General features: G+C 43.2%; 47 protein-coding genes (1 of these 47 only partly in view). 23 read left to right on the top strand and 24 right to left on the bottom strand.

What is annotated here, in order from left to right:
- The first annotated feature begins 261 nt into the window (after window positions 1–261).
- Window positions 262–612, top strand: coding sequence for a hypothetical protein (locus B3V51_RS06945; protein ID WP_212563879.1), 351 nt, complete (start codon window positions 262–264; stop codon window positions 610–612).
- Between the two features lie 115 nt (window positions 613–727).
- Here the strand turns inward: B3V51_RS06945 and hemH are convergent, their stop codons facing one another.
- Window positions 728–1,747 (bottom strand): ferrochelatase, encoded by a 1,020-nt coding sequence (gene hemH / locus B3V51_RS06950; RefSeq protein ID WP_212563880.1) that lies wholly within the window; start codon window positions 1,745–1,747, stop codon window positions 728–730.
- A 443-nt stretch (window positions 1,748–2,190) separates the two neighbouring features.
- On the opposite strand from hemH, the gene metX reads away from it, so the two are divergent.
- The 4 genes from metX to B3V51_RS06970 all read left to right on the top strand — a co-directional run bounded on the left by metX (window position 2,191) and on the right by B3V51_RS06970 (window position 6,476).
- The gene (metX, locus tag B3V51_RS06955) at window positions 2,191–3,543 is read left to right on the top strand and encodes a homoserine O-acetyltransferase MetX (RefSeq protein ID WP_286708166.1); all 1,353 of its coding nucleotides are present in this window, start codon (window positions 2,191–2,193) and stop codon (window positions 3,541–3,543) included.
- Entirely contained in the window at window positions 3,540–4,157 is a 618-nt protein-coding gene (gene metW / locus B3V51_RS06960; RefSeq protein ID WP_286708158.1) for a methionine biosynthesis protein MetW, read from the top strand. The genes metX and metW overlap by 4 nt, the downstream gene beginning before the upstream one ends.
- 400 nt (window positions 4,158–4,557) lie before the next feature.
- Complete coding sequence (locus B3V51_RS06965) at window positions 4,558–5,139, top strand: tetratricopeptide repeat protein (RefSeq protein ID WP_058025769.1); 582 nt, start codon at window positions 4,558–4,560, stop codon at window positions 5,137–5,139.
- Between the two features lie 263 nt (window positions 5,140–5,402).
- Complete coding sequence (locus B3V51_RS06970; RefSeq protein ID WP_093067872.1) at window positions 5,403–6,476, top strand: rhodanese-related sulfurtransferase; 1,074 nt, start codon at window positions 5,403–5,405, stop codon at window positions 6,474–6,476.
- Between the two features lie 89 nt (window positions 6,477–6,565).
- Here B3V51_RS06970 and serA read toward each other — a convergent pair whose 3' ends face one another.
- Window positions 6,566–7,792: a phosphoglycerate dehydrogenase gene (gene serA, locus B3V51_RS06975; protein ID WP_093067868.1), complete on the bottom strand. Its 1,227-nt coding sequence runs from the start codon at window positions 7,790–7,792 to the stop codon at window positions 6,566–6,568.
- Window positions 7,793–8,127: 335 nt separating this feature from the next.
- On the opposite strand from serA, the gene B3V51_RS06980 reads away from it, so the two are divergent.
- Window positions 8,128–9,570: an FAD-binding oxidoreductase gene (locus B3V51_RS06980; protein ID WP_277077168.1), complete on the top strand. Its 1,443-nt coding sequence runs from the start codon at window positions 8,128–8,130 to the stop codon at window positions 9,568–9,570.
- A gap of 97 nt (window positions 9,571–9,667) precedes the next feature.
- On the opposite strand, the gene B3V51_RS06985 is transcribed toward B3V51_RS06980, so the two are convergent.
- Window positions 9,668–10,297, bottom strand: coding sequence for a BLUF domain-containing protein (locus B3V51_RS06985; protein ID WP_277077312.1), 630 nt, complete (start codon window positions 10,295–10,297; stop codon window positions 9,668–9,670).
- A gap of 534 nt (window positions 10,298–10,831) precedes the next feature.
- Between B3V51_RS06985 and B3V51_RS06990 the strand changes: the two genes are divergently transcribed.
- The 4 genes from B3V51_RS06990 (at window position 10,832) to lspA (ending at window position 17,088) form a co-directional block, all read left to right on the top strand.
- The gene (locus B3V51_RS06990; protein ID WP_286708159.1) at window positions 10,832–12,469 is read left to right on the top strand and encodes a carbon-nitrogen hydrolase family protein; all 1,638 of its coding nucleotides are present in this window, start codon (window positions 10,832–10,834) and stop codon (window positions 12,467–12,469) included.
- Window positions 12,470–12,576: 107 nt separating this feature from the next.
- Complete coding sequence (locus B3V51_RS06995) at window positions 12,577–13,134, top strand: protein disulfide oxidoreductase (protein WP_223334890.1); 558 nt, start codon at window positions 12,577–12,579, stop codon at window positions 13,132–13,134.
- Window positions 13,135–13,586: 452 nt separating this feature from the next.
- Window positions 13,587–16,445: an isoleucine--tRNA ligase gene (gene ileS / locus B3V51_RS07000; protein WP_286708160.1), complete on the top strand. Its 2,859-nt coding sequence runs from the start codon at window positions 13,587–13,589 to the stop codon at window positions 16,443–16,445.
- A complete protein-coding gene (lspA, locus tag B3V51_RS07005; RefSeq protein WP_286708161.1) occupies window positions 16,438–17,088 on the top strand; it encodes a signal peptidase II in 651 nt (216 codons plus the stop codon). The genes ileS and lspA overlap by 8 nt, the downstream gene beginning before the upstream one ends.
- Before the next feature lie 129 nt (window positions 17,089–17,217).
- Here lspA and B3V51_RS07010 read toward each other — a convergent pair whose 3' ends face one another.
- From B3V51_RS07010 to B3V51_RS07025, 4 genes are read right to left on the bottom strand one after another with little or no spacing between them, the layout of a single operon-like run.
- Complete coding sequence (locus B3V51_RS07010) at window positions 17,218–18,021, bottom strand: hypothetical protein (RefSeq protein WP_286708162.1); 804 nt, start codon at window positions 18,019–18,021, stop codon at window positions 17,218–17,220.
- 18 nt (window positions 18,022–18,039) lie between these two features.
- On the bottom strand, window positions 18,040–18,855 hold the full coding sequence (locus B3V51_RS07015) for a Hint domain-containing protein (protein ID WP_093067831.1): 816 nt from the start codon (window positions 18,853–18,855) through the stop codon (window positions 18,040–18,042).
- An 18-nt stretch (window positions 18,856–18,873) separates the two neighbouring features.
- Window positions 18,874–19,665, bottom strand: coding sequence for a hypothetical protein (locus B3V51_RS07020; RefSeq protein WP_093067827.1), 792 nt, complete (start codon window positions 19,663–19,665; stop codon window positions 18,874–18,876).
- A gap of 20 nt (window positions 19,666–19,685) precedes the next feature.
- Window positions 19,686–20,354 carry a DUF1294 domain-containing protein gene (locus B3V51_RS07025; RefSeq protein ID WP_286708163.1) on the bottom strand — a complete coding sequence of 223 codons (669 nt, stop codon included), beginning with the start codon at window positions 20,352–20,354 and terminating at the stop codon, window positions 19,686–19,688.
- 161 nt (window positions 20,355–20,515) lie between these two features.
- On the opposite strand from B3V51_RS07025, the gene B3V51_RS07030 reads away from it, so the two are divergent.
- A complete protein-coding gene (locus tag B3V51_RS07030; protein WP_186475099.1) occupies window positions 20,516–21,013 on the top strand; it encodes an FKBP-type peptidyl-prolyl cis-trans isomerase in 498 nt (165 codons plus the stop codon).
- Window positions 21,014–21,061: 48 nt separating this feature from the next.
- The gene (locus B3V51_RS07035) at window positions 21,062–22,102 is read left to right on the top strand and encodes an aldo/keto reductase (protein WP_093067818.1); all 1,041 of its coding nucleotides are present in this window, start codon (window positions 21,062–21,064) and stop codon (window positions 22,100–22,102) included.
- 131 nt (window positions 22,103–22,233) lie between these two features.
- On the opposite strand, the gene B3V51_RS07040 is transcribed toward B3V51_RS07035, so the two are convergent.
- Entirely contained in the window at window positions 22,234–23,034 is an 801-nt protein-coding gene (locus B3V51_RS07040) for a lysophospholipid acyltransferase family protein (protein ID WP_093067814.1), read from the bottom strand.
- A 307-nt stretch (window positions 23,035–23,341) separates the two neighbouring features.
- Between B3V51_RS07040 and hflX the strand changes: the two genes are divergently transcribed.
- The 4 genes from hflX (at window position 23,342) to B3V51_RS07060 (ending at window position 27,580) form a co-directional block, all read left to right on the top strand.
- Window positions 23,342–24,775 (top strand): ribosome rescue GTPase HflX, encoded by a 1,434-nt coding sequence (hflX, locus tag B3V51_RS07045; protein WP_212563891.1) that lies wholly within the window; start codon window positions 23,342–23,344, stop codon window positions 24,773–24,775.
- A gap of 349 nt (window positions 24,776–25,124) precedes the next feature.
- Window positions 25,125–25,559 carry a CidA/LrgA family protein gene (locus tag B3V51_RS07050; RefSeq protein WP_212563892.1) on the top strand — a complete coding sequence of 145 codons (435 nt, stop codon included), beginning with the start codon at window positions 25,125–25,127 and terminating at the stop codon, window positions 25,557–25,559.
- A 16-nt stretch (window positions 25,560–25,575) separates the two neighbouring features.
- On the top strand, window positions 25,576–26,265 hold the full coding sequence (locus B3V51_RS07055; protein ID WP_212563893.1) for an LrgB family protein: 690 nt from the start codon (window positions 25,576–25,578) through the stop codon (window positions 26,263–26,265).
- A 505-nt stretch (window positions 26,266–26,770) separates the two neighbouring features.
- Window positions 26,771–27,580 carry a lytic transglycosylase domain-containing protein gene (locus tag B3V51_RS07060; protein ID WP_212563894.1) on the top strand — a complete coding sequence of 270 codons (810 nt, stop codon included), beginning with the start codon at window positions 26,771–26,773 and terminating at the stop codon, window positions 27,578–27,580.
- 195 nt (window positions 27,581–27,775) lie between these two features.
- Here the strand turns inward: B3V51_RS07060 and tsf are convergent, their stop codons facing one another.
- The 10 genes from tsf to B3V51_RS07110 form a co-directional block, all read right to left on the bottom strand.
- Window positions 27,776–28,657, bottom strand: coding sequence for a translation elongation factor Ts (gene tsf / locus B3V51_RS07065; protein ID WP_071002284.1), 882 nt, complete (start codon window positions 28,655–28,657; stop codon window positions 27,776–27,778).
- A 362-nt stretch (window positions 28,658–29,019) separates the two neighbouring features.
- Window positions 29,020–29,805 carry a 30S ribosomal protein S2 gene (gene rpsB / locus B3V51_RS07070; RefSeq protein ID WP_186475105.1) on the bottom strand — a complete coding sequence of 262 codons (786 nt, stop codon included), beginning with the start codon at window positions 29,803–29,805 and terminating at the stop codon, window positions 29,020–29,022.
- A 395-nt stretch (window positions 29,806–30,200) separates the two neighbouring features.
- On the bottom strand, window positions 30,201–30,650 hold the full coding sequence (locus B3V51_RS07075) for a chemotaxis protein CheX (RefSeq protein ID WP_093067793.1): 450 nt from the start codon (window positions 30,648–30,650) through the stop codon (window positions 30,201–30,203).
- Window positions 30,651–30,688: 38 nt separating this feature from the next.
- Window positions 30,689–31,138, bottom strand: coding sequence for a chemotaxis protein CheX (locus B3V51_RS07080; RefSeq protein ID WP_212563895.1), 450 nt, complete (start codon window positions 31,136–31,138; stop codon window positions 30,689–30,691).
- Window positions 31,139–31,168: 30 nt separating this feature from the next.
- Window positions 31,169–31,531 (bottom strand): response regulator, encoded by a 363-nt coding sequence (locus B3V51_RS07085; protein WP_058025789.1) that lies wholly within the window; start codon window positions 31,529–31,531, stop codon window positions 31,169–31,171.
- Between the two features lie 62 nt (window positions 31,532–31,593).
- Window positions 31,594–33,804, bottom strand: a complete 2,211-nt coding sequence (locus B3V51_RS07090) for an ATP-binding protein (protein ID WP_212563896.1) — start codon at window positions 33,802–33,804, stop codon at window positions 31,594–31,596.
- 12 nt (window positions 33,805–33,816) lie between these two features.
- The gene (locus B3V51_RS07095; RefSeq protein WP_093067785.1) at window positions 33,817–34,689 is read right to left on the bottom strand and encodes a substrate-binding periplasmic protein; all 873 of its coding nucleotides are present in this window, start codon (window positions 34,687–34,689) and stop codon (window positions 33,817–33,819) included.
- A 353-nt stretch (window positions 34,690–35,042) separates the two neighbouring features.
- Complete coding sequence (locus B3V51_RS07100; protein WP_212563897.1) at window positions 35,043–36,302, bottom strand: multidrug effflux MFS transporter; 1,260 nt, start codon at window positions 36,300–36,302, stop codon at window positions 35,043–35,045.
- Window positions 36,303–36,595: 293 nt separating this feature from the next.
- Entirely contained in the window at window positions 36,596–37,408 is an 813-nt protein-coding gene (locus B3V51_RS07105) for a crotonase/enoyl-CoA hydratase family protein (protein ID WP_212563898.1), read from the bottom strand.
- Window positions 37,409–37,616: 208 nt separating this feature from the next.
- A complete protein-coding gene (locus tag B3V51_RS07110; RefSeq protein WP_212563899.1) occupies window positions 37,617–41,084 on the bottom strand; it encodes an ATP-binding protein in 3,468 nt (1,155 codons plus the stop codon).
- Window positions 41,085–41,657: 573 nt separating this feature from the next.
- Between B3V51_RS07110 and cysM the strand changes: the two genes are divergently transcribed.
- From cysM to B3V51_RS07140, 6 genes are all read left to right on the top strand, one after another.
- A complete protein-coding gene (cysM, locus tag B3V51_RS07115) occupies window positions 41,658–42,614 on the top strand; it encodes a cysteine synthase CysM (RefSeq protein WP_212564551.1) in 957 nt (318 codons plus the stop codon).
- A 27-nt stretch (window positions 42,615–42,641) separates the two neighbouring features.
- On the top strand, window positions 42,642–43,466 hold the full coding sequence (locus tag B3V51_RS07120) for a 3'-5' exonuclease (protein ID WP_212563900.1): 825 nt from the start codon (window positions 42,642–42,644) through the stop codon (window positions 43,464–43,466).
- A 62-nt stretch (window positions 43,467–43,528) separates the two neighbouring features.
- Window positions 43,529–45,082 (top strand): 23S rRNA (uracil(1939)-C(5))-methyltransferase RlmD, encoded by a 1,554-nt coding sequence (gene rlmD, locus B3V51_RS07125; RefSeq protein WP_212563901.1) that lies wholly within the window; start codon window positions 43,529–43,531, stop codon window positions 45,080–45,082.
- A gap of 380 nt (window positions 45,083–45,462) precedes the next feature.
- Entirely contained in the window at window positions 45,463–48,000 is a 2,538-nt protein-coding gene (locus B3V51_RS07130) for a RelA/SpoT family protein (RefSeq protein ID WP_212563902.1), read from the top strand.
- Between the two features lie 55 nt (window positions 48,001–48,055).
- Complete coding sequence (gene mutM, locus B3V51_RS07135) at window positions 48,056–48,985, top strand: bifunctional DNA-formamidopyrimidine glycosylase/DNA-(apurinic or apyrimidinic site) lyase (RefSeq protein WP_093067761.1); 930 nt, start codon at window positions 48,056–48,058, stop codon at window positions 48,983–48,985.
- 290 nt (window positions 48,986–49,275) lie between these two features.
- Window positions 49,276–49,716, top strand: coding sequence for a hypothetical protein (locus B3V51_RS07140; RefSeq protein WP_093067758.1), 441 nt, complete (start codon window positions 49,276–49,278; stop codon window positions 49,714–49,716).
- Between the two features lie 113 nt (window positions 49,717–49,829).
- Here B3V51_RS07140 and mscL read toward each other — a convergent pair whose 3' ends face one another.
- The 3 genes from mscL to B3V51_RS07155 all read right to left on the bottom strand — a co-directional run bounded on the left by mscL (window position 49,830) and on the right by B3V51_RS07155 (window position 53,928).
- Window positions 49,830–50,273: a large conductance mechanosensitive channel protein MscL gene (gene mscL / locus B3V51_RS07145; RefSeq protein ID WP_093067752.1), complete on the bottom strand. Its 444-nt coding sequence runs from the start codon at window positions 50,271–50,273 to the stop codon at window positions 49,830–49,832.
- A 271-nt stretch (window positions 50,274–50,544) separates the two neighbouring features.
- Window positions 50,545–52,395 (bottom strand): translational GTPase TypA, encoded by a 1,851-nt coding sequence (gene typA / locus B3V51_RS07150; protein WP_212563903.1) that lies wholly within the window; start codon window positions 52,393–52,395, stop codon window positions 50,545–50,547.
- Window positions 52,396–52,743: 348 nt separating this feature from the next.
- Window positions 52,744–53,928, bottom strand: coding sequence for an OmpA family protein (locus B3V51_RS07155; RefSeq protein WP_186475117.1), 1,185 nt, complete (start codon window positions 53,926–53,928; stop codon window positions 52,744–52,746).
- Window positions 53,929–54,523: 595 nt separating this feature from the next.
- Here B3V51_RS07155 and B3V51_RS07160 point away from each other — a divergent pair.
- Complete coding sequence (locus tag B3V51_RS07160; protein WP_286708164.1) at window positions 54,524–55,252, top strand: GspH/FimT family pseudopilin; 729 nt, start codon at window positions 54,524–54,526, stop codon at window positions 55,250–55,252.
- 205 nt (window positions 55,253–55,457) lie between these two features.
- Here the strand turns inward: B3V51_RS07160 and recO are convergent, their stop codons facing one another.
- The 3 genes from recO to rnc form a co-directional block, all read right to left on the bottom strand.
- On the bottom strand, window positions 55,458–56,234 hold the full coding sequence (gene recO, locus B3V51_RS07165; RefSeq protein ID WP_212563904.1) for a DNA repair protein RecO: 777 nt from the start codon (window positions 56,232–56,234) through the stop codon (window positions 55,458–55,460).
- A 63-nt stretch (window positions 56,235–56,297) separates the two neighbouring features.
- On the bottom strand, window positions 56,298–57,329 hold the full coding sequence (gene era / locus B3V51_RS07170; protein ID WP_212564552.1) for a GTPase Era: 1,032 nt from the start codon (window positions 57,327–57,329) through the stop codon (window positions 56,298–56,300).
- Between the two features lie 248 nt (window positions 57,330–57,577).
- Window positions 57,578–57,671 carry the 3' portion of a ribonuclease III gene (gene rnc, locus B3V51_RS07175; protein WP_212563905.1) on the bottom strand. Its footprint extends 704 nt past the window's final position, so only the last 94 of its 798 coding nucleotides appear in the window; its start codon lies beyond the right edge, outside the window; the stop codon is at window positions 57,578–57,580.

Below are 57,671 nucleotides of genomic sequence, written 5' to 3' on the forward strand. Positions count from 1 at the left end.
AATGTTCAACACGCCCTAATGACATAGCAACAAAGATCTTTTAAGCAATTTTATAAAAACTCACGGCTGCTCAATATGAGTAGCCGTTTTGCATTTTGGCAATCGCCTTACATTTTTTGAACATCCTGTCACACCTTACTACTAGTGAAAATCCCAATAACCGTACAAACTTATGGACAGATTATCAATGTCGCTATAAGCAGCGCTTTTATAAGCCCTTACAATGACTTTACTGCTAATAATTACAACAAGGAATGACTGATGGAAAACACAAAGAATCCACTACCAGAAGAGATGGATCATATCGATGGCAATCGCCGCGACAATAATGACAGCACCAATAACCAAAACAATCAGTTGGTCGATTTAGACAATCCGATGCTGCACACTATCGACAATGATGATGTGATTGATAATAGTGCAGGGTTTGATAATTCAGAAGTCGGTAGTGCTGCTACGCAAGGATTAACACCTATGCATCGTCAAAACCTTGATGAATCACGTGTCGATGAGATTTTGGTTCAAGACAATCTTGATGATAATGATTATCCAGATACAATGGATATTGCTGATAGAGATGCCGCAGAACGCAGCAATGACGATGATTTTTAGAAATTAGCACCGCGGCTAATATAGCCCTTTAGAGCGAAAAAGCACGTTTAATATCGTTAAGCGTGCTTTTTTATGACTTATCATTTAACTAACAGTAATAGATATTTTCAGCCGATTAAACCCATCCATCAAGTGTGCCAGCCCAGCCTTTTACAAGAGGCAAGCTCAACGATTCGAGCAATTCAATGTGTGTCTCATCGAGGTTTAGCGCAGGAATATAGTGATACTCTTGCCCACCTGCCTCCAAAAAATTATCGCGGTTTTCAATGGCCAACTCCTCTAGCGTCTCAAGACAATCCGCTGAGAATGCAGGGCTAATCACTTGTACTGAGCGCACACCAGATTTGCCCCAATCTTCTAATACCACATCAGTATACGGCTTTACCCACTCTTGCTTACCAAAGCGTGACTGAAAACTAATAATCCATTCATCGTCTTTTAAACCAAGTGCATGTGCCACTTGTGCAGCGGTACATTTGCAACGCTTAGGATACGGGTCGCCTTTATCTGCATAAGGCTGCGGAATACCGTGAAAGCTAAACATTAACTTCTCAGGCTTGCCATGTTTCTCTTGGAAACGGCGGATAGAATTGGCTAGCGCCTGAATGTATAGCGGATGGGCAAAGTAGTCTTTGACAATGGTATAGTTTGGCAAGTTACGCTGCTTAAGTGTCCACTTCGTCAGCGCATCATATACCGCACCGCCTGAAGAGGCTGAGTATTGCGGGAACAAAGGCAGAATGACAAAGTGATCCACGCCTTCTGCGCGCAGTGCATCCATCACATCAGGCAATCCAGGATTACCATAGCTCATCGCAGGATGCACAGAGACGCGAAATGGCGCTACGCTATTGGCCAGACGCGGCTCTAATAGCTCCACTTGGCTTTTTAATATCTTACGAATCGGTGAATCCCCTTCCCAAATGCTCGCGTAAGCCTTTGCGACACGCTTAGGACGGCTTGGTAGGACAAACAGATTTAAGATGATGGCCCACAAAAACTTGGGAATCTCGATCACTCGCGGATCTGACAAAAACTGTTTGAGATAACGTCTTACGGCAGGTGCCGTCGGCTCATCTGGCGTACCAAGGTTGACTAACAGGACAGCAATACGTGGAGGCAATTCAGGTTTCATAGCAGCACTATTTATCAGCAGTAAGTTATTAGAAGTCGTGTCATCATAAAGGTACCAGATTGCTCATACACCTTTGTGCAAACACCGCATTAGTGTAGCATTTTATCCATGAATCACGCATGGCAAAAGCGCACTTGTACAATTTGCTACGCAGTCGCCAGCCTTCTATCATTTACCCTTTATTATTTAACGCGATAAAACGGCGTTTAAAAGACCTGCTCGGCGGTTGTACTCCTACGCGCATCACCCTACAATAGGCAAGCCCAGTTTATAAAAATGGTGTAAGTAAAGTAGCCCATTAAAATTTTGCCATTTTACTTTTATTTTATTGATGATTGTTGTCTTGCGAGGTAGCTTTGAACGCACGCTCTGATAATACCAGTGACCAGTCCCCTAATTCTCAAACTCACGTAAACAGCTCAGCCAATACTGCTGCTGGATCTGTGGGTGTGGTTACGCCACAAAAATTCCATTTTGCCGAGCCGTTGACCTTGGAATGTAACCGTACTCTGCCCTCGTTTGACTTGATGGTAGAGACTTACGGTACGCTCAATAGCGATAAATCAAATGCGATTTTGATTTGTCACGCATTATCGGGCAACCATCACGCGGCAGGGTTTCATAGCGTTGATGACAAAAAAGCGGGCTGGTGGGACAATATGATTGGTCCGAACAAAGCCATCGATACAAATCGCTTTTATGTGGTGTGCGTCAACAATATCGGTAGCTGTTTTGGCTCAACAGGGCCAACAACTATTAATCCCGATAGCATTAGTTCGGATGACAGTATCGATTCAAGCGATAGCACTGCAAATAACAGCAATGAGCCACAAGTCTATGGCCCTGACTTTCCGCTCATCACGATTAAAGACTGGGTAAAAACCCAAGCCATGCTCTCAGATCGTCTGGGCATTGACGTATGGCATGCTATCGTTGGCGGCTCGATGGGCGGTATGCAAGCGCTGCAATGGTCTGTCGATTATCCAGACAGGCTAAAACGCTGTGTGGTGATTGCGAGTACACCGAAGCTATCTGCGCAAAATATTGCTTTTAACGAAGTCGCACGCCAATCGATATTGTCCGATCCTGATTTTAAGGATGGACGCTACATACAAGCTGGTACCTACCCTCGTCGCGGCCTGATATTGGCACGGATGGTTGGTCATATCACTTATTTGACTGATGACGCGATGAAAGCCAAGTTTGGTCGTGATTTAAAATCGGGCAAGTTCATGTATGGCTACGATGTCGAGTTTCAGGTTGAGAGCTATCTGCGCTATCAAGGTGAGCGCTTTAGTGAAAACTTTGATGCCAATACCTATCTACTTATGACCAAGGCATTAGATTATTTCGACCCGACACGTGACTACTCATCAGCGGTAGCAAAAGACAATACAGAGTCGGCCGTCCCATTAGAAAATTCTATCGCGGCGTCAGTCGAGTCTAGCAAAGCCAATGCGCAGAACGAGTTAGAAGATGCGGTAGCGACGATTGAAGACATTGAGTCTGATCGACAGCAAGAGCTTTCTGCGCTCAAAGCGGCATTCGCCCATACGCAATGCCAGTACTTGATTGTGTCATTCACCACCGATTGGCGCTTTGCCCCAGAACGCTCGCAAGAAATTGTCGATGCGCTAATGGCTACTGGCAAACCTGTTAGCTATATTAATATTGATGCGCCGCATGGCCATGACTCTTTTTTATTTGATATTCCTCGCTACATGGGTGCTGTTAGAGGATTTTTGACAGCGCCATTTATTACCCCTAGCCGCCCAGCCACAGGAGAGCGCTCATGAGAATGGATCACCAACTGGCAGAGCGCTGGATCGCACCGCAAGCACATGTACTTGATTTGGGCTGCGGTAATGGCGAGCTGCTCGCGCACTTACAGCAGAAGTTAGGCGTCACTGGATACGGGCTTGAAATTGATGAAGACAAAATCAACGAAGCCATTGGCAACGGCTTATCGATTGTTGAGCAAGACCTAAACGATGGCTTGGCACGCTTTGCCGATAACAGCTTTGATACCGTGGTCATGGCACGCGCGCTACAAGCGGTAAAATCCCCTGATGTGCTGCTGCTTGATATGCTACGCGTCGCCCGAGAGGCGATCATCACATTCCCTAACTTTGCCCATTGGCAAAACCGTCTTCATTTGGGACTAAAGGGTCTGATGCCGGTGTCTGAGGCACTGCCTTATGAATGGTACAACACCCCCAATATTCATCTATGTACCTTTAAAGACTTTGAGCAACTGTGTGCGCAGCATGATATTCATATCGTTAATCGCTTTGCGGTAAGCGACTCTGATAAAGGTCATTCCCCACTGATGACGGCATTAATTAGACAGGCACCCAATCTACTCGCAGATGTCGCTATCTATCGAGTGACAAAGAAAAAAACGAAGTAATGTCAGATATTTAATTTTTGCTCAAAAGGATAAAATAACTGTTATTGCTGAACCTTTTATCTTAGCAAATTGTTAACTAATGATTGTCTTATAGTAACTCTATGATTTTACTGAGGACAATCAGGTACAAGCAGCTATTAAATCTTGTAATTAGTATTTGAGTTTCGTAAGTTTGGGTGTTAAGCTAGCAAAATGTTGTCAGTTATCCCACTATTATGACCGTTTGTCTAATTAGTTGGGTTAAATCGATGATACAAAATTAAAAACTCTATTGCTAATGATTAGGTAACTCATATCGCAAGATGTCACCTAATTGTTATCGCCGTCTAACTGTCTTTAGCGAGACGATATTTAGCGGTACAATTTTCTTGCGTATTAACTGCCTAATTTTGGAGCTGCTATGAAATTATTAAAAGCCGCATTGTTTACTGCCTTATTTTCTTGTGCTGGTTTGGCCAATGCTGAGTTAATATCAAACGTACCGCTTGATACTTCACGCTTTGAGCTGATGCCTGTGAGCGAGCTGTCTAGTCGTGCTGCCCAAGGTAACGATCATGCTCAGTTTTATCTAGCCAAGCGCTTGCAAAAAGGCGAAGGTATCGCTCAAAACACCCAGCAAGCTATCCAGTGGTACACCAAAGCCGCTCAGCAAGGCGTTGCTCCTGCTCAGTTAAACCTTGCTATTATGTATTTACGCGGTGAAGGTGTACAACCTAACTTGCAGCAAGCGCGTCTTTGGCTAGAGAAAGCCGCGATGCGTGGCGACAACCGTGCCAGCTATACACTTGCATTGTTAGATGAAAAACAAAAAAATCTGGTAGATGCCTATAAATGGTATGACTTGGCTGCCCGTGATGGCATGCTCGACGAAAAAGTCCGTAACAAAGCGCGCGGCAAGATTGGACAGTTGGCATTGAACTTATCAAGCTCAGACATCGCCAATGCACGTAACCAAGCGGATCGCTGGTTCCAGAGTAAGTAAACTCTAAACGAACCTCAAAAAAGATTAAGTTGATAATAAGAAATCCAGCCTTTGAGCTGGATTTTTTGTTTTTATCTTATAATCAAAACATTTATTATTTCAGCTCCTATCAAGCTGAGCGACCTAAACTATTCAAAACCCTGCCAAAATTTGCTACACTACGCGCGCATTCATCAATCCCACAATTTTGTTAATGCTTTAAACTAAAAAGATACTTCAAACCCAACGCACTAGGTTTGCGACCTAGCCAGCAGGAGAAACACATGAGCACCACTCAAGATAGTAATATCAAAGAAACCGTGATAACTGACAATCAATCAGCCCCCACCTACGACAGCGTCACTAACAATATCGTTGTTGCCGCACTTTATAAATTCACACGCTTTACTGACTTTGAGCAGTATCGCGAGCCAATTTTGAATACCATGCTAGATAACGATGTCAAAGGCACTTTATTGCTGGCAAGCGAAGGCATTAACGGTACGATTTCTGGTACGCGTCAGGGTATCGATACCATCCTTGACTATCTGCGCAATATCGAAGCCATTGGTACGTTTACCTTTAAAGAGTCTTATACCGATGCGCAGCCGTTTTATCGCACTAAGGTAAAGCTAAAAAAAGAAATCGTCACCATGGGCGTAGAAAACATCGACCCACTACAATCGGTCGGTCGCTATGTAAAGCCTAGCGAATGGAATGCACTGATCTCAGACCCTGAAGTGACTCTCATCGATACACGTAACGATTATGAAGTGCAAATCGGTACGTTCCAAAATGCCGTCAATCCAAACACTGAGACCTTCCGCGAGTTTCCAGAATACGTATCAAAAGAGCTCGATCCAGCCAAGCATAAAAAAGTCGCTATGTTTTGTACAGGTGGTATCCGCTGCGAGAAGTCAACTGCGTATCTACGCGAACAAGGGTTTGAAGAGGTCTACCATTTAGAAGGTGGTATCCTAAAGTACTTAGAAGAAATCCCAGCCAGTGATTCTATGTGGCAAGGTGATTGCTTTGTCTTTGACAACCGTGTATCGGTCAATCACAACTTAGAAAAAGGTAATTATGAGCAGTGTTTTGCCTGCCGTATGCCCATCACTAGCGATGACATGCAGAGCCCAGCCTATATTAAAGGCGAGTCATGCCCGCATTGTATCGACAAAGCCACAGATGAGCAAAAAGCTAGATTCCGCGAGCGCGAGCATCAAATGCAACTGGCCAAAAAACGCGGTGAAGCCCATATCGGTAGTGACGTGATGGATGTGATAGAGAAGCGCAAAGCTGCCAAAGCGGAAGCGCGTCTGCAAGCAGAAGCGGCAAACAACGCTAAAGCCAATTAAACCTAGCATTAGTACAATAAAACAGAAGTAAAAAAAGAGAGGCTCTAATCAATAGAGCCTCTCTTTTTTATATCAGCTATTCATACCAATTAAAACAAGATACGTACGCGGATAGTCTCTTCTACATCTTTTAGTTGATCGAGTGCAGCAGTCGAATCGTTGTAGTCAACGTCCATGACTAGATAACCGACATCGCCTTCTGTCATCAGGCTCTGTGCTAGAATGTTAATCCCTGCTTCTGCAAACAGACGGTTGATCTGAGACAGTACGCCTGGGACGTTTTTGTGAATGTGTAGCAGACGATGCGAGTTTTCTTTGAACGGAATAGAAACTTCTGGGAAATTCACCGCCGTCGCCGTATCACCTTGGTCAGAGTATCTAACAAACTTATCAGCGACTTCAAGGCCGATATTAGCTTGCGCTTCTTGCGTTGACCCACCGATATGCGGCGTCAAAATCACATTATCAAACTTACGTAGTGGTGACTCAAACTCTTCGTCAGCTGATTTTGGCTCTTTTGGGAACACATCGATAGCCGCGCCCAAGATTTTACCAGACTCAAGCGCATCCGCCAGATCATCAATCTCGACACACGTACCGCGAGCCGCATTAATAAAGTAGCTGCCTTCTTTCATCTGAGCGAACTGCTCAGCTTTCATCATATAGCGCGTGCTTGGCACATCAGGCACATGCAACGTCACGATATCAGCCATTGATAGTAACTCTTCTAAGCTACCAACTTGTACCGCATTACCTAGTGGCAATTTGGTCACAGCATCATGATAGATGACTTTCATACCAAAGCTTTCTGCGAGCACAGACAACTGCGATCCAATAGAACCATAACCGACGATACCGATAGTCTTGCCGCGCACTTCATGTGAGTTAGTCGCAGACTTACCCCAGCCGCCGCGATGTACAGTTGCGTTCTTTTCAGGGATACCGCGATACAGCATAATCGCTTCAGCCAATACCAGCTCAGCTACCGAACGGGTGTTCGAGAATGGCGCGTTAAAGACAGGAATACCTAAGTCACGAGCGGCATCTAGATCGACTTGGTTGGTACCAATACAAAAGCACCCAATGCCGATAAGTTTGTTTGCATGCTCAAGTACATCGCGCGTCAATTGAGTACGCGAACGAATACCGATAAAGTGAGCATCTTTGATCTTTTCGATCAGCTCTTCTTTGTCTAACGCGTGACTGATATTCTCGATGTTGTGATAACCAGCATCCTCCAATACTTTTAGGGCATTGTCATGTAGACCTTCAAGCAATAAAAACCGGATTTTGTCTTTTTGTAGTGATAGCGCCATATGAGAACTGTCCTATATTTGTTTTATAAGATTATCTGTCGGATAATCTGTGATGGATGAAACGAAAACAGTCCAGATATCTTACACAAAATTTGACGCCGATGTTAGCAGATTAGATGAATTATTGATTATCAAGCCTGAAAAATTTTTATGCTATAGTGAATCATTCGATTTGAAATCAAACAAACCACTTTTTATTATTTGTCTCATTTTTTATTTAGAAACTATCACCCACTTATTGCCATCACGAGCCGACTCCTCACTGAATTTATAGTCATTTCGCTATATAATAAACAGTCCCAACATCGTGCTTACGCTAATATTGAGATTTGACCATGACGCTAACTACCGAACAGTTCACCTCCCAAACCCATACCAACGCTGTGCAAACGATCCTAAGCACGCTGACTGACACTCATCAATTTGACCTCAGCCAAATCAAAACCGACGCTGAGAGCTTAGAGCACTGGGGCAAAGACTGGACCAAACACTTCGCCGCCGCCGCCGCCGCCATCGTCTTCCCAAAGACCACCGAACAAGTCCAAGCCATTGTCCTACTGGCTAATGAACACAACGTCGTCCTCACCCCTAGTGGTGGTCGTACCGGACTCTCAGCAGGCGCGGTTGCTGCCAATGGCGAGATCGTTGTCAGCATGGATAAAATGAACCAGATTGGACAGTTCTATCCAGCGGACCGCATGGTCGGGATTGAAGCAGGCGTTGTCACCGAACAGCTACAACAGTTCGCCGAATCAAAAGATCTCTACTATCCTGTCGACTTTGCCTCAGCAGGCTCTAGTCAAATGGGTGGTAACATCGGTACCAATGCTGGCGGCATCAAAGTCATCCGCTACGGCATGACCCGTCAATGGATCATGGGACTAACGGTCGTTACGGGTAAAGGGGATATCTTGCACCTCAACCGCGGTATGGTCAAAAACGCCACGGGTTACGACTTGCGTCAACTGTTTATCGGTGCTGAGGGAACCTTAGGTCTTGTCACTCACGCGCAAATCAAACTTGAGCGTCAGCCACAAGACCTCAATGTCATGGTTCTGGGTATGGACAACTTTAGTGACGTCATGAATGTGCTCTCTGCCTTTCAAGCCCAGATTGATTTGACTGCCTTTGAATTCTTTGATGATGTAGCGGTTGATAAGCTCATGGCACATGGTCAAGTACAAGAGCCGTTTGAATCACGTACCAAGTTTTATACCTTATTAGAGTTTGAAGCGCCTTATGAGCCCATCATGGAAAAAGCCATGGCCATCTTTGAGCAGTGCATGGAAGAGGGCTGGGTGGTTGATGGGGTGATGAGCCAAAGCCTTAGTCAGGCGGCTGAGCTGTGGAAGCTGCGCGAGTACATCTCAGAGACGATCTCGGTGTTTACCCCTTATAAGAACGATGTGTCGGTACTCATCAGCTATGTACCGGAGTTTATCGCTGAGATTGATGCGATTGTCAGTAGCAATTATCCTGACTTTGAGGTGTGCTGGTTTGGTCATATCGGCGATGGCAACTTGCATCTCAATATTCTAAAGCCTGAGAACATGAGTAAGGATGATTTTTTTAGTGAGTGTCAAATTGTCAATAAATACGTGTTTGAGACGGTACAAAAATATGGTGGGTCGGTCTCGGCTGAGCATGGGGTGGGTATGACGAAGAAGCCGTATCTGCAATACAGCCGCAGTGAGACGGAGATTAATTATTTGCGAGAGGTCAAGAAAGTTTTTGACCCTAATAATATTATGAATCGTGGTAAGATTTTTGATATGTGATTGGTAGGCTAATGATTTATCTCAAAAAAAAAGACGCTAACCCATAGGCTAGCGTCTTTTTTTATTCATCAGATCATCGTTTGTAAAGGTACATGGTTTACCAGTATAGCAACATCAACCCCACTACCAGCAAGATACTAAGAAACCCTTGGACAATCAAAAAGGCTTGATGCGGTGCCGCCATATGGCGGAACATATTGCCTAGCGCATTGTAAGTAATGCCCGCTGCCTTGATATGTGGCTGGGTATCGAAATTTTTGATAATTTGCAAAAATTGCTCAGTACGATCAGGTGACCAACCGTGCGGCGCAAACGGTAGAAATAGTGACAACTGCGCTGCTTGTTCTTTGGTGGCAGGCGACCATAGCCAGCGCTCCAAAAACAGCAGACGCATGCGCCAGTCTGAGAAGCTGCGATGATCAATCTCTTGTAGTAAAAGCACTTCGATATTTTTGTGACGACTATCAGCAAAGATACGTTCTTGTAGCGCAAAGACATGTCTTTTTTCGCCTTCGATGCACTGCAAAAACTGACCATTGCCATAACATAATGTACCAGTAATACCATGCTGCTCATTATAATCGCGAGCATGGGCCTCTATATCCTCAAATATAGAGGTGTTTAGGCGTGACGCAATGGTCAACGTACTGACATAGACCAATTGAACCAGTGCTGACTCTTGTATTGCATCCCATTGCTTGATTCTATTACTACGAGTTAAGGGCATAATAAAATAATCCTAAAAGCCGATAACGCCGGCCAAATGAAACAAGCAAGACGATACTATGCCTGAAGTAGATAAAGCTGCAGACTCACAAAAACGTAGCAAATAATTACTACGTGAGACTATTATTACTTATATAGCTTGCTATCATAGCAAGCAAAATGAATGATACTGATAGATATTACTTAGATTTTATATTTAGATAATAAATAGCAAAACAGTCGCCGTTGTAAAGGCATTGGACAACCCTGTATTTCGTTATTAACAATCCAATAAAAAACCAAGTGATACGGCAGGCAATGATTACTAAGGTTTATTCCTCTATATCAGTCATAATAAACCTCAAATACACTGAGTAACATGGCATAAAATATTGCTATAACCCATTGTAAATAGGGTAATAATTATTGTAAAGGCTATATCTGACTACTGGAATATTCTTATTGGTTTTTTTTCATAAAAATTGACAAAATCGAGTGCTTAGGATCATTGCATTACGCATACTCAAATTTAGTAGAGATTTAATATAGGAATATCATGAGTAAAATCGAAAAAACAGATGACTTTCATCTCACGATCGCTGAGATCAAGAAAAAAGACTACCCCCAGTTAAAAGCCTTGATGGATCGTGTCTACGTCAACCTAGGCGGCGCGTGGTCAAAAAACACCATTCATACGCTCATAGACGCCTTTCCTGAAGGGCAGATTGCGCTGTTTGACCATGATCAATTAATTGGTATTGTACTGTCCATGCGTGTTGATTATGCCAAATTTTCTAACCCGCATACCTATGATGATTTGATCGGGCAAAAAGAAATCATTAGAGACAATCCTGAAGGCGATGCCATCTATGGTCTAGACGCATTGATCGACCCTGAATATCGTGGCTATCGTCTCGGTCGCCGTCTCTATGACGCACGCAAAGAGCTGTGTCGTCAGCTCAACTTCCGCGCGATTTTGGCGGGTGGCCGCATTCCTAACTACCATAACCATCAAGACTTAAGCCCAGGCGAATATATTGACGCTGTTGAGAGCCGCGAAATTCACGACCCTGCATTGTCTTTTCAGTTGTCAAACGGGTTTATCGTCAAGCGTATCTTGACCGCTTACCTACCAGATGACAAACAATCTAAAGGGTTTGCCACCTTGCTTGAGTGGTCAAATATCTATTATGAGCCAAAAGACTATAAGCCCAATACGCGTAAATCTGAGGTGCGTATCGGTGGTATTCAGTGGCAGATGCGTGAGGTCGAGTCGCCAGAAGAACTGCTCCAGCAAGTGGAGTTCTTTGTCGATGTGATGGCCGATTATAACTCTGACTTTGCTTGTCTACCTGAGTTTTTTAACGCGCCGCTGATGGGCTTGTGCGAGTCTACTGACCAAAACATCGCCATTCGCTTTTTGGCCGATTATACCGAGTGGTTTAAAAATGAAATTTCGCATTTGGCCGTCAGTTACAACGTCAATGTCATTACAGGCTCTATGCCTTTATTAGACGAAGACGATACCTTGTACAATGTCAGCTATCTGTGCCGCCGTGATGGTACGGTTGAAGAGCAACGCAAAATTCATATCACCCCGCATGAGCGTAGCGCGTGGGTCATTGAAGGTGGCGATAAAGTACAGGTCTTTGACACCGATGCGGGGCGTATTGGTATTTTGGTCTGTTATGACGTTGAGTTTCCTGAACTTGCACGCCTGTTAGCACTTGATGATATGGATATTTTGTTCGTGCCTTTCTGGACAGATACCAAAAACGGCTATTTGCGTGTACGCCATTGTGCTCAAGCCCGCGCGATTGAAAACGAATGCTATGTGATGATTTGTGGTTCGGTGGGCAACTTACCGCAGGTTGAGAGCTTGGATATTCAGTACGCGCAGTCGTCTATTTTTTCACCGTCAGATTTTGCATTCCCGCATGATGCCATCATGGCAGAGACCACGCCCAATACCGAGATGATTTTCTTCTCTGATGTCAACTTAGATAAGCTGACTCACGTTCGTCACGAAGGCTCAGTGCACAACCTGATTGACCGCCGTGATGACTTATTCAGTTTAAAATGGAAACGTAAATCCAAAGTTCCTGCAAGCAAATTAAGTGACGAAGAACGCCGCGAAAACTCAGGCAGTGTGCTTACTGGTGATCCATTGCAGAATCGTGCGCAAAAGCCATAATAACGTATCTGCTATAACTCCCTACTGACTTTTTAATCCAATAAACGGCTGCATCATCAGCCGTTTATTTTTATCTATCAACACATAAAAGTATAAAAGCAGCCCCTATGACGACTGATATTGGCATCGACAAAACCCTCGAAAAACCGAAAAAAACACCCAAACAGCGCATCCTGTCTGTGCTTAAGACAGCACTGCTCTATGGGGTGATATTTTTGGCGATTTATAGTGTGGTCAACTGGTGGCGACAGCCTGTCATGCCAGCCGATCCGCAATTGCAATTAATGGACTATCAAGGGCAACCGGTGGATTTGGCCGAGCTGAGTCGCCAGCAGCCAACACTGATATATTTTTGGGGGACATGGTGCTCGGTCTGTAGCGTCACATCGCCAACGATAAATAGGCTAGCAGCGACAAACGATCATGCTGTCATCACTATCGCTGTGCAGTCAGGCTCAAATCAAGCGCTACGCAGCTACCTCGATCAGCATCAGTTTGGCTTTACCACCATAAACGACCAAGAAGGTGATATCTTTGCGGATTGGCAAGGACAAGTCACACCATCCTATGTGGTATTAGAGAATGGCAAGATGACACAAGGGCTAACAGGTATTCAGCCACTATGGTCGTTAAAACTGCGCTTATGGTTAGCATCGGTTTTTTAGCGGCTGAACCTGACTTTATTTTTTAATAAATTATCTTGCGAAGAGGTCATCGTTATACTCTCATCAACGACATGCAACGTAGATAAACAGTTGATATTGGTCAAAATGAGGATGAAATTGCTCAGCTCTTTTTACCCTACTCTTTTTGTCATATAATAGCTGCCGATCTAAATATTTTTTTGAATTATTTTTACTAGCATATTTTATGTTGCAATCGTCTCGTTACCATTTATTATTGACGTAACTATTTGCAGACTAATGAGCAACAATGGGTATTTATTGACATGGCGGTTGATAAACCGACTATGATGAGCAATATACCTACTATTATTAGTAATTAAGTATTATCGACACAGCATTAACCTCAGCACTATATTGAAATACGTTGAACATCGAGCCTTGTAGCCGGTTTTAACCGACACACAAACCTACCTTTTAAAAAGATACCTTCTATGACTGATAAAAGCACTGACACACCAAGCCAAGATTACAAAGACACGCTGAACCTTGCGGATACGCCATTTGCGATGCGCGCAAACCTTGCCAAGCGCGAGCCAGATTGGTTAGCTGCTTGGGAAGCAGATGACGTGTACGGTAAAATTCGTCAGGCGCGTGCTGGTGCGACTAAGTATATTTTGCACGATGGCCCTCCATACGCCAACGGTCAGATTCACTTGGGTCACGCGGTCAACAAAGTACTAAAAGACATTATTGTCAAATCAAAAACCTTATCAGGATTTGATGCGCCTTATGTCCCTGGTTGGGATTGTCATGGTCTGCCAATCGAACAAAAAGTCGAAGCCAAAGTCGGCAAAGTCGGTCAAAAAGTGTCTGCTACCGAATTCCGTGGTTTATGCCGCGAATACGCCAGTACCCAAATTGAGTTGCAAAAGGCCGATTTTAAACGTTTGGGCGTGTTTGGCGATTGGGACAACCCTTATCTGACCATGAACTTTGCGCAGGAAGCCAACATCGTGCGCGCGCTGGCAAAAATTCATGAAAATGGTCACGTAACGCGCGGCATGAAGCCAGTGAACTGGTGCTTGGATTGTGGCTCTGCTCTAGCAGAAGCCGAAGTGGAATACCAAGACAAAGTCTCTGACGCCATCTATGTGAGCTTTGATGTATTGGGTACGGACAAGCTCGATGCCATGGCAGCCATCGACGATACCATCGCTGCGGTCATCTGGACCACCACCCCATGGACACTACCTGCCAACCAAGCCATCTCAGTCCATCCTGAGCATGACTACAGTGTGGTCGCGACTTCAAAGGGTAACTTGTTACTGGCCACTGACCTTGTTAACGCTGCAATGACCGCGCTCAGCCTTGAGAATAAAGGCGTCCTCGCGACCGTATCAGGCAGTGAGCTTGAAGGATTGAGCGCTCAGCATCCATTGATTGAAGACCGCCAAGTGCCGATTATCCTAGGCGATCATGTGACTACCGATAGTGGTACTGGTTTGGTACATACTGCACCCGGTCATGGTCTCGACGATTATATCGTTGGTCTAAAATACAACTTACCAGTGGAAAACCCAGTGAGCGGTACGGGCGTTTATCTAGACAGCGCAGCGATCTTCGCAGGCGAGCACATCTATAAAGCCAATCCAAAAATCATCGCTGCCCTACATGACAATGGCCATCTAATCAGCCATACCAAAATTGAACACAGCTATCCACATTGCTGGCGTCATAAGTCACCGATTATCTTCCGCGCCACGCCGCAGTGGTTTATCAATATGGAAACCCAAGGTCTACGTGCTCGCGCCCTTGCTGATATTCCATCGGTCAACTGGACACCTGCATGGGGGCAGAACCGAATCGAAGCGATGATGAATGGTCGCCCTGACTGGTGTATCTCACGTCAGCGTACGTGGGGCGTGCCGATTACGTTCTTTACGCACAAAGAAACAGGCGAGCTACATCCAAATACGCTTGAGCTGATGGAAACTGCGGCGCAAAAAATCGCTGAGGGCGGTGTTGAAGCGTGGTTTGACGCCAGCTGCGAGGACTTCTTAGGTAGCGAAGCGGCTGATTATGACAAAGCAACGGACACATTGGACGTGTGGTTTGACTCAGGCACGACGCATTTCGCCGTACTTGAGCAACGCGATGAGCTGACCAATCCTGCTGACATGTATTTAGAAGGTTCTGATCAACATCGCGGCTGGTTCCAAACGTCATTACTGACGTCAGAGGCCATGTATGAGCGCCCACCGTTTAAGCAAGTACTGACCCATGGTTTTGTGGTCGATGAAAACGGTCGTAAGATGAGTAAGTCATTGGGTAATATCATCACGCCGCAAGAAGAGATCAACAAAACGGGCGCGGACATGTTGCGTCTGTGGATTGCGTCTAGCGATTATCGTTATGAGATGAGCGCAGGTAAGACGGTGTTTAAAGGCGCGATCGATATGTATCGCCGTATTCGTAACACCTTGCGCTTCTTACTGGCCAATACTGATGACTTAAATCCTGCAACCGACAGTGTACCGATGGACGAGCTGGTCAGTCTTGATAAATTCATCATTGAGCGCGCGCAAACCGTACAAGCGCAAATCATCAGTGCCTATGATGCGATGGACTTTCACCAAGTCACCCAGCACGTGACCGCGTTTTGCTCGCAAGACTTGGGCAGTTTTTATTTAGACATCATCAAAGACCGTCAGTACACCACCCAAAAAGACGGTCAGCCGCGCCGCTCTGCCCAGACGGCAATCTACCATATTGCTCATGCGCTGATTCGCTGGATCACACCGATCTTATCATTCACGGCGCAAGAGGCATGGGAAGTACTGAACCAACGTGAGGCTGATAAAGGCGGCTACGTGTTTACCCAAGAGTGGTACGAGTTCCCAGCGTTTGAGCTAAGTGCTATCAGCAATGATGACTGGCAGCGTATTATGTTCGCCAAAGACATGGTAAACAAGCATATCGAAACCGCACGTGGTGAAAAAATCATCAATGCCAACTTATCTGCCGATGTGAGCCTATACGCTGACGGTGCCATGTATGAAAGTCTAGCCAAGCTTGATGAAGAGCTTCGTTTTGTACTCATCACTAGCAACGCAGAACTAAAGCCAATGAGCGAAGCACCTACTGAGTCCAAGCAGACAGACGATACGACCGCAGAGAGTACAGATGAAGTTATCGACTTAGTGGTACAAGTTAGCGCTGCCACTGGTACTAAATGCGTACGCTGCTGGCACATCCGTGATGATATCGGCACAGATAGCGCACACCCTGAACTATGCGCGCGCTGCGTGACCAACGTCAGTGGTGACGGCGAGGTACGTCATTATGCCTAACCCAACGGATTCATCTGAAAGCCCGCATGACTCGCAGGTTGAGGTTGATCATTCGCCCAAGCCTGCTCATGCGACCACAGGTAGCTCAACCACGCCTAGAGGCCGCCTGAGCAAGTCAACAAAGAAGACACCAAAACTGGTGGCCAATGGTACTCGTGCTTTTATGTGGTATGCACTGGCGCTGATTATCATTGTCATAGATCAGTGGACCAAGTGGCTGGCAGAAACCAAGCTGACCTTTCATGATCCAGTGCCCGTGATTGAGCCATTTCTCAACTGGACACTTGCTTATAATTACGGGGCGGCATTTAGTTTTTTGGCAGATGCTGGCGGCTGGCAGAAGTGGTTTTTTTCAGGGCTGGCATTACTCATGTCGCTGTTTCTAATCATCTATTTACTCAAAGCGCCTCGTAAAGCTACGCTACTCTCGCTTGGACTTGCCATGGTATTGGGCGGTGCGCTTGGTAATTTGATCGATCGCTTACTACATGGTCATGTGATTGACTTTATCCATGTGCACTATGCTGATGTCTGGCATTATCCCATTTTTAATATCGCAGATATTGGGATTTCTCTCGGTGTTGTACTGATTGTCATCGATATGCTGTTTTTGGAAAAGAAGCGTGAAATGCCACGGTCATAACCGTCTATAGTTAGAGATATTAATTTAATTGATAAATTAAAAAGGTGGGTTACGCAGTCGTAACCCACCTTTTTTTGTCTGTTTTTGACGATTGAATATATATGTTAATTTGACCTATCTGCACAATCTCTATTCATTCACCCACAACCCCTGCTCACCGACAAAGTAAGTATGTGTGTCTTCGACCTCGATGTTATATACCGTCATAGTAAGAGGACCTTCGCCTTCTGCCCAATCTATAGTATTAGGATCTTTCCATTCACCTTGACGAAAACCAAAGAACTCAGCATGTTCACGTTCATCTTTAGGTGTTTTTTCTAATAGGCGTTGCTCCCATTCTGAGTCAGCTTGCCACAATTTATTTATCCATGTTGGTGCTGGATCTGTATAAAGTTCATACCTTCCTGTTAATAAATTAACGTATGATCCTTTGAGTTCGCCTGTTTCATCACCAAAGCTTACCTGATAAGCATATCCTTTTTTATTTGCATGATACATAGGTATTATGCCTTCATATCTATAGTCATACCCACCTCCACTATCAGTTGTAAAATAAGTATTATCCTTAGTCACTAAGATATCTTGAGCGTTCAATTTATCTGCTCTCACCCAACCTCTGTTTTGTGTCCAAAAGGGATGATCTGCTGTCATTAATAGAGGTTCAGGCAATATCTGTTGTTTCTTTAACTTACGTCTTAGATTAACTCTATCTGCCAAATTCAATTGTGGATTTACATAAGTATTAAAATACATCATGAAAATTGATGCATCATTAGTTGTCGTCCGAGTTATCCTCTTGTAAACCAGATCACCCAAACCATCAGCTGCCTTAGACAACACTTTATCTCCAATTTCTAGTTGCTCTATTGGTACTAGTCCTGTTTCTGTATGTACTAAAGTGCCAGCAGTGAAACCTGAAAAATCTTTATCCATATTATTCATTCGCTAAAATTATGTCTTGTCAGGATTATTGCCATTCACCCACAACCCCTGCTCACCGACAAAGTAAGTATGAGTATCTGCTACCTCAATGTTATATACCGTCATAGTAAGAGGACCTTCGCCCTCTACCCAATCTATAGTATCAGGATCTTTCCATTCACCTTGACGAAAACCAAAGAACTCTGCACCTTCTCGATCAGCTTCTGGCGTTTGTTCTAATAGACGTTGTTTCCACTCCTCATCATGCTCATATAACTTGTCTGTCACTGCTTGATAAGTGACACTATTCTGAAGCTCCTCGCCTGTTGTTAAATCAATTAGACTGCCATATTGAGCAGGAATGTCTTCATCGAATTTTGGTACGAAACCAATATTCGATCTATCCGTTCTATAAATTTGTCTTAATGATGTAGTGTCATAGGAATTATTGCCAGACTCAGCCGAATATTTAATCAAGTCTTTGTTAATTAAAATATCTTGAGATTTTACCTCTTTAGCATTTATCCATTGCTTGTCATATACCCATAATGGATGATTCTCTGTTATCAATAATCGAGTTGAAGGTTGATCATCGACTAACCTCTGAAGTTCAATTTGTTCTTTCATGGGTAATGAAGAATCAATTGCAATCGATAATTCTAATAGCTTCACCAATACACTTTCAGTAACCATAGTATTCGTTACTGCTTTATATATCAGTTCACCTAAACCATTAGCTGCTTTTGAAAGTACTTTATCGCCAATTTTTAGTTGTTCTATTGGTACTAGTCCTGTTTCTGTATGTACTAAGGTGCCGGCAGTGAAACCTGAAAAATCTTTATTCATATTATTCATTCGCCAAAATTATGTCTTGTCAGGATTATCACCATTCACCCACAACCCCTGCTCACCGACAAAGTAAGTATCAGTATCTGCTACCTCAATGTTATATACCGTAGTGGTAACTGGCCCTTCCCCCTCTGCCCAGTCGATACCTGCATCATCTTGCCAAAAGCCTGTACGGAAGTTATAAAACTCGGCATTGTCTCTTAACTCTACTGGGGTTTGCTCTAATAGTCGTTGTTTCCACCCCGAATCTTCCACGAAAAGCTTTTCAAATACTGGGGCATAACTTCCAAAATATAAAGTACGCCCTGTTTCTAAGTCAACAAATCGTCCGTTGTTTGATTGATCATAAAAATTAGGAATAAAACCAACCGCATTTTTATCAGTTTTGAATACAACTTCAATTCCCCCTTCTTCACTACCTCCTTCAAAGAATGCAGATTCGTTATTTTTTAAAACAGTAATGTTACCTCTACTCAACTCTGCAGCAGTTTTCCATCCTATATCTCTCTCCCAAAACGGATGGTTTGCGGTACATAACAAATCCACATAAAGGTTATGATCAGTTAGTTGTTCGAATGGTAAGTCGTCTACAGACTCAGGTGTAAAGGTAGCAAAAAACACAGGCATATCTTTTGTGACTATAGTATGAAGTACTGGCTTATAGACTAGCTCACCTTCCGCGTTGTGTTGATCTCTAGATAAAACCATATCCCCGACTTTAATATCTTTGATCGGTACTAATCCTCTATTGGTATGCACCAATGTGCCACCAACGAAGCCTGACGTATTCATAATCACATTATCCATATGTATGTCTTAGTTCTCATTTATAGCAACTCTGATAATACATCAGTCACAGTCTCTAACCCACCACCTGCCAATAAAAACAACAAACCTGCCATGTTCACAACAACGGTCAAATAATAAGTCACTCGAAACTCAGGCTTTTGTGATTTGTGCCGCAGATACGTCTGAGCCAATAACGCCCCTACCCAACCGCCAAGCGCGCTCAGCACGTGTAATGTAAACTCAGGTGTACGCCAGTCGCTACTTTGGGCAGCAGCTTTGTCTTTGGCATACATTATATAAGTGACTAACCCTAGTGCAGCATACCAGCCGACCACCAGCCAGCTTAATTTATCGGTTGCTGCTAATAAAATTAAGACACCATAAAAAGCCAGTCCAAGAAACGAGCGTTTCTTTTGTCCTGCTTCAAACTCTGCCTGATGGCTACTTTTTTGGTTGCGCTGACGGATTTGCTGATTTTTTTGTGCCATTTTTTGTTGTACAAAGTACAGCTCTTGTACTTCTGTTGCCCGCAAGCGCCCTTGATTGTCTCGTCCCATGGTGAATACCACTTGTTCGCCAACCTCAGGACGACGGCGTGCTTTAAATTCACTCACATGAAAAAAGACAGAGTCACCGTTTTGAGTTTCAATAAAGCCAAACCCTTTATCGTCCTGCCATTTTTTGACAGTGCCTTGTTGTTTATTCACCACCGACACCTCATATCTTTTAGAATTGCCAGTTATAGTACACCATATGCGTTACATTATTGACGCTTACATCTAATCGCAGATGGCTTATCATTTCTTACACTATAATACGGCATTCAGATTCTTTATTCTTTTATTCCAGCAACCGATGGTTTTTTATTATGACTCAATCTCAATTTATTAATCCAAATGAAGACACGCGCATCACCTTTGGTAGCCTTGTTAGCCTACACTTTGAAGTATCACTAGAAAACGGCACGGTCATTGACTCAACGTTTAGTCGTGATGCGCCCGTATCTTTGACTATCGGCGATGAAAGCTTGTTGCCAGGGTTTGAGCAGGTACTTATGAATCTACGCGCAGGCGACACGCGCACAGCTCACCTTGAGCCAGAGCAAGCATTTGGTGAGTGGAATCCTGAAAACATCCAACATTTTAGCCGTACTCAATTTGCGCTCGTCGCTGACAATCCAGAAGTCGGTATGATGGTTGAATTCGAAGACAAAGGCAAAAACACCTTGCCCGGTACGATCAGTGCCATTGATGATGACCAAGTCGAAGTCGACTTCAATCATCCGCTGGCTGGGCAAGACGTATTATTTAAAGTAAAAATCTTTAAGGTCACACCACCTGGCGTCACTGGTATACAACTTATGTAGTTGTCCAAACGCACAATCCACAATAAAAAAACGAGAAAGGACAATCGAATGCAATATACAACGTTACCGCAATTCGATGAAAAAGTATCTAAGATCTGTCTAGGTACGATGACTTGGGGACAGCAAAACACCGAGGCTGAGGCACACGCCCAGATGGATATGGCACTCTCTGAGGGCGTCAACTTTTGGGATACAGCAGAGATGTATCCATCACCACCAGATAAAGACAGACAAGGTGATACCGAACGATTCATGGGTACTTGGTTTGATAAAACCAAACAGCGTGACAAAGTCATCCTTGCCAGCAAAATATCACCGATGGATTTTTTGCGTGATGGTCAAACACGCTTCAATGCTGAGCATATCAGTAGCGCGATCGATAGCAACCTTGAGCGCTTGCAAAGCGATTATATCGATATTTATCAGCTGCATTGGCCTGAGCGTAACACAAACTTTTTTGGTCAGCGCGGCTATACAGAGGACATGGCAGCACAGGCAGTAGATGACTTAACACCCTTTCTAGAGACCATTCAGGCCTTAAATGATGAGATCAAAAAAGGTCGCATTCGTGCTTATGGTTTATCAAACGATACGGCGTGGGGACTCATGCGCTATCTATGGGAAGCGGACAAAAATGGCTTGATCGCGCCTATCACGGTGCAAAACCCATATAGCCTATTAAACCGTTTATACGAAGTTGGTATGGCTGAGATTGCCCATCGCGAAAACGTGGGGCTACTTGCTTACTCGCCACTTGGTTTTGGCGTATTGTCTGGTAAATATCTCGATGGCAAGCGTCCAGATGGCGCACGCTTGACGATGTATGATCGCTTTGCCCGTTATACCAATGAGCAAGCGGTATCAGCGACCGAGCAATATGCAAAGATCGCCGCTGATGCTGGACTGGACATGGCGCAAATGTCATTGGCTTTTGTCAATTCACGTCACTTTGTCACCAGCAATATCATTGGCGCGACGACAACCGAACAGCTCAAGTCAAACATTGATAGTGTCAATGTGGAGCTAACAGCAGATGTATTGGAAGCGATTGAAGCGGTACACACACAACATCCCAATCCATCCCCTTAATTCGATCTAGATCAGCGGTCTATAAATTGCTACACCTGCATTTATTATAGACACAAAAAAGGCGCAAATCGCAGTCATATAACTCGCGATTTGCGCCTTTTTATTAACTAAACTGGCTTAGCTATAAATAATCAATCTTCAACGGGTACACGAAGTACTCGTGAATGCAGTTCTGCCAACCCTTCTTGCATACGTGCTTGCAACAAATTAGTCAGCTCACTTTTGGTACAGCCTTTTGGATCTAGCGGCGCCAGTGGCAATACATACGCAGTGACATCTTTGCTATCGAGCACTTTTTTCATGCTGTCCTTCATTGTCATCTTGCCATAGTATGGCAGCGCGTCGCTAAGCGTGCCATCTTTATCGACATAAGCGATAACAATGGGTCTGATAGGCACGTCAGCATCTATCGCTGACTGGAGCAATGTCCCATGAATACGCTTGATTTTTTTGCCACTAGTGGTGGTCGCCTCAGGGAAGAAAATCACCGAAAAACCTTTGGCTAAGAAATCAGCTATTTGTGAGGATACGGAGCCTGCATCACCGGAGCCGCGCTCGATGAAAAGTGTGCCTGCCGCATGCGCGAGCTTGCCAAACACAGGCCACTCACCAATCTCAGCTTTGGATAAAAAAAACGCTGGACTCACGGTACCAACGACAGGAATATCCATCCATGACACATGGTTTGACACCCACAAGCCGTGATGTTGCTCTACAGGCTCCACCTCAACGACCTTGACCCCAAATGAGCCTGCCATCTTGCGACAAAACGTTTGAATATAGCGTGGTAGTTTTTCGCGCGGTGGCTGCTTGAATGCCCCAATGCGTTGAGCGGCACGCATACCACCAGCGATGGTGGTGGTCATGCCAGCAATTTGCTTACCGCGCCCCAACTGTCGTCTGAGTGAAAAGCTTGATTTAGCTCGGCTCATCTTCGCCCTCATGATTAAATAACGGGTGTTTAATAGTCAAAAAAACGAGCCCAGTATAACAAAGTTCATACGCTCAGTGATAGGGTATCCATTCAGTGGCTGCTCACTTTTATACAAACGGGCAATAAAGCAGATTTATAAAAAATTAATCCCAGTCATCGCTGTAACATAAAACCATCGTTAATTGTGCTCATACCCTTTAACATCAAGTGATAAGACCACATATAGACAATCATATGAACGCTATATCAAAGTATACTGAACTGATAATAGCGATATATTTACTTTATTAAATAGGTGATACTCTTTGGATTATTTTGAAAGACATGAAGGTGGCGAGCGCGCCATTTTAGTACATTTAGATATTCGCCAAATTCAAGATCCTGATGATCTCAATGAGTTTGAATTGTTGGCGGATTCAGCAGGTGCCGATCGTTTGGCACTGGTCACAGGCTCACGTGCACGCCCTGACGCCAAGTATTTCGTTGGTAGCGGTAAAGCGGAGGAAATTGCAGAACTGGTGCGCGAGCATGATGCGGATATTGTACTGTTTAACCACAGCTTGTCGCCTTCACAAGAGCGTAACATCGAAGCGCTGGTGAAATGCCGTGTACTGGATCGTACTGGTTTGATTTTAGACATTTTCGCTCAGCGGGCTCGTACTTACGAAGGTAAGCTACAAGTAGAGCTGGCTCAGCTAAACCATTTATCGACACGTTTGGTCCGTGGTTGGACGCATTTGGAACGTCAAAAAGGGGGTATTGGCTTACGTGGCCCCGGCGAAACCCAGCTTGAGACCGATCGTCGCTTGCTACAAGTGCGCGTCATGCAGCTCAAAAGTAGAATTGAGAAGGTCAGACAGACTCGTGCTCAGGGCCGGGCACGCCGCCAAAAATCAGACGTACCGACTATCTCACTGGTTGGTTATACCAATGCGGGCAAATCCACTTTATTTAATCGCTTAGTCGATGAAAATATATATGCGGCTGATAAACTGTTTGCAACTCTAGATCCAACGCTACGCCGCTTAGACTGGCAAGGCGTTGGTCGTGTGGTATTGGTTGATACCGTCGGTTTCGTTCGTCATCTGCCGCATGAATTGGTTGAATCCTTTCATGCAACGCTAGAAGAGACGCTAGAGGCGGACTTATTATTACACGTCATCGATTCTTCTAGTGAAGATATGCATGAGCAAATTCAGGCGGTCAAAGAGGTACTGGCTGAAATTGATAACGATGTGCCGGTACTCAATGTTTATAATAAGATTGATTTGACTGACGAGCCTGCACGTATTGGTTATGCTAGCGAAGGTCAACCTAATCGTGTCTATGTGTCTTCTAGAGAGAACTTAGGCATAGAAGAGTTGTCATTAGCCGTGCAGCAGCTACTAACTGGCACATTGACCACTTTTGATTTGACGCTACCCTATCATGCAGGACAGTTAAAAAATACCTTGTACGAGCTTGGTGTTATTGAAAAAGAAAGCTATGATGATAGCGGCCATGAGTGCTTGACGATTCGCTTGCCAAGCGATAGACTAAGACAACTACTCGGACAAGCCAATCTCAAGCCCACCGATGTATTACCGCTTGCACAAGCAACATTGCTGATGCCAGTACTTGAGGAATTTGAGCAGCCCGACGAACATGAAGTTGAAGAGCCGACGATGATAGCAGAAGAAGAAAGAGCATTTGACGAATTTAATGCGCTCAATTCACAAACCGCTGATTCTGAAAAATAGTCGCTGCTGAAAAACGATTGTTGACGTCAATAGATAAGTAAACCTTTGATTCATACTGTTAGACAGCAATCTTTTATACAGTAGGTTAAAATAGCATAGACGGTATCAATCGATATCGTCTATTTTTTTGAATGTGTCTACAAGCTTTATTAGTAAGCTTATTCTCTATATAATCAACGGTTATACATTCAACAAATATTGATAGGTAATACTCGCCACTCAAAAGTTGAAATGTCACTACTGTCTATTATCAGCGTTAATAATATTATTTTTCACGTTATATCATTAATACCATCGCCCGCTCGTTTTTATAAACTCATCACCTATATCTGACTTGGCCACACTGCTTATGAAGCCTGCTCACTCCTCCCATCTCCCGCTATGGATTTCGTTAATTTTAACGTTGACCATGGTTATCGTTGTCCGAGAGACGGCTGTGGTTCTTTGTCAGTTGGCAGGTATCGCAAAAGCCGCCAATATTGTCGGCTTGGTGGCGATGTTTGTTATCTTGATGATATGGCGATTGCTCAAAGGGTTGCCTAACTGGCTCACTCAAGCCAGTAACACCCTCCTCGTCGATAGTGGTTTTGCATTTCTGCCCGTCTCAGCGGGTGCAGGCTTACTGCTATTCGCGCTAGGAGATGAGCTGTTGGGTGTGATGGTCACAATGATAGTAAGCACGCTCATACCGATGTGGGGACTCGCGCTACTGGCCAATCGCTGGTTGAGTCAAGATGCCAATGCCGACAGCGGCACGACTAATCAGCAAAAGGAACAGCCGTAAGCTGCGGAGAGATATTATGACTTTTGACAGCGTATTTATGGCGACCTTAGCAGCCGTACTTCTAACCTTGGCGGCACACGTCATTGCACGTATGTTAGCGCGTAAATTATCATGGTTACCGATGGTAATTACCGCGCTCGTTTTGGTACTGGTCTTCTTATTTTTATTGCAATGGGATTATGACAACTACTACAGCGCGGCAAAGCCTATATTCGATCATCTATTAGGATATGTCACAGTACTTTTGGCGGTACCACTAGCCGCAATGAACTTTAAAGGACTGCCTGTCAAAAAGCTCTCTTTGATCGTTGTTATTGCTAGTGTCATTGGTGCCCTACTGCCCATGTCATTGGCTTATCTATTTTCATTGAGTCACGACAGCATACTTGCTTTTGCTACCCGTTCTGTGACTACTCCCATTGGCCTGAGTGTTGCCGATTTAATCAATGCGCCATTAGCACTGGCGAACCTGATCATCATCGTCTCAGGTCTCATTGGCGGCGCTGTCGCCCGTTTTTTGTTTCGCGGTATCAATGATGATCGAGCTAAAGGTCTTGCACTTGGACTGGCGGCTCACGCATTTGGTACAGTAGAAGCGTGGCAAATCAGCCATACGGCAGGACGATATGCGGCATTTGGACTGGCAGTCAACGGTTTAGTGACTGCTATTTGGGTGCCTGTATTTATCAGTGCGTTAGGCATCTAGACTGACTTTGCTTACCGCTTTAACAGATGACTGAGCACTGTTTCATCATTTCAATCATTATTTTTATTGTTATTGCTTACTCAGTAACGAGACTAATAGACATGACATTTGGCTCATCCAACTATTGTCATCACCTTTGCATTTTAGAGAATTAAAATAAGGTACGCATCAAAAAAGTGCTTGCCTGTAATCCAATATAAATAGATATTTAACAATCTTCAAAAATATAGCACTTTGATTTATTTAAGTTTGTTTAACGATAAAAATTTGATTTTACAACTTATTTTGTCAATCTAATGCGGTAAAAAGTTATTATATGTTATAGTAAGCAACTATTATTTTTTGTATCTATTGCAAGTGGTTCTTGTTAAACGTGGTATTTGCTAGGTGGCTATATCGATGACGAGCTATAAAATCCTGCAACCCCGATGAACGCTTAAGCGCGTAAAATGACGCGTCTATAGGCAAAACAATTTGCTATTATTCGATAAAAAGTGATAACACTATGATAAATACTGCTACTTTGATTACTCGCTGTTTGTCTCCTATTTTATTAAGTGCGATTGCCCTCTCGACTTTTTCTACTGCTGCCAACGCTGGCAATATGTATATCTATAAAGACAAAGCTGGACAAGTACTACTGACCAACGTCAATCCTAGTGGCAATTTTGATAAATTCACTAAGAAAGTTAAAGTCACTTATTATAAAGACTCTAAAATGTATGACGGCATTAATAGTAGCAATGGCTATGGTAGCAGTGCCGCTAGCAAGAGTGGTAGCCGTAATGCTTACGACAGCTACATTCGCGCCTCTGCTGAACGTCATGGCGTAGATCCTGCCCTTATGAAAGCAATGATGCATACCGAATCTGCTTTCAATCCCAATGCTCGCTCACCTGTCGGTGCGCAAGGCCTCATGCAGTTAATGCCAGCGACGGCTCGTCGCTTTAATGTAAGTAACCCTTGGAACCCTGCAGACAATATTGAAGGCTCAGCCAAATATATCGCTTGGCTCATGCGCCGTTTCAATAACAATGTCGAACATGCAGTAGCTGGCTACAATGCAGGTGAAGGTAATGTCGATAAATACGGCGGTATTCCTCCTTTTAAAGAAACCCGTAACTATGTGCAAAGAGTCATGAGCCGTTATCATAGCTTGTATAAGAATGATGCTGGGCTATCTGGCGCCAGTATGAGTGCCAGCAATCAAGTCAGTAGCACCATTAACAGTGGGTTACGCAACGTCAGTTACGGCACTAGCAATAATGTGAATAGTGCCAGCTATGCTAACTCAGCTTATGATGCTTTACGCTAAGCCAGAGCTAAGCTAGAAATGAAATAGACCGGCGACCTAAAAAGCCAGACACAAAAAAGCCCGTTAATTTCTTAACGGGCTTTTTTGTGCTTGGACGCTTTATATCTTAATAGGTCATCAGTTATAAAGATAAACTGTGAGCGCTGAATCAGCACTCACAGTATTTTCCAATATGACTTAATTCTTACTTGGTGCTTACTTGTTAGCAGCCTGAGTTGCAGCAACTTCAGCAGCGAAGTCTTCTTGCTTCTTCTCAATGCCTTCACCAACTTCTAGACGTTTGAAACCAAGTACTTTTACGCCTTCAGCTTTTAGGACATCACCAACTTTTTTGTCATTGTCCATAACGTATGGCTGACGTAGCAAAGTTACTTCGTCTAGGTACTTACGCAGGCCACCTTCGATCATTTTTTCAACGATGTTGTCAGGCTTGCCAGACTCTTTTGCTTTGGCTTCGATGATGTCTTTTTCGCGTGCCAATACATCAGCAGCAACGTCTTCATCATCGACAGCAACAGGGTTGAACGCTGCAATGTGCATGGCAAGATTTTTGCCAGTGTCAGCGTCGCCACCTTCATAAGAAACCACTACACCAATACGTAGACCATGACGGTATGCAGCGATGTTAGCGCCTTCAAGTACTTCAACACGGCGAACCTGAATGTTCTCACCGATTTTTTGTACCAAAGATACACGTGCTTCTTCAACCGTCTGACCATCACCATAAGGCAATTCAGAGATGGCAGCAACATCAGTGACGTTGTTTTCTAGTGCAACGTTAGCCACTTTTTCTGCAAAAGCAGTGAAGCTGTCGTCTTTTGCAACGAAGTCAGTTTGGCAGTTAACTTCTAACAAGAATGCTTTGTTTTCGCCTTGAGCGATGATGATAGCGCCGTCCGCTGCGATGTTACCCGCTTTTTTAGCTGCTTTTGCTTGACCAGATTTACGTAGGTTATCAATGGCAACTTCAACATCACCGTTTGATTCTTCTAACGCTTTTTTACATTCCATCATGCCAAGACCAGTACGGTCACGCAGTTCTTTTACCATTTTGGCAGATACTTTTACTTCTGTCATAAGAGTCACCTTAGTATAGTTATGTATAAGAGGAATTAATGTCTATTCGATATCTTAATGTTGCTTTAAATCTAGCAAGACCGCTCATTTTGAGTCATCACTAATATAGCCATCAATGATGTCAAAAAGATAACATCTTAAAAACATAGCGCTATAGCCAGTACGAACGATAATACTCGCCCATTAGCTACTCGGTTATGTATAACGGCCTCATTAATAATGCTCTATTCAATAACAAGGCATGACGAGTAAAACTACATCATGCCTATTATGAGCTTATACGCTGTTCATAACATTATATGGATGCTGATAGCCACACTATCAAGATATCCTTACAAAGTTAAACTTTTTAACTCAGCTATTTACTCTGCTGGAGTTGCAGCTTCTTCTGCAGCTGGTGCTTCTTCAGTAGCAGGTGCTTGCTCAGCTTTACCGCCAGCTTGAGTTTGTGCGTATTCTTTACCAGCGATGATAGCATCAGCCATAGAAGTTACGTACAAAGTCACAGCACGGATAGCATCATCGTTAGCTGGGATGATGTAGTCAACGTTGTCTGGGCTAGAGTTGGTATCAACGATACCGATAACTGGGATACCTAGGTTTTTGGCTTCTTTAATAGCGATGGCTTCGTGATCTACGTCTACAACAAAGATAGCATCAGGTAGGCCGCCCATGTCTTTGATACCGCCTAGTGAACGCTCAAGTTTTTCCATATCGCGGGTACGCTCTAGCGCTTCACGCTTGGTTAACTTCGCAAAAGTACCGTCTTCTGATTGCTTTTCTAGCTCTTTTAGACGGTTGATTGACTGGCGTAGTGTTTTCCAGTTAGTCAACATACCACCTAACCAGCGATGGTCAACGTATGGCATACCAGCACGAGCTGCCTGCTCACGTACGATACCGCTTGCAGCACGTTTAGTACCAACAAACAATACTTTGTTTTTCTTAGCAGCTAGGCCGTTTACGTAAGTCAACGCTTCGTTGAACGCTTTTACGGTGTGCTCTAAGTTGATGATATGGATTTTGTTACGTGCGCCAAAGATGTATGGACCCATTTTTGGGTTCCAAAAACGTGTTTGGTGACCAAAGTGAGCGCCAGCTTGTAGTAAGTCGCGCATTTCGATTTTGGTTGGATTCTTTGTAGCCATGATAATATATCCTATTGGTTGGGTTATGCCTCCACATCACAAAAACAGCCTATTTGGCGACACGCATCTGCTACTGACTAGTCTTTATTACTAAAGCCCTAATGGTTCGCAAATTAATCAAGTCGCCAAACACCCAGCAATTTTTTGCCATGATGTGTGTGTCATTGGTTGGTTTCAAAAATAAGCCATTGTGCGTTTAAACTAATTATATCTAAACTATAAAAATAGCTGCGCTGTATTTTATCACATAATAACTTAAAGTCTCCAGCAGTTTATTCATAGTGCCTCAATGCGTTACAGATACAGTAGATCGGTAGTGCAATAAAAAAAGCGACACATTCGTATCGCTTTTTTATTTCTGGCTTTAGACTTTATATGAATGGTTTCATATTAGATTATGCAATACAGATACCAATCACAGCCTTGTAACCGCGCCATGTGAATGGCGTGATATAGCTTTGGCGATCTCTAGGTAAGTAAGACACACTTGGTGCGCTTTCAACAATCTGCGGCGTAGAGATAATGAATTCAGAACCAAATTCTGTACGGGCATTACCAGAGATAGTATTGGCCATTTCACCCAACAAGTCTTTCATCATCGTGATCGAAGAGTCAGGCTCACCCATCACATTTATCACTTCTCGCAACATTACGCTTGGTGCACTGACATAGACACAGCCTTCAAGAGGCCCTGATATCTTAATGACACCACTATAATCAAAACCAATCGCCGTTTTATTGTTGTTCAAATAAGGGGTATCGATAGATACTTCTGAGCCGTCGATCTGTGCAAAAAAAGCATTGATCGAGCTTAGAAACACACCCAACTTTTCTACTTTAAACATAATATATTAATATCCATCTGTATTACGTGGCAGCAGCATTAGTCCTGCAAACAAACCACAATCTCGCCAACTTGTGAGCGCCAAGTGATGGGAATGATAAAAGAACGTTCATCGTTCGGCAACACAATACTTTGCGGTGCGCCTTTGAACACAAACGGCACAGAGATGTGAAACTCAGAGCCGAACTCTTTACGCGCATTACCCGAAATCGTGTTGGCAACTTCACCAGCCAAATCGATGTAGTTTTCCTCACTCTTATCAGCTTCACCCATGCTATCCAATATTGAAGACAGTAATTGACGAGTTGCCGAAAAATACACCACGCCTTTTTGTCCACCTGATATACCAATAACACCTGTATAATCGTGGACTTTTGGCTGTTTGTTTTCTAATAAGTAAGGGGTGTCAGCAATTAGCTCTTCGCCACCAAACTGATTAAAATAGTTACTAATAATACTCAAAAAAATCTGTAGCTTTTGTTCTTTCATAATGACATCTGCTTTAATCGATGAATGGTATTAGTCTTGCATCAGCTCATACAAAGACTCCACGAGCTCCTCTTCTGAGAAAGGCTTGCACAAGAAACCGCTGGCACCTAGTGATAAAGCTTCGATGCCAGTGGCCTTATCAGACAACGCTGACACGACCAAAATACGCACATCAGGATCAATCGCAATGATTTTTTCGATACATTCAAGACCATCCATTTGTGGCATGGTCAAGTCCATGGTGATCACGTTAGGACGATGGATGTTAAATTTTTCAATGGCTTGAACGCCGCTAGTCGCTGTTGCAACCAGCATAAACTTTCCTGAATCGTATGCGCGCTGAATACGGTTTCTGATAATATTTGAATCATCAACAATCATTAATTTATGCATAACTTGTCTATTACCTTTAATGAAATGCTTGTCGTCCCTGACAATATCGTTACTGTTTTTAATTAAGCTTTAGGTAACGTAATGACAAACCGTGTCATTTGACCCAGCTCACTATTTACGTTCAGCTTACCATTGTAGTCTTTTACTTGCGCTTTGATGATATCCAGTCCAACGCCGCGTCCACCATCTTCATCTGCGTTTTCTTTGGTAGAGAACCCAGAAGAAAATAACTGCTTGAGTAAATCGCCTTGACTGAGCTGGCTTGCTTCTTCCTCACTAAAGCGACCTTCTTTGCTTAGCTTATTACGGATGCTGTCATAGTCGATACCTTGGCCATCATCTTGCACTACTAGTATGAAGTCTGAACCGTTATCTTGTACTTCTAAGTCAATCGTACCGACTTCAGGCTTACCAGCCGAATGACGAACACCTGGGGTTTCGATACCGTGCACAACCGCGTTACGTAGCAACTGAATACTGATTTCTTTAATTGGCTTGGCAAGATGCTCTGGTATGTGAGTTTGCGCCAGTGTCGTGCTTTTTAGCTGTACATGCTTGCCTTGTCTGGCAGCGATCTCTTTTGCAAACTCATTGTAAAAAGACAGTCGATCATCATTGCTTTCATCGTCTAGATCAATATCTAAACCGCCATCAGTGCTGATGCTACTCGCTGGCTGACTATTTACCGCAGCTGTTTTTGCCACGCCGTCTTTTAAAGCAGAATCGCTTAACGGGGCTTGCGTATTGGCTGTTGCCGCTTTAGGCGGCGCTGAGCGGTTAATACGTTCACCCAAGGTCGCAATGGTATTTGATAGACTTAGTAAGTCGTCTAAGTGTACTGCCAACTGTAAGAAATCATTACCCGATAGCTGGCCTTGATTTTGCAAGGCATGCAATTTGTCTTCTGCTTCTGACGCAATTTTAGTAAAGCTATGCAGTTTTAGTGCCGATGCCTCACCTTTCAAGCTGTGCATTTCACGATAGATCGCATTTAGTTTGCCTTCAAGCTCGTATTGTGAGCTACCAGGGTTTTTCAAGATGTTGTTCATACGCTCGATATGCGCTTGGGTGTTGCTAATGAACTCATTAATGATCTTTGGATTTACATTCAAGATAGTGGTTAACATCTCAATCTGCATATCGTTTTGCGAGCGTTCTTTTTCTAAACGCTGTTCTAAGTAAACGGCATCTGACACATCGTTGACGTTAACCAAAATACGCGCAATGTCTTTATCTTCATAAACACGTGAGAATTTAAAGTCTAAGAAGCGATTGTTAAGTCCTTTATCATCAGAGCTATTATGTAGCATCACTTTGTGCAAAGGATTTAGAGAATCTACCAATTTTTCTTTAACTCGAGGATTATAAAGCTGCTCAATGAACTGCTGAGTGGTCTTAAGATCTTTGTCAGAAATACGACCACGCAAGACATTGGTAAAGTTTTCTCCTGCTAGCCTATCAGAACCAACGATACTGTTTAGGGCGCGCGAGTGCTGCTGACCAATATTTAAGTCTTTGTCCAGTAGGAATAGGCCCGTATTTACCGTTTCCATAATCTCTTGCGTTTCACGACGAGCCGCAAATGCCTCAGCATCGGTCTCACGTAAGCGGCGTACAAAGAAGAATACGAAGATCAAGAAGTAAGCAAAAATCGCAACAACCCCAAGTGCCTGAATTAGACGAATGGTATTGGCTTGGCGTTCTGCATCATCAAACACTTCGTTGGTCAAATCATCTAATGATTCGTTCATTAGCAAACTTGAGGTTTTTGCCTGCTCTACCGCCTGAGTCAAATCATCTGATGAATCGACCAGTACGTTATCAGCATCTTTTAAGTAAGTTTCAATTCTAGGCTCAAGTAGCTGCCATTGCTCGTTTGCCGCTTGTACATTTTCTTGCGCACTACCGCTAACGCTCGGTAATTTGTACGTTTTGCCGTCAGCATCGTCGGTAATCGTGCCGCCTTCTCCGATAGCCGTCAACGTATTGTTAATCAGTGCTGTATTCTGTTCCAAACGCTCCAATACACGCTGAATGTGCGGCGAGCTGGTATCTTCACCGTAACTGCTATCCAAATCGAACAGATCTTTAATTACTGACTGTGCGCTGTTTGCTACTTGGTTGGTCTGATCAATCAATACCGTGTTTCTTTCAAGCAAGCTTGAGGTATAGAAAGTAAATACAAGCAAAGCTCCGATCAAAGACAAAAACAGTGCAATCGAAATAATCAAGCCGCGATAACGTTTGTTATCTCCATTATTTATTGTAGCCATATCAAACGTCCCTTAGTTTGCTTGTTCAGTGGTGGCAGAAGCACTAGCCGTTGGACTTGTAGTCTCACCAAGCCAGCGAGCTTCAATCTCTTTAAACTTACCTTTCGCTTTTAGCTTGGTAATACCGTCATTGATTTTGTTAATGAGCTCAGTATTACCTTTTGCCATCAAAATAACCTGCTGTGCTGATGGATTATCTTGCCCTTCATAAGGAACGATGGTTACTTTTTGCTCAGGATGGTTTTTTGCCGTATATTGCAAGATAGGTAGATCATGCAAAATCGCATCTACTTTGCCTTGCATTAAATCTTCATACAATAAAAAGGCAGTCGTTCTGGTCGAGAAGTTGTTGTACTTACCCATTTGCTGTGCTTGATCGACCTGCTTAGAGCCTTCCATTGCAGAGATGTTTTTGCCTTGCAAATCATCTAGGCTGTTAATATTTAATTCTGGTTTTGCATACATGATGGCGGCAGGGTTAAAGAAGTAAGGCTGAGACAACCCGTACTTAGCATCACGCTCATCTTTATAAGAGATGCCTGAAATCGCCAAATCGCGACTACCCGACTCTACTGTATCGAACATGTTTTGCCAGGTTTCTTTATAAAACTCAACTTTGAACCCTTCTTCTTCGCCAAGCGCGCGAATAGAATCAATGTCGATACCCTGCATGTTGCCGTAATCATCTTGAAATGAGAAAGGAGGCATGGTCCCTGTGGTTGCTACTTTTAAAACTGGCGCTGAATCTGGAAGGCTACTGACAAACTCCTCCTGCCCTTCTGCAGGCGTGTTCTCAGCAGCAGTACTTTCTGGTGTACTAGAGTTGCTGCATCCAAAGATACCTACGCTTAAAACGACTGGTAATATTCGGTATAGCTGCTTCATAATCTATCCTTGAGAATTAATGTGGTTATGCAATTTAATGAATGACAATCTAGAGAGGTTAAGCAATATTCCTATAATATTTACTTACAGAAAGTTACGTTAGATAATACTTACCTAACTTTACAATTGCAATAATAATGTTTGACAGTTATATACAATTAGTTATATATACATAATAATTCATATATATCTATACAATATATATTTTATTAATATTTATAGAACTTGTAGAAAAAGCTTTATCAAAAAGAAAATCTTATATACAAATTAATAGCAGACATAAAAAAGCACCCATACGCTCTAAACGTATGGGTGCTTTTTATGAGTACTTAATTTACGATGAAACCTTATACTTACTCTGCATCGTCAAGATTTAGGTTACGGTCTATCTGCCAGATTAAAAACGCACCCAAGCTCATCAGTACAAAAAGTGCAATACCGATTTTTAACACTGGATTGAGAGGGAATAAGTTTAATAATAAACCACCAAAAATACCCACTGAAAACATCAGCGAGCCTTGCAGCGCGCTTGCCATACCCGCACGCTGCTTTTGAAAAGCCAGCGCAATCGCTGAGGCGTTTGGCTGGGTCAATCCCAAGCCTGCAATACAAAAGAAAATACACGCCAGCACCAGTGGCAACCAAGCATCGGTCCCCAAAAATATACCGACAACAAACAACGTGCCTGCAGAGAGCACCTGCATCATCGTCCCAAAGCGTAATATGCTCAAGATACGAAAGCGATTGGTCAACCATTGGTTCAATTGAGTCAAACCCACAAAGCCCGCCGCATTCATCCCAAACAACCAGCCAAAGTGCGTGGCCGAGACGCTATAAGTGTCCATGATTAATTCAGAAGCTGAGCTGATATAGACAAACATCGCACCCATCAACAGCCCGCCACCGATCGCAGGGTAGTTAAAGCTGGGATCTTTTAATAAGTCCCAATACTGGCTAAGCACCTCTTTTGCAGGACGCACATTACGATTTTCTTCGGTCAATGTCTCAAAAAAGAAAAACTTAGTAAGCAATAAATTTAGGGCACCAAAAGCGGCCAAAAACCAGAAAATGGAATGCCAATCAAAAAACTGTAAAAATAGTGCGCCCAGCGACGGCGCGAGTATCGGTGCCAGACCCATCACCAATATCATGATAGAAAAAGCTTTTGCGGTCTGCTTGGCGGTTAGGCGATCTCTAATAGCAGCGCGAGTCACCACTGCCCCTACACAAGCGCCCAATGCCTGCATCGTTCGCCCTACAAATAATACATATTCATTGTCAGTGGTCGCACAAAGAATGGACGCAATCACATATAGTGTCATACCTATATATAAAGGCTTAACACGGCCAACACGATCACTAAAAGGGCCATAAAATAACTGCCCGAATACCAAACCCAAAAAATACGCTGGCACAGAGTTGGCCATAAATGCCGTAGATACGCCAAAATCATCTGCCATTGATGGTAGCGCAGGCAGATACATATCAATGGATAACGGTCCTACCGCAACCATTAATCCTAGCATCATAATCCATGCAACAGGCAGATCAGCAGAACGTACTCGTTCAGAGGCGATAGGTTTATTTGGTAGAGAGGACTTTGGGGCAGACATAGTTAGACCATTTATATAGTGATGATTACTTAAGCGCTTGTAAGATACATGAAATAGATATTTTTAACGACAATAGTGCATCTTTATCTAAATCTGTGCAAGCGGACAGTGTTATATCGTGCTGTCCACTCGGATTTCAATAGCCATAAGGGACTAATGAAACAAGCCTTAACAACTAAAAACAATCAACGTAATTTATCAAAATATGTCTGTCGTACTTTTAATCTAAGTACTGAGGCCGAAATTGTCTCAGATAAAATCCTTAAGACAATATCTACCAAAATTAAAGAACGTTAGCGGAACTGACGTTTGCTAAACACCGTGCTAGCTTGCTTTGCTTTTCTCAGAGCAAGTTTGCGATTGCGTCCAAGCATCATCTTAATCTGCCAGATTTTTTCTTTATATAAGGTAGTCGCAGGCTGCTCATACATCGCATTAATTACGCGTTTGCTCGCTAGCACAGCGTCAGGAGAGCGCTCAGCAAACTCAGCCGCCAGCTGTCGTGCTTGCTCAAGCGGCGTCTCACTACAATGACTGATTAATCCTAATTCTTTGCCATCATTGGCATTGATGATGCGCGCCGTCATGGCCAGCTCTTTGAGAACGTCTTCTCGTACCACCCCAAATGCCGATTGCGTCAATCCCATGTCCGGTACCAAACCCCATTTGGCTTCCATAATAGACAGCTGGCAATCCGGATGACTAATACGCACATCACATGCCAATGCTAGCTGTAGCCCAGCGCCAATACAGTAGCCTTCTAGTACCGCGATGACAGGTACTGGTAGATCACGCCACACCAAGCAGACACGTTGGAATGAGCTTTGCCAAGGCTTAATCAGCTCCCAAATAGCAAAGACTTGGTTTTTTGGATGGTTTAAATCCCCTAAATCAATACCTGCACAGAATGTGCCTTCTGCACCATTTAAAATAACCGCGCGTATCGTTTTGTCTTTGCTAATACGCTCTGCCACCATAATCAGCTCATCGATGACTTGAAAGCTCATGGCGTTTTTTTTGTGCGGACGATTTAGCGTCACAGTGAGTATATTATCAGTGACACTCACTTGTAGCGTTTCGTATTGGTAAGTTGCAATGGCGCTCATAACGATCCTTATTTATGAATGGGTAAAAGATAGACTGATAGCGATAATGTTAGCAGGCTTATCCATATCCTACCTTAGCAATAACTGACTGCTACGATACTGTATCAAGCGTCTGCCTTTTAATATTCGCACATTATCTGGCTGCTAGTGATCGGTATCGTATGCAATTCACTTATTACATCGCATAATAACGGTCCGATTACCTGCTCTAAATCATTTTCCACGTCATGTCATTTTCGCTCAAACGATGATAGTTGAGCTGAGGGTAAGCCGATAAATCCACGTTTTGTAAATTATTCAGTGCGGTAAGTAGTGCCTCATAATATGGCTCAATCATCGCAAATTGTACCGGTGTTGTATGCTGTACATTCAATAAGCACTTATCCTCCAAGTCTTGGCTGGCCTGACGTAGCTGCGGCACTCCTGTATAACGACTGCCGCCCAATATGCGATGGGCAATTTGTGCCAACAAGTTACGATCACGAGCTTCCCATGCTTGAGTCAGTGCTTGCTTTTCCTCGTTAATCGTATCGAGCATCATAATGATGAGCTTGGCTGCCAAATCAGGTTTGTTTGCTGAGCGAGTAAGCGCATCTTGCCAGTCTAAAATATCAGACGTATCCATTGTACTGAGGTTTTTTTGATGGAGGTTGTGATCCGTTTGCTCATATAGCCTTTTATCCATATTCGCTGTTATGTCTTCAGCAGAATTATCTGTCGGTTCTTTTGGTGGATACAATAATGATTCTTGCCCTTGCTTGTGTAAACGTAGGCTCTCATAGCGAGGCTGGTTCTCACGGGTGGTCTCTCGTCTATAATCGTCACGTGGCTGACTGTCACGCAAGTAGTCATCACGGATTTTTTTTAGTGATAATGGTCGAGTGACTTTTGGCGGTTCTGTGATTTCAGTCCTATTACGAACGCGTTCGTTGTCTTTGACCATCGGATAAATGGCGGTCTTTTGATCCGAGAGCGGCGTCGATTGTTCTGTGAGGTGTATATTTTCGGAGTCGGTATTTTGTAAATCGATGCTTTGCAAATTAGAAGCTTGCAAATCAGTATCAGCCAATGCCGTTATTTGCGGTGTGATGCTTTTTCGGCCTAGCCACTTTTGGAGTACTTGCAATAACTGAGGTTGGCTAATTGGTTTGCCAACGTAGTCATTGATACCGCTGGCGATCAGCTTGTCGCGCTCATCCGCTAGGCCATGTGCGGTGAGAGCAATAATAGGAATACGGCTATCAGCCGCTTCAATGCTCCGAATTTGCTTCGCTGCTTCATGACCTGACATGCGCGGCATTTGGATATCCATAAATATCAAATCGATATGATTTTTATCTTGAGTAGCTGTTTTATCGTCATTTGCACTCTCTTCAGCATACAGGGAGGTGCTGGATTTTTTATTGACCTCATCACGTGTCTCGGCTTTTGAGAGTTGCGTTTTATTCGACAGACTTTGCTTATCGTTTTTAGCAGATTTGACATTTTTGGTTTGCTGTTTACTGATAATTTCTATGGCATCAAAGCCGCTACTCGCTGTAATGACTTGTATGCCAAGCTCGCTCAATAGCGCATCAAGCACCAATAGATTTGGTAGATGATCATCAACTGCCAGCACGGTAATCCCTTTCCAGCGCGGCTCTTGTAAGCTCTTTGGCATACTGCGATTTTGTGTATCAAGCATTGCGTATAGCTGTCTTTTGTCCAATGGCTCATACAAGATATTGGCTTGATAGCGGTTAAGCAGCGCTTGGTCAGCCGCCACTTGATAGCCAAACACAGCAAGTTTGCCTTGATAATGGAGACGGATTTGCTTGAGTAACGCCATCATATCGTCTTGCGTATCATCATCAACGATGACCCAATCCCAAAAGTTGCCATGCTCTTTGAGCGACTCAAGCACCCCTGGCAATGAATTGGCTTGAGTGAGCTTAATCGGTAAGTACTGCAAGCTGGCCTTCAACACTTGTATTGAGGCCGTATGACTGATCCAAACCAAGACGTTGAACTCATCAGTCTCGCTTGCAAGCGGTGCCAATACTGGCAGCTCAATGGTCTGACCAGTTGGTGCCTCTAGCACATCGACATGGGCTGGCATACGGAACCAAAACGTCGCGCCTTGATTGGCGATGTTCTCTTGAGCGTTGTCATGAAAGCCGATATCGCCGCCCATGAGACGCGTTAATTGTTTGGAGATAACCAGACCCAACCCCGTACCACCATATTGGCGCGTGATTGACGGATCACCTTGGCTAAAGCTTTGGAACAGCATTTTTTGGTCAGCAAGCGAAATGCCTTTACCACTGTCTTGCACACTGATCATCAGATAGTTATCACGATGATCGTCCAAGCTGACCCGTACGACCACATCGCCACTGTCTGTGAATTTGATGGCATTCCCCACGATATTGGTCAATACCTGCTTGAGGCGCAGCGCATCGCCATTGATACGCATGGGCACGTCGTTATAGAACAAGACAGCCATACGTAGACCTTTCTCCGCAGAGACAGGAGAGAGCATATCAACCACATCATAAATGGTGTCATACAAATCAAACTCATGACGATCAAGCACCAACTTGCCCGCCTCAATCTTAGAGAAATCCAAAACATCATTGACCAAGGCAAGTAGGTGAGCTGAGGATTTGCGGATAGTCTGTACGTATAAATCCTGTTCAGGATTGAGCTCACCGTGACGCGCTAATAAGTTAATAAAGCCATCGATACTGTTCAACGGCGTGCGCAGCTCGTGGCTGATGTTGGCCAAAAATGCGGATTTGGCTTGGCTGGTTGAGATGGCAGCATCACGCGCATTTCGAATAGAGATGTTTTGCATTTCCATCTCATCAAATGCCAAACGCAGATCGTCTTCGGTTTGCTCGGCATGATCCTTGAGCTCCTGAAAACTTCTATGGAGGCGACGAAATGTCTTGACCAAATCTTGCTGTAATAAATTAAGCTCACCATCTGACTCTACTGGTACAGGCTGATATAAGTTATCAACATGGGTACGTTGTAATTGCAAACGCAGCTCATAGATAGGTGCAATCCAACGCTTTGAGTAAATATTTAAGCTGAGTAATAAAATCAGAATGGTAAACAGACCGGTAATCACCAGCGCCATCGCAATACGATAACGGGCGATATAAAGTGGCTCGTTGTCCATATCGACCAGTAGCCACAACGTCTGCCCCTCAAACTCACCCAACACGCTGCCATATGCCGTGCCTACAGGCGTTGGTTTTTGCGATAAAAACTTTGCTGAGTCACTGATTAGCGGCCATTTCTCGTTCAGACCATAGCCTACGGTCGCCAATACTTGATTGCCTTCATTGATAACAGCAATACGCTGTACATGCTGCTCAGACTGCATACGCCCGAGTTTATCCTGTATGCTTTCGAGCGTTGTCATCGCACTCTGTGATGCCTTATCTGTGCTGCTTTTTGCTTGCTGACGTTCTTGCTCCAACAAATCAGGAATCAGCTCTGCAATGACTGGTGTATAACGAATCAATACCGCCTCAGCCAGTGCCTCTTGCTCTGAATCGCTCGCACGCATGGTTTCGTGAAATACCAAAATACCCCCTACCGCCGCCAACACGCAGATGGGTAAAAACACCAATAGGATCAGCTGCCCATAGGCACTGCTGGTATTGAAACGTTTTTTATATGCCATGCTCGCTCTACTCTCTACGAAAATGCTGTCTGTGAATTTTGTTACGGTCTCTACGCTACCATAAAAAATGCTTAAGCTTGCTAGCTTGTTTTTTAATGATACGCCTTTTATGGCTCAAGATTATCTTAACAGGATTCTATAAATCACGTTTACCCATTCAAGGTGAATGAAACACAAACTTTGACCAATATGGCTTTAAGCAAACCTAACAAATATACATACGTTACTAAACGGCATGGTTGCGGCACCATAAAACCTGCTTTTGTCCCTAAAAAAATTGCCAGTAAAAGGCGCTTTCATCAAGTATTATTCTTTTATGCAATAAGCGCAGCTAGCAACAAAATGATATAATGGCGCAACTTTTTATTTGCCACAATAGATGGTTTACCCTCATGATGAATGAGAGCGTACGCTACTGCCGTTAAGTTTTGGTTTATCTGTCACTATAAGCCAATACACAAAACGCTTGTCTCAAATGATGATCAGACAATAAAAAATAGTGATTCGATCACAGCCTATCGCCCAAAAAATATTTTAGAAAATAAATAAGGATTTCTTATGTCCGCAACGGCCATGTCAAACGCTAACTTTATCACTCAAGTCACCAAGCTTGCCGATTGTGTTGGTCAAACGCCACTGGTTCAATTGCAGCGCCTACCTGAACAAGAGCATATCGAAAATGGCGCCACATTATTAGCCAAATTAGAAGGCAATAATCCCGCAGGCTCTGTAAAGGATCGCCCTGCTTTTAATATGATTTATCAAGCAGAGCAGCGCGGTGATATCAAACCCGGCGATACATTGATTGAAGCCACCAGCGGCAATACTGGCATTGCATTAGCCATGGTCGCGGCGATGCGCGGCTATCCAATGACATTACTGATGCCAACCAACTCTACTCAAGAGCGTAAAGATGCCATGATTGCTTACGGCGCGACGTTGATTGAAGTCGATGAAGGCATGGAAGCGGCACGTGATTTGGCATTGCAGATGCAAGCCGATGGTAAAGGCATCGTACTGGATCAGTTTAATAATCCTGACAATAGCCAAGCGCATTATCTCACCACAGGGCCTGAGTTGTGGGCACAAACTGACGGTAAGATCACCCACTTTATTAGCTCAATGGGTACCACTGGCACCATCACTGGTGTCTCACGTTATTTGAAAGAGCAAAATCCTGACATCAAAATTATCGGTTTGCAGCCTGATGAAGACGCGTCTATCGCTGGTATTCGCCGTTGGCCTGCGGCATATATGCCGGGTATTTTTGACGCAGACTTGGTCGATGAGATCATGGATGTCGATCAGCGTATCGCTGAAGTCTACATGCGCAAACTGGCAAAAACTGAAGGTATTTTTGCTGGGGTATCTTCGGGCGCAGCTGCATGGGCAGCGACCCAAGTGGCAAAAGCAAACCCTAATGCCGTCATTGCCTTTATCGTCTGTGATCGTGGAGACCGTTATTTATCGACAGGTTTATACAATGTTGATGACAGTCATATCGATAATGATGCAGATAACGCAGCATAGTAAGCTTATAAAAATGCAGGATTCTTTATGTCACAAGCTCTACCGTCCGACCCTATACTAGTTTTCGATATCGAGACGGTCGCCGATATCGATGGCGCACGGCGTATTTATCCGCAGTTGGCTGCACTGAATGATGAAGACACCTTAAGCGCACTGACAGCCATCCGCATGCAAGAGGCAGGACACGATTTTATGCGCTTGCCATTGCAGCGCATTGTCTGTATTTCCGCTTTATATATCAAAGATGGCAAGTTATCGCTATTTTCATTGACCGCGGATAAGTTTAGCGAAAAAGACATTCTTGCCAAGTTTTTTCGGGCATTCAGTGATCTTGAGACCTTGCCACAGCTCATCAGTTGGAATGGTTCAGGTTTTGACATACCTGTACTGATATATCGCGCTATGCAGTATGATTTATCAGCGCCATGGCTGTTTGAAGAAGGTGAACGTATCAAAAATATGCGCTTTGACAATTATGTCAATCGTTTCCATACGCGTCATCTTGATTTGATGGACAGATTTAGTCAGTACGGTGCCAGTCGCCGCGAGGCCATGGATGTGGTCGCCAGTTTATATGGATTACCAGGCAAAACTGACGTTGATGGTAGCATGGTGGGCGCGCTCGTCAGTAGTGGTGATTGGCAGACACTCTCCATCTATTGTGAGTCTGATGTGATGAACACTTGGCTCATCTATCTTCGTTGGCTACGTCTGACAGGAAAGCTGTCCTCACCAGACTTTGATGCTTGGCAACAGCAGAGCTATGACTATCTAGCACAATATACCCAAACCGATGGTAGCCCAAGACATCAAGAGTTTATTGCTGACTGGTCATCGGCACCCAAATTATAGAAACCGTATTATTAGCAGTTTGTTATTCTCCTCTTATAGTTATTTATTATTAAGGCAGGTTTATGCAACCCACCGACTCCAAAACCTCAATAGCCAATTCTGCTCCGCAGAACGGTGTTACTCAAACGAATGATAGCCAAAAGATTGCCATTCCACCCAGCAAGAAAAAATCTAAGCCATCATCAAAAACGCGCCGTCGTCTAAAAGATGCAGAGCCGATTCCATTTAACATTGATGGTTTGTCACATGATGGTCGCGGCGTAGCCATCTATGGCAATGGTTTTGGGGTTGATGATGGCCATGCTGAAGATAAGCATGGCAAAAAAATATTTGTAAGCTTTGCTCTACCGGGTGAAAGCGCACTGGTAAAAATCACCAATAGCCGTGCCAGCTTTGAAGAAGGCGATGCAATCAGTATTACTGCTAAACCAAATCCTGAGCGTGCTGTACCGCCTTGCCCACATTTTGGTGTTTGCGGTGGCTGCAACTTACAACACTGGCAGCCAGATGGGCAAATAAATTTTAAGCAGTCCGTACTTGCTGAGATGCTCATGCATCAAGCCAATGTAGAACCTGATAACTGGCTGGCACCTGTCGTAGGTGATCGTCTTGGCTATCGCACCAAGGCTCGTCTAGGCGTGCGCTATGTCGTCAAAAAAGAAACCGCGCTGGTCGGCTTTCGTGAGCGCTCAAGTAACTTTTTGGCAGAGCTCAATGAATGCCATATCTTAGACCCACGCATCGGTTTTGAAATTGAGAACTTAAAGACGCTCATCAGCACGTTAGAGAGCCGTGACAAGATTGCTCAGCTTGAGCTTGCGATGGGTGAGCAATTGCCAGAATTGCCTGACGGCAATCAACCTGTTGCACTAATCGTGCGTCACTTAGAGCCGCTGTCAGAGGCTGATATAGACAAATTAAAAGCATTCTTTGCAGCGCGCAATTGGCAGCTATATCTACAGTCAAAAGGCGCTGATAGTATTGAACGTATCGCTTTGACAGAGGCAGATGATTTAAGCGAGCAGTTTGGTCGCTTGTATTATCAACTGCCAGAATATGATTTGACCTTTGAATTTATTCCTACTGACTTTACCCAAGTCAATTTATCTGTCAATCGCCAAATGACTAAGCTGGCTTGCGACTTATTAGATTTAAAAGCAGGTGAGCGAGTACTGGATCTGTTTAGTGGTTTGGGTAATTTTAGCCTGCCGCTAGCACGTCTCGTTGGTGAAACAGGTTCTGTGGTGGGTGTCGAAGGTAGTGAGGCCATGACCAAGCGTGCGGCTGACAATGCTCGTCGTAACGGTATCAGCAATACTGAATTTTATAGTCAAGATTTGACAAAAGATTGCACTGACAAACCTTGGGCCAATCAGGGTTTTGACGCCTTACTCATCGACCCCCCGCGCTCTGGTGCTTGGGAGATTATGCAGTATTTGCCAAAATTCAATGCTGAGCGTATCGTATACGTTTCTTGTAATCCAGCAACCCTCGCCCGCGATACCAAAGCATTACTAGAGCAAGGGTATCGCTTGACGCATGCGGGTGTCATGGATATGTTCTGCCATACTGGACACGTCGAGTCTATCGCTCGTTTTGAAAAAGTAGACAGCTGATTTTTATACGTATCTTATGATTCGTAATAGCCTCTTAAGTAGCCGTATTATGACCGCAACACTGAATCCAAGCTTGGATAATATTTTGCCTATAACTCACGGCTATTTCACATAATTAACCAAAGTCATTACAGAGCCTCGCTTGATTTGTCCTTTCAAAGTGAGATAATAGTAAACAATCTTCTTATACTGTATATCGCCGTATAAGCAGCACTTGTACTCGTAGCTTTATATATTTTACGCGCATTTTATGGCTGTTAAAAATCAGATTTTTAGCAGTTGTATTGGTTTATAGCTGGCACTTTATGAATCGTTCATTCAGAGTGTGTGCATAGTAGATGAGGTTATAATCAATTCAAAATAGCTAAGAGGAGTCGGCTATGGTAAAAATTCGTGAGGGGTTACCGTTGGTGGATGGACAAACCACGCAGGCCGACAGTGCCACACTGGCGGCGCGATTGGTAGCGAGCCAACGCTCTCACCAATCTGCCAACAGCTACGCCCAGATTCCTCTCGATATCAAATACCAGCTGTCAACTCACAAGCTACATACTACGTTTGATCGATCAGCCGCACATACTTATGATGGCCTCGACCCCGCGCTTGAAAACGAGTATCTGGACAACACCTATACGCTCTCAGATGAAGAGCTCGAATCCATTGATTTAGATCAAGCCAATATTGATGTACCCACTTGGCTCGACAATGTGGCGAAGCGTATCGGTCAAGAGTCTGTACCTCATCTGAGTGCTGCTTGTGAGTTTATCCGTAGTCACATGAATACTAGCGAATCTGAGCGCTCAGGTGCTTACGTCACTGGTATTGGCATGACAGACATATTGACCTATCTCTATCAAGATGAAGATGCGCTTGTTGCTGCCATGCTATATCGCAGTGCCCGCAAATCTATCATTAGTCTTGCTGAAGTTGAGAAAAATTTTGGTGCGGATATCCTAGCCCTTGTTAAAGACACTTTAGCAATGGGGAAACTCTCAGAGATTATTGAGAGCAATAAACGCTTAGAAGATCATTTCGTCAATAATCAGCGTGACCAGCTATCAAATATTTATAGCATGCTCATTTCTGTCACCAACGACGTGCGTGTGGTACTCATTAAGTTGGCAGAGCGTACCTTTGCCATGCGTGAGTTGACGTTTTCTAGGCCAGAGCGTCAAACTCGTGTCGCGCGTGAGGTCATGACTATTTACGCCCCATTAGCGCATCGCCTAGGTATCGCGCAGCTTAAATGGGAGCTTGAGGATCTGGCGTTTCGCTACCTTGCGCCCGATAGGTACAAAGAGATTGCCAAGCTACTGTCCGAAAAGCGAAGCGAACGCGAGTCTTATATTCAGCGTGTAGAAGACAAGCTCAATGAGGCATTAGCGAATGCTGGTATTGAGGGCGAAGTATCCGGACGTGTCAAGCATATCTATTCTATTTACCGCAAAATGAAGCTTAAAGGCTTATCGTTCGATCAGCTGTATGATATTCGTGCATTACGAGTATTGGTCAATAATCCTTCAGACTGTTATCACGTCTTAGGCTTGGTACATGGTTTGTGGCGTTATATTCCTGAGCAATTTGACGATTATATTACCAACCCAAAGTCAAACGGCTACCGCTCACTACATACTGCCGTCATTGCCGAAAACAAATCGCTTGAAGTGCAGATTCGTACTCAGGAGATGCATTTTGAGGCGGAGCTTGGCATGTGCGCACATGTCAATTACAAAGAAGGCCTGAAGAATAAAAAAGACAATTACTTAAATCAAAGAATCAGCTCGCTACGTCAGCTACTGTCTATTAACAACGAGACCCGTAACCAGCCGCGCTCAGCTGTCATGACAGGCGAAGAGCTAGATGACATGGAGCTTGACGAAGAAGAACAACTCGTTGATTTTGATGAGCTCGAGCGTATCTATATTTTCAGCCGTGACGGCGACATCACCGAGCTACCAAAAGGTGCAACCGTTCTCGATTTTGCCTATTATGTGCATACCCAAGTTGGTAACCGTGCACAGGCAGCCCGAGTTAATCAGCGCTATGTGCCATTGACTTATCAGCTAAAAACAGGGGAACAAGTTGAGATCATCACTAAGGCATCGCGTGAGCCCAATCGTGATTGGCTAGTCGCCTCACTGGGCTATATTCATACCAATCGCGCACGCTCAAAACTGCGTCAATGGTTCAACAAACAAGACCGTGATAAGAATATTGAAATAGGTCGTCAGATGCTTAGCAAAGAGCTTGAGCGCCTATCCGTGCATCCCAATAGCATTGACTTAAATGACTATATCCAGCATTTCCACGTCAATACGACCGATGATATTATCGTGGGGCTCGTCACAGGTGATATCGGTCTCAACCAGCTAACCAGCCATATTTCTCGGCAGCTGCATCTAGAACCCGAGATACCACCAGAGAACTTTGCACCGCACGTCGATACTAGAGATGCGAGCAAGCTCGATGCCTACAAAATCCGTATCGACGGTCTGGATAATATTGAAATCAATTTAGCAGGCTGCTGCCATCCTGTACATGGTGAGCCAATTGCCGGATACATTACCTTATCGCGAGGTGTCAGCGTTCATAACCGCGGTTGCCCTGAGTATTTGCGTTTGGTCGAGCGTGATCCTGAGCGCAAAATAGAGGCAGCTTGGCAAGTACAATCTGGTCGCTACCAGCCTGTCGATATCCACGTAGAGGCGTATGACAGACGCGGCCTGTTGCGTGATTTGACACAGATTATTGATAAAGAGAACGTCAATATCCGCAAAGTTGAAACGCTTAGTAACGATGACAATATCGCCTTTTTGAAATTTCATATCGAGGTTTCAGGGCTAGCGCATCTATCTAAGTTACTGGCGAAACTAGAGCAACAGCACGGTGTCTTACATGCTCGTCGCGCTGTGGCTTAGTTGAAATGCTAAGCTACCAATTATTCACTCAAAAATAGAGTTGTCATAAAACATCATGCCCGAATTGCCAGAAGTAGAAACCACCAAGACTAGCCTTGCACCATTATTAGGACAACAGGTGATTGATATAAAGGTCTTTGAACCCAAGCTACGTTGGGCGATGCCAGATGACTTAAGTAGTCTGGCTGACTACACGTTAGATAGCGTTGAACGCCGAGCAAAATATCTTGTTCTTAAATTTTTGCCCACAGTGCTTAATGATAATGATGCCATGGTAGCACCACTTAAGCTTTTGATTCATTTAGGCATGTCAGGTAGTTTACAGCAGCACAGTTATGGCACTGACAAACGTAAACATGATCATCTAATAGTAGTATTTAGGGATTCTGAAAATGCAAAGTCTCAGCTACATTATTACGATCCAAGACGATTTGGCTCAGTATTATGGTATGAAGATTACGGCAGCAAATTACTGGACCACTTGGGCCCTGAGCCACTCTCAGAAGATTTTACCGCAGAATATCTTTATAACGTTATTCAACGTAATAACTTATCCGATAAAGATCATAACAATACAGGCTCTAACAAAAAACCATCGACCAAACGAACACAGTCCATCGCACGAGCTATCAAATCTGTCATTATGGAACAAAAAGTCGTGGTAGGTGTCGGTAATATCTATGCGACGGAAAGCCTCTACCTATCAGGCATACATCCCGCTACCCCAGCGAACCAACTTTCATTTGACCAACTTGTTGTTTTGGTTGATCATATTAAAGACATTCTAAAAAAAGCCATTGAACTTGGTGGCTCAACGCTACGAGATTTTACAGTCGCGAGTGGTCAAACGGGTTATTTTCAGCAGACCTTAAATGTTTATGGTCGGCAAGGAGAGCATTGCCTAAAATGCGATACCATTCTAGAAAATGTTAAGCTCAATGGTAGAGCCAGCGTTTATTGTCCAAATTGTCAGCCGTTAGCTTAAGCTTAATTAGTGGTCATATGATTTCTTACCTTAACTAAAGACAAATCTGCTACTATTTTCAAAATAAATACAATCTAGTTTGATATATTTTTTTACTCACATAAGAATATCCCATGTATTCTTGTTGCTTATTGGCGTACATCTTGCTTTAATAGTGCTAGCGCTTACAAAAATAGTGCGCACTATTTATTCTTCTGTAATACTTACCCTACCTGTCGTTGCCGCGATATTCCTATATGGAGACAGCAGCAGCCATTAATCATACTAATTGTAAATTTTAGGATATCGTTATGACGGTTAAAGCCACAAACAAACGCGCAGTTAAGCAAAAGTTGTTTCCTGTCTTTACTTCCTTAGCGTTAATGGCTGCTAGTATGCAACCTACTTTTGCAGCCATAGAAATAGACGAAACTGACTTTGGCCCTTCTTATGAGACGATGGTAGTAGATACGATTGTTGGTAAACCATTACAACTGGTCAATGCTGTGGCTGGTACCGCCGCCTATATCGTGAGCCTACCCTTCTCTCTTATCGGTGGAAATGCCGATCAAGCGCAGCAAAAATTATTTGTTGAGCCTTGGGATGCTATGGGAAGATGTTTAGGCTGTACAGTTGCTGAAGATAACTATTATAAATCACAAGTTATTGACAATAATACTGTGCGTATTGTCGTTGACCAACCATCAGAGATTTTGATTAATACTAACGATTACGTGGTTGTCACGCCATAAACTACTGTGTTTGATCGTTTTTAGCATAAATCACAAAATATGACTTTGTGAATAGACAATAAAAAAGGCTAACGTAAAGTTAGCCTTTTTTATTACCACTAAACCGTACGTTATTATTTTACAATATGAGTATTACTCAATTTAGCACTGATTTCACGCAGTAACTGTACTTCTTCTGATGGCTCTACTATAGCTTCCTCTACAGCTTCCGTACGACGCATTTTATTTACTACTCTAACCATCATAAAAATAATAAAAGCTAAAATTAGAAAATTAATGAGTACAGTGATGAAGCTACCATATGCTAATACAGGAACGCCAGCTTCTTTGAGTGCATCATAGGTCATAGCAACCCCATTAGGCACATCACCCAATACCAAAAGCATATTTTTAAAGTTAATCTCGCCCCCTACAATGAAAGCGACAATTGGCATAATGATATCATCTACCAATGATTTAGTGATGGTAGCAAAAGCCCCACCAATGATAACACCAACTGCTAAGTCCATCACATTGCCTTTTAGAGCAAATTCTTTAAATTCTGAAACCATACTCATTGTATTCTCCTCAAGAATTATCTATAGGCGTATAGATATTTTATATAATCAGTATCATACTTCACTCTAACGTTAATCATTGAACACATCAAAACTAATGTTCATTTTGTATTTATTTCTTCAAAATTACAACAAAAAAAGCAGTGTAAAGTGAACCACTATAGCTCACCCTATACTGCTAATTCTTTAACTACTCCGATGTCTAAAAGACATTAAATTTTGGTGTTAAAAATCAACGCTCTAAAAGATTGAGTAGTTTATACTGTCGATATTATGCATTTTTCTTACTACGGCTGTGACGCTTACGCTCACTTTCAGTCAGATAGCGTTTACGGATACGTATTGCTTTTGGTGTTACTTCAACCAGCTCATCGTCTTGAATGAATTCAAGCGCTTGCTCAAGCGTAAACTTAACTGCTGGCGTCAACGTCAACGCTTCATCTGTACCACTAGCACGTACGTTGGTTAACTGCTTACCGGTTGTTGGGTTCACTGTCATATCATCGTTACGCGAGTTTAGACCGACGATCATACCTTCATAAACTTCAAGCTGTGGCTCTGCAAATAACTTACCACGTTTTTGTAGGTTAAACAGTGCAAATCCTAGGCAAGTACCGTTTGCCATAGAAACCAATACGCCGTTCGAACGACCACCCACATCACCGATCTTTTGTGGACCATAATGCGAGAAGCTTGACGTCATGATACCACTGCCTGAAGTCAATGTTAAAAACTCAGAACGGAAACCGATCAAACCACGAGCTGGTACTGTGGCTTCAATACGCATACGACCTTTACCATCAAGCTCCATATTGGTCATCTCGCCTTTGCGTAGACCAACCTGCTCCATGATAGCACCCTGATGCTCTTCTTCGATATCGAAGACAACGTTTTCATACGGTTCTTGTAGTTTGCCATCGACTTCTTTGACAATAACTTCTGGGCCAGATACACCCATCTCAAACCCTTCGCGGCGCATATTTTCGATCAATACTGACAAATGCAGTTCACCACGACCAGAGACTTTAAATTTATCTGGAGATTCAGTATCTTCCACGCGCAGAGCAACGTTATGAATCAGTTCACGCTCTAGACGCTCACGGATATTACGCGAAGTCACAAACTTACCATCACGGCCTGCAAATGGTGAGTTATTCACTTGGAAGTTCATCGAAACGGTTGGCTCATCCACAGTCAATGCTGGTAGTGCTTCGACATGATTTGGATCACAAATCGTATCTGAGATATTAAGCGCATCGATACCTGTGATACAAACGATATCACCAGCCTGTGCATCTTCAACATCAATACGATCAAGGCCATGGTAGCCCATGATTTTTAAGATACGGCCGTTACGTGTCTTACCATGCTTATCAATGACAGTAACTGGTGTATTGGTTTTAACCTTACCACGCTGGATACGACCAATACCAATCACACCGACGAAGCTGTTGTAATCAAGGCTTGAGATCTGCATACGGAATGGTGCGTCTGCATCAACTTGCGGCGCCTGTACAACATCAACAATAGTTTTAAATAGTGGCGTCATGTCATCAGCTAAATCATCTGCTTCCAAACCTGCAATACCATTTAACGCTGATGCATAAACCACTGGAAAATCAAGCTGCTCATCAGTTGCACCTAGATTATCGAACAAATCAAAAATTTGATCCATTACCCAATCAGGGCGTGAGCCAGGACGGTCAATTTTATTGATAACAACAATCGGCTTTAGACCTTGTTCAAATGCTTTTTGCGTTACAAAACGAGTCTGAGGCATCGGACCATCGACAGCATCAACAACCAAAAGTACGCAATCAACCATTGACATCACACGCTCAACTTCACCACCGAAATCGGCGTGACCTGGGGTATCAACGATATTAATACGGTATTCAGTTCCTGAAGTCTGATCTGTCCAACGAATGGCTGTATTTTTAGCCAAAATAGTAATACCACGTTCTTGCTCAATATCACCTGAATCCATTGCACGTTCAGCAATATTTGCACGATCGCCAAAAGTACCAGATTGATGTAATAATTTATCAACCAAAGTTGTTTTACCGTGGTCAACGTGGGCAATAATTGCAATGTTACGCAGGTGTTTGATATCGTTCGCCATATAAAATGCTCGTGTCGTCTTAAAAAAATGCAGTAGCAATAAGCGCCGCTGGATAAACTTTTATCATCAATAAGATAAATATTGAATTTTAGATGATACACAATAAATGCTATCACTCAGAAAATCTCAATATAATCAAATATCTATGCCGATAAATTCATCGTACAGATAGCTATGCTAATGTACATTCTGTCAATTTACAGAATGTTTGGGTGGCTAGTATAACATTATTGATTCATAAATTTATGAAATAACTTACTTTTATCAATACATAAATAAAAAAAGCCACCCGATTGGGTGGCTTTTTTTGTAACCATATATCTAACTATACGATTATTTATCTAATACTTACTGAACAACCATATCTTTAGTTTGTTCAACAGTCATAGTTTTGTCACCAGTGATGATGGCATAAACACGACGGTTCATAGCACGACCTTCTTCAGTATCGTTTGATGCGATTGGTTGGTCATAACCATAACCAACAGTTGATAGACGGTTTGGAGCAATACCGAATTCGTTAGTTAGCATAGATTTAACAGCAACGGCACGAGCTTCAGATAGACGTTGGTTATAACGTGCTGAAGGACCAGTTTTAGATGCATGACCTTCTACACGAGCTGTAGAGTTTGGATACTCACGCATTTTTTCTGCTACTTTAGCGATTTCTGGCTTGTATTGGTTTTTGATAGCTGATTTATCGTTATCAAAGAATACACGTAGTTCCATTTTTAGCTCATCAGTAATATCTACTGGTACTGGGCAACCGCGCTCATCAACCACCACATTCATTGGAGTGCCTGGGCATGCATCCATGCTATCAGGTACGCCATCACCGTCAGAATCAAGGTCAGCTTCAACAACAACTACTGGAGTGTTGTCAACCATTGGCTCTTCCATTGGTGGTACTGCTACTGTAGGTGCTAGATGGCCACCAAGTACAACTTCTAGACCGGCCAAGGCCATGCCTTCCCACCAGTTGTTATCAAAGTTATGAATCGCACGAGCTTCACCACGTAGGCTTAGTGCATCGTTGATACGATACATAGCACCTAGACCTAGGTTACCGATAGTATCTTTAGTGCCTGAAACTTTGTCACCTGAAGAGTCTTTAATCTCAAGTTTAGATTGGCCAGCACCAACTAACACATATGGCTTAAGAGCGCTATCAGTATAACCAGTGAACTCTTCGGTACCAACTAAGAAGTTACCAGAGATCATTTCCTGCTCTGCATCGAAGTTATCAGAACCGTCTTGGCGGATAGCATCAGTATCTGATACACCATACTCTACTTGGAACTGAGTAGAAGGAGTAAGTTCGATACCTAAAGCGGCACCAGTATATAGACCGTCTTCTTTATAGTAGCTATCACCACTACCACTATAGTCGCCTAGTAATTCAGCTTGATCATCATCAGCGCCTTCACTGTAGTGATAACCTAATAATAGTGGGCTAATAGTAACACCAGCATTAGCTGCTAGAGGTGCAGCTGTTACAGCGAACAGTGCTAAAGCAATTTTATTCAGTTTCATGGACTTCCTCCAAAGGATAATTTTAGTGATGCATTAAGCAAAACCGATTTTCAAGACGCTCTAAATTAGACATCTTTTACGCATTTTAGGTACAAAGCAAAACCAATTAAGAAGTAGCTTAGCGATTATCCATTCAGTTTACAACTTTTTTCGTTAACGAGCTACACATTATTACACGATAATGTTGTAACTAAAACACAATAGCCATTCTAAGTTACTTAGAACTAACACACCTTACGCTTTTTATCTTTTGTATGTCAGTTCACGATAGATGCTAAATCAACTAGCACCTATCGTTTGAACATATTTTATTACAATTGATAATTTTTCTCTATTCCTAATGCATATTATTCACTAATTGAAACATTTTTTGACAATAGACATATATTCTGTTTATATTACAACAGTCGACATTATTTTATATCCGAAGTAACTTATAGATAACTTATAGAAAAGTAATAATTTTGTATACTGCCAACAAAACAAAATACTAGTCTTTATCAAGTATTTTTTCTACATAATGGATTAGCTAGATGTTGCAGATAAGCGCGATTATTTTATTTGGAAAGTCTGAAGCCATAGGATGTAGCAACCTATGAAATCGCTTTATAAAACATCATCAAATTATCGCAGATTACTGATAGTGGTTTTACCTTTATCTACTTTGATGAAGGGAATGCTTAGTCATGATAGGCTAATATTTCGAATAAATCAGTTGTACGCTCCACTACACCAGTTAACTATATGTAATAAACGCTCTGCAATGCATTTGCAAGCTTTAAGCGCTAAAGGTAGGAATGGCTTCACTCTTGTTGAGCTGATTGTTACTGTAACGGTGCTTGCTATCATAGTAGCGATTGCAACGCCAAGCATATTGACGCAATTAACGCGTATGGAAGCCAAACGCGTCAAAACCCAATTAGAGAACGCTCTCGCTTTGGCAAAAGCTGAAAGCTATATCACTAGACAAGATGTATTGGTTTGTTTATCGAATGACGGTATACAATGCGACCGCAATAGTGACAACATGCTTATATTATTCGTAGACAAAAACGGTAACAAAAACTTCGATACAAATGCTGATACTCTAGTACTCAATCAATATTTTAATTTAAAATATAGTACACTGAAACTCAGAGTCGGAGCGGGTCGCCATTACATCAAATTTTGGGGTGATAGTGGCAAACCTCGGGGGCATTTTGGCCATATCAAGTACTGCCCCACATCTACCTATAATGATGCAATGTACCAAATTTCTTTCAATCAAAACGGTCGAGTCAGTCAGAAGCTTAATCAAGACCACCCTACCGATTGTGATGGGTAATTGAATGCGGACAAAGTAGCAAGTACATTACCTTTAAGCATTTTAATACATCGCATTTTTTACCATAACAACAGCTTGCTATAATCCTAAATCATAGCGTGTTCTATATTTAACTCATCAACACCATCGACCTAGGCAACAGTATCGATATTCCCACAAGTCAAGCCATGGCCTAAACTCAATAGATTTAAAAATGATAATCTCTTTATTGATAACGTTGTTGCTGTTGCCATAGCAGCCGACTTTGTAATGGTTGATAATCAAGTAGATGATCTATCAGATGCCGATGTAGCTTTGACCAATTATTCAGCGTTGCTTTAGTGATACCTAGGTAGGCCATCTCGATAATATCGATACCCTTAAATATAGTCTGTCCGGTACTACTCTCTAAATGCTCGGACTCTATAGCATTCTGCATGATTGGCAGTAACCCCACATCAGGTAAAAAGCGATATACACAATTAGGTTCGATAGTATGTTCGATGTTATCATGCGTTAGCGTTAAGATGAAACCTAACTCATTGAATAGGTGCTGCTCAAATTGGCGCAAACATAAACGAAGCTCAGTGTTATCTAAAGGTTGCTTCAGCTGCTGTAAACTGTCCTGATAATGTTGCCACAATACCGGCATTGGATCTTCGGTCGGTAACAATCGCCACAGTATCTCATTAAGGTACAACGCCGCATATTGGTGCTGTCCATTGATATTACTATAAGGTACAGTAGATAGTGTGGCAGAGGTACCTTCTTTTTGCTCGTTACTTGTTTGGAGAGTGGTTTGCGAAGTAATCTGGATTTGAGTGAATGTCTTTAGGTCGCGTTTGCCAGTGGCAAATAGCTGTAAAGGCATAAATAACGGTGCACCTTTTTTCCCAACACCATGTATCACACCATGCTGCTGAGAAAAAAGATAATACAACGCACGCTTTTCTTGATAAGGACGCTGATGTAATAGATAGCCGACTAACGCTTCGTTACGCATTGTTTATTACCTCAGCATTGAGTAGATGGACATGCTCCTTATCATACTACTCTTTGAATACCACTAATACCCCAAACTGGTCAGCGCACGCTCATCATCAGACCAACCGCGTTTGACTTTGACCCATAGCGTTAGCATAATCTTTTTGTCAAACAGTTGCTCCATGTCTTTACGAGCATCCATACCGACTTGCTTGATGCGCTGGCCTTTATCACCAATGACAATGGCTTTTTGACCACTACGCTCAACATAGATAGTTGCATCAATAAAAGTACAGGCTTTACGTGGACGCCCTGTCTTTGGATCAGTGTGTGCAGGCTCATCTTTAAACGCGTCGATCTGTACAGTCAAGTCGTATGGCACTTCATCACCAGCACTACGTATGATTTTTTCACGAATGATTTCGCTCGCTAAAAATCGCTCTGAACGATCAGTGATTTGCTCTGTATCATAAATAGGTGCAGCAACTGGTAAATGTGAGGCAATCACTTCTTGCAAACGATCTAAGTTTTGGTTCTTGAGCGCCGATACTGGCACGATATCAGCAAAGTCAAAACTTTCATTAAAGGTTTCAATAAGCGGCAATACGCTGCCTTTATCTTTTAAAGTATCTGATTTATTAATGACCAGTACGATCGTTAAATCGGTCTCACCAAGCTTTTGCAGCGTCAATAGATCATCATCACGCCATTGATCTGAGTCAACAACGAACAATACCAGATCAACATCTACTAGAGCAGATACTGCCGCTTTATTCATACGCTCATTAATCGCACGTACTTCATTGCGATGGATACCTGGCGTATCGACAAACACCGCCTGCATCTCGTGATTGGACAAAATGCCATGAATACGATGACGAGTTGTTTGCGGCTTACGTGAGGTAATAGACAGCTTTTGACCCAATAAGTGGTTCATCAACGTTGACTTACCGACGTTTGGGCGTCCAACGATGGCCACATAGCCTGATCTAAAATCATCAGCCAACTGGGCACTACCACTTGGTGCAAAAAACGCTTCAATCGCCAGATCGTTTTCTAGTGTGATATCTTCCACGCTATCTGCATTCGTATCGACATCTGTATTTTCAATCATATTTTGAGTACTATCTTCATTATTCGATGGCACATCAGGGTGATTGCTCATAAGTTGATCCTATAGGGTTTATATCCAGCCAAATATGACTTAATAGTTTGTCGGTGTAGTTACTATTGGATATCAGCTGGTAATATTTGAAATAAGTAGTATATAAGGTAAATTAGGTCTATGCCGCTTCAGGTCTTATCACGCAAAAGCGGCATTGTTGACTCAGAAATATGCCTGTAATCACCTGCAAATATTCGCTAAGAGCGTTTTTTAGCGGATCCTGGAAGTTTGTGCAGCTGATTGATCATAAGTTCTGCTGCTTTTTGCTCAGCGATGCGGCGACTTTCACCA

This window comes from Psychrobacter sp. UBA2514 (assembly GCF_002341255.1).
Taxonomy (GTDB): domain Bacteria; phylum Pseudomonadota; class Gammaproteobacteria; order Pseudomonadales; family Moraxellaceae; genus Psychrobacter; species Psychrobacter pacificensis.

Coding starts and splice junctions, on each gene's coding strand:
- B3V51_RS07095 (WP_093067785.1), bottom strand. CDS start 34,689: ATGAAGCAGCTATACCGAATATTACCAGTCGTTTTAAGCGTAGGTATC.
- lspA (WP_286708161.1), top strand. CDS start 16,438: ATGCCTAACCCAACGGATTCATCTGAAAGCCCGCATGACTCGCAGGTT.
- era (WP_212564552.1), bottom strand. CDS start 57,329: ATGATTGAAAATACAGATGTCGATACGAATGCAGATAGCGTGGAAGAT.
- B3V51_RS06995 (WP_223334890.1), top strand. CDS start 12,577: ATGACGACTGATATTGGCATCGACAAAACCCTCGAAAAACCGAAAAAA.
- B3V51_RS06945 (WP_212563879.1), top strand. CDS start 262: ATGGAAAACACAAAGAATCCACTACCAGAAGAGATGGATCATATCGAT.
- B3V51_RS07035 (WP_093067818.1), top strand. CDS start 21,062: ATGCAATATACAACGTTACCGCAATTCGATGAAAAAGTATCTAAGATC.
- B3V51_RS07050 (WP_212563892.1), top strand. CDS start 25,125: ATGAAGCCTGCTCACTCCTCCCATCTCCCGCTATGGATTTCGTTAATT.
- B3V51_RS07080 (WP_212563895.1), bottom strand. CDS start 31,138: ATGAAAGAACAAAAGCTACAGATTTTTTTGAGTATTATTAGTAACTAT.
- B3V51_RS06965 (WP_058025769.1), top strand. CDS start 4,558: ATGAAATTATTAAAAGCCGCATTGTTTACTGCCTTATTTTCTTGTGCT.
- mscL (WP_093067752.1), bottom strand. CDS start 50,273: ATGAGTATGGTTTCAGAATTTAAAGAATTTGCTCTAAAAGGCAATGTG.
- B3V51_RS07160 (WP_286708164.1), top strand. CDS start 54,524: ATGAAATCGCTTTATAAAACATCATCAAATTATCGCAGATTACTGATA.
- B3V51_RS07120 (WP_212563900.1), top strand. CDS start 42,642: ATGTCACAAGCTCTACCGTCCGACCCTATACTAGTTTTCGATATCGAG.
- B3V51_RS07140 (WP_093067758.1), top strand. CDS start 49,276: ATGACGGTTAAAGCCACAAACAAACGCGCAGTTAAGCAAAAGTTGTTT.
- rpsB (WP_186475105.1), bottom strand. CDS start 29,805: ATGGCTACAAAGAATCCAACCAAAATCGAAATGCGCGACTTACTACAA.
- B3V51_RS07105 (WP_212563898.1), bottom strand. CDS start 37,408: ATGAGCGCCATTGCAACTTACCAATACGAAACGCTACAAGTGAGTGTC.
- recO (WP_212563904.1), bottom strand. CDS start 56,234: ATGCGTAACGAAGCGTTAGTCGGCTATCTATTACATCAGCGTCCTTAT.
- serA (WP_093067868.1), bottom strand. CDS start 7,792: ATGGCGCTATCACTACAAAAAGACAAAATCCGGTTTTTATTGCTTGAA.
- B3V51_RS06990 (WP_286708159.1), top strand. CDS start 10,832: ATGAGTAAAATCGAAAAAACAGATGACTTTCATCTCACGATCGCTGAG.
- B3V51_RS07040 (WP_093067814.1), bottom strand. CDS start 23,034: ATGAGCCGAGCTAAATCAAGCTTTTCACTCAGACGACAGTTGGGGCGC.
- B3V51_RS07085 (WP_058025789.1), bottom strand. CDS start 31,531: ATGCATAAATTAATGATTGTTGATGATTCAAATATTATCAGAAACCGT.
- mutM (WP_093067761.1), top strand. CDS start 48,056: ATGCCCGAATTGCCAGAAGTAGAAACCACCAAGACTAGCCTTGCACCA.
- tsf (WP_071002284.1), bottom strand. CDS start 28,657: ATGACAGAAGTAAAAGTATCTGCCAAAATGGTAAAAGAACTGCGTGAC.
- B3V51_RS07015 (WP_093067831.1), bottom strand. CDS start 18,855: ATGAATAAAGATTTTTCAGGTTTCACTGCCGGCACCTTAGTACATACA.
- B3V51_RS07155 (WP_186475117.1), bottom strand. CDS start 53,928: ATGAAACTGAATAAAATTGCTTTAGCACTGTTCGCTGTAACAGCTGCA.
- hemH (WP_212563880.1), bottom strand. CDS start 1,747: ATGAAACCTGAATTGCCTCCACGTATTGCTGTCCTGTTAGTCAACCTT.
- metW (WP_286708158.1), top strand. CDS start 3,540: ATGAGAATGGATCACCAACTGGCAGAGCGCTGGATCGCACCGCAAGCA.
- cysM (WP_212564551.1), top strand. CDS start 41,658: ATGTCAAACGCTAACTTTATCACTCAAGTCACCAAGCTTGCCGATTGT.
- B3V51_RS07130 (WP_212563902.1), top strand. CDS start 45,463: ATGGTAAAAATTCGTGAGGGGTTACCGTTGGTGGATGGACAAACCACG.
- B3V51_RS07090 (WP_212563896.1), bottom strand. CDS start 33,804: ATGGCTACAATAAATAATGGAGATAACAAACGTTATCGCGGCTTGATT.
- B3V51_RS07020 (WP_093067827.1), bottom strand. CDS start 19,665: ATGGATAATGTGATTATGAATACGTCAGGCTTCGTTGGTGGCACATTG.
- B3V51_RS07060 (WP_212563894.1), top strand. CDS start 26,771: ATGATAAATACTGCTACTTTGATTACTCGCTGTTTGTCTCCTATTTTA.
- B3V51_RS07100 (WP_212563897.1), bottom strand. CDS start 36,302: ATGTCTGCCCCAAAGTCCTCTCTACCAAATAAACCTATCGCCTCTGAA.
- B3V51_RS06980 (WP_277077168.1), top strand. CDS start 8,128: ATGACGCTAACTACCGAACAGTTCACCTCCCAAACCCATACCAACGCT.
- rlmD (WP_212563901.1), top strand. CDS start 43,529: ATGCAACCCACCGACTCCAAAACCTCAATAGCCAATTCTGCTCCGCAG.
- B3V51_RS07110 (WP_212563899.1), bottom strand. CDS start 41,084: ATGGCATATAAAAAACGTTTCAATACCAGCAGTGCCTATGGGCAGCTG.
- B3V51_RS06970 (WP_093067872.1), top strand. CDS start 5,403: ATGAGCACCACTCAAGATAGTAATATCAAAGAAACCGTGATAACTGAC.
- B3V51_RS07030 (WP_186475099.1), top strand. CDS start 20,516: ATGACTCAATCTCAATTTATTAATCCAAATGAAGACACGCGCATCACC.
- B3V51_RS06985 (WP_277077312.1), bottom strand. CDS start 10,297: ATGCCCTTAACTCGTAGTAATAGAATCAAGCAATGGGATGCAATACAA.
- ileS (WP_286708160.1), top strand. CDS start 13,587: ATGACTGATAAAAGCACTGACACACCAAGCCAAGATTACAAAGACACG.
- B3V51_RS07075 (WP_093067793.1), bottom strand. CDS start 30,650: ATGTTTAAAGTAGAAAAGTTGGGTGTGTTTCTAAGCTCGATCAATGCT.
- typA (WP_212563903.1), bottom strand. CDS start 52,395: ATGGCGAACGATATCAAACACCTGCGTAACATTGCAATTATTGCCCAC.
- B3V51_RS07055 (WP_212563893.1), top strand. CDS start 25,576: ATGACTTTTGACAGCGTATTTATGGCGACCTTAGCAGCCGTACTTCTA.
- B3V51_RS07010 (WP_286708162.1), bottom strand. CDS start 18,021: ATGGATAAAGATTTTTCAGGTTTCACTGCTGGCACTTTAGTACATACA.